The organism is Micromonospora sp. LHW51205, from assembly GCF_003315815.1.
GTDB classification, from domain to species: Bacteria; Actinomycetota; Actinomycetes; order Mycobacteriales; family Micromonosporaceae; genus Micromonospora; species Micromonospora chalcea.
The window spans coordinates 1-57,671 of the sequence record NZ_QMEZ01000013.1; the positions used below are offsets into that span (position 1 = coordinate 1).

General features: G+C 75.4%; 5 protein-coding genes (1 of these 5 running past the window's edge). All 5 read left to right on the forward strand.

Going from position 1 to position 57,671, the window contains the following annotated elements; all coding sequences use genetic code 11:
* Nucleotides 1-697 (forward strand): acyl carrier protein (locus tag DQE82_RS29560; protein ID WP_233514821.1); only part of this gene is annotated, 697 nt, incomplete at its 5' end.
* Nucleotides 698-942: 245 nt separating this feature from the next.
* On the forward strand, nt 943-1,791 hold the full coding sequence (locus DQE82_RS29565; RefSeq protein ID WP_043331321.1) for a metallophosphoesterase: 849 nt from the start codon (nt 943-945) through the stop codon (nt 1,789-1,791).
* A 325-nt stretch (nt 1,792-2,116) separates the two neighbouring features.
* On the forward strand, nt 2,117-24,685 hold the full coding sequence (locus DQE82_RS29570; protein ID WP_113974788.1) for a type I polyketide synthase: 22,569 nt from the start codon (nt 2,117-2,119) through the stop codon (nt 24,683-24,685).
* Between the two features lie 26 nt (nt 24,686-24,711).
* Nucleotides 24,712-54,531: a type I polyketide synthase gene (locus DQE82_RS29575; protein WP_113974792.1), complete on the forward strand. Its 29,820-nt coding sequence runs from the start codon at nt 24,712-24,714 to the stop codon at nt 54,529-54,531.
* Nucleotides 54,532-54,880: 349 nt separating this feature from the next.
* Nucleotides 54,881-57,671: the 5' end (the start) of a type I polyketide synthase gene (locus DQE82_RS29580; RefSeq protein ID WP_113974789.1), read on the forward strand. The gene runs 7,280 nt beyond the window's last position; 2,791 of the gene's 10,071 nt are visible here — the first part of the coding sequence; its start codon is at nt 54,881-54,883; the stop codon falls past the right edge of the window.

Here is a 57,671-nt window from a genome sequence, read left to right on the forward strand (position 1 = left end):
GGCGTTGCAGCGGGCGTTGGATGGTGGTGAGGGGCAGGTGGTGGTGGCGGATGTGCGGTGGGATCGGTTTGTGCCGTCGTTCACGGCGTTGCGTCCGTCCCGGTTGTTCACCGACATCCCCGAAGCAGCACAGCCCGCACCGGCCGAGGAGGCGCCGAAGGGCGAGGACCGCGGCGCGGCGTCGGCGCTGCGCGAGCGGCTCGCCGCCGCCTCCGGGCCGGAGCGCGACCGCATCCTGCTCGACCTGGTCCGCGGCACCGCCGCGGCGGTGCTGGGACACGCCACGCCGAGCGGGATCAGGCCCGCCCGCGGCTTCCTCGAACTGGGCTTCGACTCGCTCACCGCAGTCGAGCTGCGAAACCGGCTGACCGCCGCAACGGGCATCGGACTGCCCGCCACCCTCGTCTTCGACCATCCCACCCCGAACGCGCTCGCCGGTCACCTGCGGGCCGAGTTGGCGCCCGAGCAGCCGGCGTTGCCGATCGTGGCCGAGATCGAACGCCTCGACAAGCTCCTCGGCGGGCTGCCGGGCGACCAGGTCGACGACGCGGTCGTCGGTCGGCTGGAGGACCTGCTGACCCGGTGGCGGGGCCGACCCGCCGCCACCGCGTCGGCGCCGGCCGCCGCGGAGGAGTTGGAGTCGGCCAGCCGGGACGAGCTCTTCGACATCATCCAGCGGGAGTTCGGCAAGTCCTGAGCGGACACTGCCCGACCCGGGCGGGGGGACGGGCCGGGGAAAGGGGCACCCGACGGCGCCGGACGCCTGGCCGGCGCCGTCGCGCAGGCGCGCCCTTAGGGGTCCACGAAGCCTGTCTAGGGGTGTGCCGGTGTGGATCCGGCTCCGTAGGGTCGGAGCACGCCAGGCCGTCTCGCCCTGCCCACCGGCAGCCGAGCGGTACGGATGTGGGTGCGTGCGGTACCCCGGATGGACGGGAGGTCCGCATGGCCGGATCCGGCTTGCCTCAACTGCTCGCCATCAGCGACCTGCACGTGGTGCACGCGGAGAACAAGGCCATCGTCGAGCGGCTGCGGCCGGAGCGCGACGGCGACTGGCTCGTCGTCGCCGGCGACGTCGGGGAGTTCGTCGGCGACATCGAGTGGGCGCTGGGACTCCTCAGCCGCCGCTTCGCCAAGGTCATCTGGGCCCCCGGCAACCACGAGCTGTGGACTCCCCGCGAGGACCCGATCCAGCTGCGGGGGGACGCGCGCTACCAGCACCTGGTGGAGCTGTGCCGGGGGCTCGGGGTGGTGACTCCGGAGGACCCGTACCCCGTCTGGGACCCGCAGGGCGACGACCCGGTCCTGATCGCGCCGCTGTTCCTGCTCTACGACTACACCTTCCGGCCCCCGGGGACGTACACGAAGGAGCAGGCCCTGGCACGGGCCCACGAGGTCGGCGTGGTCTGCACCGACGAGATCCTGCTGCACCCGGACCCGTACCCGACGCGGGACGCCTGGTGCCGGGCGCGGCTGGCCCTGACGGAGCGCCGGCTCACCGCCGAGCGCGGCGGGCTGCCCACCGTCCTGGTCAACCACTTCCCGCTCGTACGCGAGCCCACCCGGATCCTGCGGTACCCGGAGTTCGCCCAGTGGTGCGGCACCGAGACCACTGCCGACTGGCACGTCCGCTTCGACGCCCGCGTCGCCGTCTACGGTCACCTGCACATCCCGCGCACCACCTGGTACGACGGGGTCCGGTTCGAAGAGGTCTCGGTCGGCTACCCGCGGGAGTGGCGCCGCCGGTCGACGCCCCCCGGCCGGCTGCGCCGCATCCTGCCGTCGGCCGCCTGAATGGCCCTCGTGGCGCTGGTCACCGCCGCTCCCGGAGCCTGCCGGGACGCCGCCCGCGGGCCGGTCGATCAGGGGTTCTCTAGGGGTTGGGCGGGTGTTGGGCGCTCAGTACCGTCCAGTCACGGTGGCGGGCGTGTGTCGGCGGGACTGTCCGGCGTGGCGGGCGCCTGAGCAGGCACGACGACCGGAATCAGGAACAGGTGTGGGTTTCGTGAGCCGAACGGCCGCGTCTGCACCCACCTGTGCACGAAGCCGGCCCGCCGGCGGTGGTGTGGTCAACGAATCGGCAGATTCCGATCGATAGCAAGCTCTGGGCGGGTGGGTCATGGCGGACGAAGACAAGCTCCTCGAACACCTGAAGTGGGTGACCTCCGAGCTCCGCCTGGCGCGTCGGCGCCTGACCGAGCTGGAGGACGAGGACGCCGAGCCGATCGCGATCGTCGGCATGGCCTGCCGTTTCCCCGGTGGCGTCGCCTCACCTGAGGACCTCTGGGACGTCGTCGCCGGCGGGGTGGACGCCACCGGCGCGTTCCCCGACGACCGGGGCTGGGACCTCGACCGGCTCTACGACCCCGACCCCGACCACCCCGGCACCACGTACAGCAACCGGGGTGGCTTCCTGCGCGACGCGGGTCTGTTCGACCCGACCCTGTTCGGGATCTCGCCGCGCGAGGCGCTGGCCATGGACCCGCAGCAGCGCCTCCTGCTCGAGGTGACCTGGGAGGTCTTCGAGCGGGCCGGCATCGACGCCGCGTCGGTGCGGGGCAGCCGTACCGGGGTGTTCGTCGGCACCGCGGGGCAGGACTACACGTCCGTGCTGCGGCAACTGCCCGAGGGCACGGAGGGCTACGTCCTCACCGGCACCGCCGCGAGCGTCATGTCCGGCCGGCTGGCGTACTCCTTCGGGCTGGAGGGGCCGGCCGTCACCATCGACACCGCCTGCTCCTCGTCGCTGGTCGCCCTGCACCTCGCCGGTCAGGCCCTGCGCGACGGTGAGTGCTCCCTCGCCGTGGCCGGCGGCGTCACCGTGCTGGCCACGCCGGGCGCCTTCGTCGAGTTCTCCCGCCAGCGGGGGCTCGCCTCCGACGGGCGGTGCAAGGCGTTCTCCGCCGACGCCGACGGGACCGGCTGGTCCGAGGGCGTCGCCATGTTGCTCGTCGAGAAGCTCTCCGACGCCCGGCGCAACGGGCACCCCGTCCTGGCGGTGATCCGGGGCAGCGCCGTCAACCAGGACGGCGCCAGCAGCGGGCTGACCGCCCCCAACGGCCCCGCGCAGCAGCGGGTGATCCGGCAGGCGCTGGAGAACGCCCGGCTCAGTCCGTCCGACGTGGACGCCGTCGAGGCGCACGGCACGGGCACCCGGCTGGGCGACCCGATCGAGGCGCAGGCGCTGCTGGCCACGTACGGGCAGGGCCGCCCCGCCGACCGCCCGCTGTGGCTGGGCTCGCTGAAGTCGAACATCGGCCACCCGCAGGCCGCGGCCGGCGCCGGCGGCGTCATCAAGATGGTGATGGCGATGCGGCACGGCGTGCTGCCGCCCACCCTGCACGTGGACCGGCCCTCACCGCACGTCGACTGGTCGACCGGCGCCGTGGCCCTGCTCGACGAGGCGCGCCCGTGGGCCGGCGGCGAGCACGTCCGCAGGGCTGGCGTGTCGTCCTTCGGCATGAGCGGCACGAACGCCCACCTGATCCTGGAGCAGGCGCCGGCCCCCGACCCGGCCGGCGACCACGCCACCCCGTCCCGCCGTCCCGCCGTCGTGCCCATGCTGCTCTCCGCCGCGCAGCCGGCCGCGCTCGCCGCGCAGGCGGACCGGCTGGCCCGTTGGCTCAGCGACGACGAGGAGCCGCGCCCGCTCGATGTGGCCTGGTCGTCGGTGGTGTCCCGCTCGACGCTCGACCGGCGTGCGGTGGTGCTCGCCGGGGACCGTGGGGGCCTGCTGACGGGCCTGGAGTCCCTGGCGGCGGGCGCGCCGTCGGGCACCGTGGTCACGGGCCAGGCCGGGGACCGCGGTCCGCTGGCGGTGCTCTTCTCCGGCCAGGGCGCGCAGCGCGCCGGCATGGGCCGCGAGCTGTACGCCGAGTTCCCCGTCTTCGCCGCCGCCCTCGACGAGGCGTGCGGGCATCTCGACCGGGTGCTGCCGCGCCCGCTCAAGGAGGTGCTGTTCGCGCCGGAGGGCTCCGCCGAGGCGGAGCTGCTGGACCAGACCGCGTTCACCCAGGCCGGGCTCTTCGCCGTCGAGGTGGCGCTGTTCCGCCTCGTGGAGTCGTTCGGCGTGGTGCCGGACTTCGTGGGCGGGCACTCGATCGGTGAGATCGCCGCCGCGCACGTGGCCGGGGTGCTGTCCCTCCAGGACGCCTGCCTGCTGGTGGCGGCGCGGGGCCGGCTCATGCAGTCGCTGCCCGACGGCGGCGGCATGCTCGCCGTGGCCGCCGACGAGGCGGCCGTGACGGAGTCGATCGCCGGGCTGACCGACCGGGTCGGCGTCGCGGCCGTCAACGGCCCGACCTCCGTCGTGGTCTCCGGCGCCGTCGACGCCCTCGACGAGGTGGAGCGCGTCTGGCGCGACCGGGGTGTGCGTACCCGCCGGCTGGCCGTCAGTCACGCGTTCCACAGCCCGCTGATGGAGCCGGTGCTGGAGCGCTTCCGCGGCATCGTCGAGCGGCTGGACCTCGCCGCCCCCACGCTGCCGATCGTGTCGAACCTGACCGGTGCGCTCGCCGACGCCGACGAGATCCGCACCGCCGACTACTGGGTACGGCACGTCCGCGAGGCGGTCCGCTACGCCGACGGGCTCGCCGCGCTGCGCGACGCCGGGGTCGACACCTTCCTGGAGGTCGGCCCGCAGAGCGTACTTGCCGCGATGACGACCGACGTGCTGCCCGACGACGACGTGCTCGCCGTCGCAGCCCAGCGCCGGGACCGGCCCGAGGCGCAGGCGCTGCTGCACGCCCTCGCCGAGCTGCACGTGCACGGGTTGCCGGTGTCCTGGCGGGAGTGGTTCGCCGACACCGGCGCCGCCCGGGTCGACCTGCCCACGTACGCCTTCCAGCGGGAGCGGTTCTGGCCCGAGATGCTGCCGTGGCGGGTCGGCGACGTGTCGGGCGCCGGCCTCGGCGTCGCGGGGCACCCGCTGCTCGGCGCGGCGGTGCGGCTCGCCGGCGACGACGAGGTGGTGCTGACCGGCCGGCTGTCGACGTCGACGCACCCGTGGCTGGCCGACCACGTGGTCGGCGGCAACGTGGTGGTGCCGGGCACCGCCCTGGTGGAGCTGGCGGTCCGCGCCGGCGACGAGGTGGGCGCGTCGCGGGTACGGGAGCTGACCGTGGCGGCGCCGCTGGTGCTGCCCGACTCCGGGGCGGTACGCGTGCAGGTGCGCGTCGGCGCTGCCGACGACGCCGCCGTCCGGACGGTGTCCGTGTACTCCCAGCCCGAGGAGGACGACGACACCGACTGGGTGCGGCACGCCGACGGCCTGCTCGAACCGGTGTCGGCCGACGAGCCGGGGCTCGGCGAGTGGCCGCCGGCGGGCGCGACCGAGGTGGACCTGACCGGCTGGTATCCGGCGCTGGCCGAGCACGGCCTGTCGTACGGGCCGGTGTTCCAGGGCGTACGGCGGGCCTGGACGGCCGACGGTGGGGCGTACGCCGAGGTGACGCTGCCGGACGGGGCGGCCGGCGAGGCGGGCGCGTTCGGGGTGCACCCGGCGCTGCTGGACGCCGCGCTGCACCCGGTGGCGCTGCTGCTCGAGGCCGAGGCCACGGGCGGGCCGCGCGTGCCGTTCGCGTTCGAGGGCGTGCAGGTGCACGCCTCGGGCGCCCGGACGCTGCGGGTGCGGCTGACCCGGGACGGCTCCGGGGTGCGGCTGGTCGCCTGCGACGGCTCGGGCGCGCCGGTGGTCTCGGTGGACTCGCTGGTGCTGCGGGAGATGACCGCGACGGCGACCCGGGGCGGTGCCGCCCGGTCGCTGTACGAGGTGACCTGGCAGGCCGAGCAGATCGAGAGCGTCGACGACCTTCCGGGGTGGGCGGTGCTGGGCCGGCCGGCACCGGACGCGCTGCCGGAGGTGCCGGTCTTCGCGGACGTGGCGACCCTGGCGGCGGACGGGGCCACGGCCCGGCAGGTGCTGCTGACGGTGCCCGCCGGCGATCCCGGCGTCCCCGTGCCGGAGGCCGTGCGGGCGGCCACCAGCGGTGTGCTGGACGTGCTGCGGTCCTGGCTCGCCGCCGAGCCGCTGGCCGACACGAAGCTCGTGGTGGTGACCCGGGGCGCGGTGGCCAGCGGGGACGACGACCAGGTCACCGACCTCGCCGCCGCCGCCGTCTGGGGCCTGCTGCGCTCGGCGCAGTCGGAGCACCCGGGGCGGATCGTCCTCGCCGACGTCGAGGGCGAACTGACCCCCGCGACCCTCGCCGTGCTGGCCGGGGCCGCCGTCGACCCGTCGGTCTCCGGCGGCCAGCTCGCGGTGCGCGGCGAGCGCACCCTCGTGCCGAGGCTGGCGCGGCCGGTGGGCGACGAACTGACCCCGCCGTCCGGCCCGTGGCACCTCGCCCCCGTCACCGGCGGCACCCTGGACGGGATCGCGCCGGTGCCGGCCACGCCCGCGGAGCTGGGCGAGGACCAGGTGCGCATCGCGGTGCGCGCGGCCGGCGTGAACTTCCGCGACGTGCTGATCGGCCTGGGCATGTACCCGGATCCGGCGGCCGTGATGGGCAGCGAGGGCGCGGGCGTCGTGGTCGAGGTCGGCCCCGGCGTGACCGACCTGGCGCCCGGCGACCGGGTGATGGGCATGTTCGAACTCGGGTTCAGCCCGCAGGCCGTCGCCCATCGCCGGCGCATCGCCAAGATGCCCGCCGGCTGGTCCTTCACCCAGGCGGCGTCCGTCCCCCTGGTCTTCCTGACGGCGTACTACGCGCTGCGGGACCTCGCCGGGCTGCGGTCCGGCGAGTCGGTGCTGATCCACAACGGCGCCGGTGGCGTCGGGATGGCCGCCATCCAGCTCGCCCACCACCTCGGCGCCACCGTCCACGCGACGGCGAGCCCCGGCAAGTGGGGCGTGCTGCGGGAACTCGGGGTGGCCGAGGAGCGGATCGCGTCGTCGCGGACCACCGAGTTCGAGCAGACCTTCGGCGCGGCCACCGGCGGTGCCGGCGTCGACGTGGTGCTCGACGCCCTCGCCGGTGAGTTCGTGGACGCGTCGCTGCGGCTGCTGCCGCGCGGTGGCCGGTTCGTGGAGATGGGCAAGGCCGACGTACGCGACCCGGAGACTGTCGCCGCCGACCACCCGGGCGTGGCGTACCGCGCGTTCGACCTGAACGAGGCGGGCAGCACCCGCATCGGCGAGATGCTCACCGAGATCCTCGACCTCTTCGCGCGGGGCGCGCTGCGTCCGCTGCCCGTACGGGCGTGGGACGTGCGTCAGGCCCGGCAGGCGCTGCGGCACGTCAGCCAGGCCCGCCACGTCGGCAAGGTGGTGCTGCGCATCCCCGCGCCCGCCGACCCCGACGGCACCGTGCTGCTCACCGGCGCGGCCGGAACCCTGGCCGGCGTGCTCGCGCGGCACCTCGTCGCCACCGGCCAGGCCCGCCGCCTGCTGCTGGCCTCCCGCCGCGCACCCGGCCGGGACGACGCGTACGCCACCCTGGTCCGGGAACTGACCGACGCGGGCGCCGACGTCACCGCCGCGGCCGTCGACGTCAGCGACCCCGCGCGGGTCACCGAGCTGGTCGCCGGGATCGACCCGGCGTACCCGCTGACCGCCGTGGTGCACACCGCCGGGGTGATCGCCGACGCGACCATCGGTTCGCTGGACGAGTCCGCCCTGCGTGCAGTGCTGGCGCCGAAGGTGGACGCCGGGTGGGCGTTGCACGAGGCCACGCGGCACCTGGACCTGTCGGCGTTCGTGCTGTTCTCGTCGGTGGCGGCCACCCTCGGCTCGCCGGGGCAGGGCAACTACGCGGCGGCGAACGCGTTCCTCGACGCCCTCGCGCAGCACCGCCGGCAGCAGGGGCTGCCCGCCACCAGCCTCGCCTGGGGCATGTGGGCCACCGACAGCACGATGACCGCCCACCTCGACGGCGACGACCAGCAGCGGCTGCGGCGCGTCGGGATGAGCCGGCTCTCCCCGGCCGAGGGCGTCGAACTCTTCGACGCCGCCCTGCCGGCGGCCCGGCCGGTGCTCGTCGCGGCCCGCCTCCACGTCACCGGCGAGGCGAGCGGCGTACCGCCGCTGATGCGGCACCTGCTGCGCGGCGGCGGCCGGCGCCGCACCGCCACCGATCGGCCGAGTGCCGGGGCGTCGTGGCGGGAGCGGCTCGACGGCCTGTCCGAGGCGGACGCCCGGCAGGCGCTCGTCGACCTGGTCTGCGGCCAGGCCGCCACGGTGCTGGGGCACGCCTCGGCACAGGCGGTCCCCGCCGCCCGCGCCTTCAAGGATCTGGGCTTCGACTCGCTGACCTCGGTGGAACTGCGCAACCGCCTCGGTGCGGCCACCGGGCTGCGGCTGACCGCCACGCTGGCCTTCGACCATCCCACCCCGGCCCGGCTGGCCGAGCACCTGTTCGCGCAGCTCGGCCCGGCCGCGGGAGCCGGCGCCACCGTCCGTACGGTCGTCACCGCCGACGCCGACGAGCCGATCGCCATCATCGGCATGGCCTGCCGCTACCCCGGCGGCGTCGCCACCCCCGAGCAGCTGTGGCAGCTCGTCACCTCCGGGGCCGACGCCATCGGCGAGTTCCCGGCGGACCGCGGCTGGGACCTCGACCGGCTGTACGGCACGGACGGCGACCAGGCCGGCGGCACCGTCACCCACCAGGGCGGCTTCCTCTACGACGCGGCCGACTTCGACGCCGGCTTCTTCAACATCAGCCCCCGTGAGGCCCTCGCCATGGACCCGCAGCAGCGGCTGCTGCTGGAGACCGCCTGGGAGAGCTTCGAGTACGCCCGCATCGACCCCGCCACCCTCAGCGGCACCGCCACCGGCGTCTTCGTCGGCGCCGCCTCATCCGGCTACGCCACCAGCGGACGCGACGACCTGGACGGCCTCGAGGGGCACCTGCTGACCGGCACGGCGGGCAGCGTCGCCTCCGGGCGGGTCGCCTACATGTTCGGCCTCGAAGGCCCGGCGGTCACCGTCGACACCGCCTGCTCCTCGTCGCTGGTGGCGCTGCACCTCGCCGCCCAGGCGCTGCGCGGCGGCGAGTGCGACATGGCCCTGGCCGGCGGGGTGGCGCTGATGGCGCAGCCCGGCATGTTCTCCGAGTTCTCCCGGCAGGGCGGCCTCGCCCCGGACGGGCGGTGCAAGGCGTTCGCCGCCGGCGCGGACGGCACCGGCTGGTCCGAGGGCGTCGGCATGCTGCTCGTGGAGCGCCTCTCCGACGCCCGGCGCAACGGGCACCGGGTGCTCGCCGTGCTGCGCGGCTCCGCCGTGAACCAGGACGGCGCGTCCAACGGGCTGACCGCGCCGAACGGCCCGTCGCAGCAGCGGGTCATCCGCCAGGCCCTGGAGAACGCGCGGCTCGCCCCGGCCGACGTGGACGCGGTCGAGGCGCACGGCACCGGCACCGTCCTCGGCGACCCGATCGAGGCGCAGGCGGTGCTGGCCACCTACGGCCAGGACCGTGCCGCCGGCGAGCCGCTCTGGCTCGGCTCGATCAAGTCGAACATCGGCCACTCCCAGGCGGCGGCCGGGGTGGCCGGCGTGATCAAGATGGTGCTGGCGATGCGGCACGGCGTGCTGCCGCCGACCCTGCACGTGGACGAGCCCTCGCCCCACGTCGACTGGAGTGCCGGAGCCGTCGCCCTGCTCACCGAGGCCCGGCCGTGGCCCGCCGTCGACCGGCCCCGCCGGGCCGCCGTGTCGTCGTTCGGCATCAGCGGCACCAACGCGCACACCGTCATCGAGCAGGCACCCGGCGAGCCGGCCCCGACGCCCGCGCCGACTGGGCACGTTCCCGGCCTGGTCGGGCCCGCCGCCGTACCCCTGCCGGTCTCCGGCAGAAGCCCCCGCGCGCTCCGGGCACAGGCTGCCCGCCTCGGCGAACGGCTCGCTGGCGACGCTGACCTCGACCCGCGGGACCTCGGCTTCTCCCTGGCCACCCAGCGGGCGCACCACCCGTACCGCGCGGTCGTCGTGGCCAACGGCCGGGACGACGCGCTCGCCCGGCTGGCCGCACTCGCCGACGGCGACACCTCCCCGGCGGGCGTGGACGCCGCGTCGAAGGTCGTCTTCGTCTTCCCCGGCCAGGGCTCCCAGTGGACTTCGATGGCGCTGGACCTGATGGAGACCTCGCCGGTCTTCCGGCAGCGGATGGACGAGTGCGCCGAGGAGTTGTCCCGGCTGGTCGACTGGAACCTGGGGGACGTGCTGCGGCAGGCGCCCGGCGCGCCGCCCCTGGACCGGGTGGACGTGGTCCAGCCCGCGCTCTTCTCCGTCATGGTGTCCCTCGCGCATCTCTGGCGCGCGTGCGGCGTCGAACCGGCCGCCGTCATCGGGCATTCGCAGGGGGAACTCGCCGCGGCCTGCGTCGCCGGCGCGTTGACCCTCGCCGAAGCCGCACGGCTCGTCGTGGCGCGCAGCCACGGCCTGCTGTCGATCGCTGGTCGCGGCGGCATGGTCTCCGTGCCGCTCCCGGCCGCCGACACCGAGCGGCTCATCGCGCCGTGGCGGGGCAGCCTCTCCGTCGCCGCCCTCAACGGCGCCGCCGTGACAGTGGTCGCCGGCGACTCGGCGTCGGTCGCCGAACTGCTCGCGCACTGTGCCGAGCGCGACGTCCGCGCCCGGCAGATCGCCGTCGACTTCGCGGCGCACAGCGGCCACGTCGACCCGATCCGCGACGAGGTGATCGCCCGGTTCGGCACCGTGGACCCCCGCTCCAGCACCGTGCCCTTCCACTCCACAGTCACCGGCGAGCCGATCGACACCGCCGGGCTCGACGCCGACTACTGGTACCGCAACCTGCGGGAGCCGGTCCGGCTCGCGCCGGTCGTGGACCAGCTGATCGAGCGGGGCTTCCGGACGTTCGTCGAGGTCAGCCCGCACCCCGTACTCAAGATCGCCGTGCAGGACGCGCTCGACCGGAAGGCCGACGGCGGCGTGGTGGTGGGCTCGCTGCGCCGCGACGGGCACGGGCCGCGTCAGCTACTGGCCAACCTCGGCGAGCTGCACGTCGCCGGCGTGCCCGTCGACTGGTCGCGCGTCTTCGCCGGCTCCGGCGCCACCCCTGTCGACCTGCCCACGTACGCCTTCCAGCGGGACCGGTTCTGGCCGGTGCTCGACCGCTCCGCCACCGGCGACGTGTCGGGCGCGGGGCTGGGCGCGGCCGGGCACGGGCTGCTCGGCGCGGCGGTGCGCCTCGCCGGCGACGACGAGGTCGTGCTGACCGGCCGGCTGTCGGCGTCCACGCACCCGTGGCTCGCCGACCACGTGGTCGGCGGCGCCGTGGTGCTGCCGGGCACGGCCCTCGTCGAGCTCGCGGTGCGCGCCGGCGACGAGGTCGGCGCCTCCCGGGTGCGGGAACTGACCGTCGCCGCGCCGCTGGTGCTGCCGAACCCGGGCGCGATCCGCGTGCAGGTGCGCGTCGGCGCCGCCGACGGCTCCGGAACCCGGAGCGTGGCGGTGCACTCGCAGCCCGACGGCGACCCCGAGGACCCCTGGACACGGCACGCCGACGGTCTGCTGGAGCAGGCCACCGACGAGCCGGCGCTGGGCTCCTGGCCGCCGGCCGGAGGCACCGAGGTGGACCTCGCCGGCTGGTACCCGGCGCTCGCGGAGCGCGGCCTGGCCTACGGACCGGCGTTCCGGGGCCTGCGGCGGCTGTGGACCGCCGGCGACGAGGCGTACGCCGAGGTGACCCTGCCGGACGAGGCGGCCGGCGACGCCGGCGCCTTCGCCGTGCACCCGGCGCTGCTGGACGCCGCCCTGCACCCCGTCGGGCTGCTGCTGGCCGAGCGCTCCGGCGGACCGCGTGTGCCGTTCGCGTTCGAGGGCGTGCAGGTGCACGCCTCCGGCGCCCGGACGCTGCGGGTGCGGCTGACCCGGGCGGGCTCGCGCGTGCGGCTGGTGGCCGGGGACGAGTCCGGCGTGCCCGTGGTGTCGGTCGAGTCGCTCGCCCTGCGGGAGATGACCGACGCCACCGGTGCGGAGGCCGCGGAGCGGTCGATGTTCGAGGTGACGTGGCAGGCCGAGACGGTCACCCCGGCGCGGGACGTCTCCGGCTGGGTGCTGCTCGGCGACGGACCCGCCCCGGCGGACCTCGTCACGCCGGTGTTCCCGACCGTCGGCGAGCTGACCGCGGCGGTCTCGGCCGGTACGGTCGAGGCGCCCCGCGCGCTCGTGGTCCCCGTGCCCGCCGGCACCCCGGACGGCGACCTGCCCGACGAAGTCCGTACGGCCACCGCCCGCGTCCTGGCCGTGCTGCACTCCTGGCTGGACAGTGAGGCGCTGGCCGACACCACGCTCGTGGTGCTGACCCGGGCGGCGGTGGCCGCCACCCCGGCGGACGCGGTGCGGGACCTGCCCGGCGCTGCGGTCTGGGGTCTGCTGCGCTCGGCGCAGTCCGAGCACCCGGGGCGGATCGTCCTCGCCGACGTCGACGGGGACCTCACCCCGGCCACCCTCGCCGTGCTCGCCGCCGTCGCCGAGAACCCCTCGCCGACCGGCGGCCAGGTGGCCGTACGCGGCAACGAGGTGCGCACGCCCCGCCTGGGCCGGCCCGCCGGCCAGGCCGCCGACGAACTCGTCCCGCCGGACGGACTGTGGCGGGTCGGGGCGGTCAGCCCCGGCACCCTCGACGGCGTCGGCATGGTGCCCGCCGCCACCGCCGCCCTGGACACGGGCCAGGTGCGCATCGCGGTGCGCGCGGCCGGCGTGAACTTCCGCGACGTGCTGATCGGCCTGGGCATGTACCCGGATCCGGCGGCCGTGATGGGCAGCGAGGGCGCGGGCGTCGTGGTCGAGGTCGGCCCCGGCGTGACCGACCTGGCCCCCGGCGACCGCGTGCTCGGCATGTTCGAGCCGGCCTTCGCCCCCGAGGTGATCGCCACCCGCGACCTCGTGGCGAAGATCCCCGCCGGCTGGTCGTTCGCGCAGGCCGCCTCCGTGCCGGTGGTGTTCCTGACGGCGTACTACGCGCTGCGGGACCTCGCCGGGCTGCGGTCCGGCGAGTCGGTGCTGATCCACAACGGCGCCGGTGGCGTCGGCATGGCCGCCATCCAGCTCGCCCGGCACTGGGGCGCGACGGTCCACGCCACCGCCAGCCCCGGCAAGTGGGGCGTGCTGCGGGAACTCGGGGTGGCCGAGGAGCGGATCGCGTCGTCGCGGACCACCGAGTTCGAGCAGACCTTCGGCGCGGCCACCGGCGGTGCCGGCGTCGACGTGGTGCTCGACGCCCTCGCCGGTGAGTTCGTGGACGCGTCGCTGCGGCTGCTGCCGCGCGGTGGCCGGTTCGTGGAGATGGGCAAGGCCGACGTACGCGACGCCGAAACCGTCGCCGCCGACCACCCGGGCGTCACCTACCGCGCGTTCGACCTCAACGAGGCCGGGCACCGGCGCATCGGGGAGATGCTCACCGAGCTGCTCGACCTGTTCGCACGCGGCGCGCTGCGCCCGCTGCCGCTACGGGCGTGGGACGTGCGCCAGGCCCGGCAGGCGCTGCGCCACATCAGCCAGGCCCGGCACATCGGCAAGGTCGTCCTGCGGGTGCCCGCCCCCGCCGACCCGGACGGCACCGTGCTCGTCACCGGCGCCGGCGGGGCCCTCGCCGGCGTGTTCGCCCGGCACCTCGTCGCCACCGGCCAGGCCCGGCACCTGCTGCTGGCCTCCCGCCGTGGCCCCGAGCACTACCGGGAGCTGGTCGACGAGCTGACCCGCGCGGGCGCCCGGGTCACCGCCGGCACCGCCGACGTGACCGACCCCGCGCAGGTGACCCGGCTGCTGGAACTGGTGGACCCGGCGCACCCGCTGACCGCCGTGGTGCACACCGCCGGGGTGATCGCCGACGCGACCATCGGTTCGCTGGACGAGTCCGCCCTGCGTACGGTGCTGGCGCCGAAGGTGGACGCCGGGTGGGCGTTGCACGAGGCCACGCGGCACCTGGACCTGTCGGCGTTCGTGCTGTTCTCGTCGGTGGCGGCCACCCTCGGCTCGCCGGGGCAGGGCAACTACGCGGCCGCGAACGCGTTCCTCGACGCCCTCGCCCGGCACCGGCGTGAGCAGGGGCTGCCCGCCACCAGCCTCGCCTGGGGGCTGTGGGCAACCAGCAGCGCCATGACCGCCCACCTGGGCGGCAACCAGCACCGCAAGGCGATCCGCGCCACCAGCGCCCCGTTGACCGACCAGCAGGGCGTGGCGCTGTACGAGCTGGCGCGACAACGCGGCGCGGCGCACCTCGTCCTCATGAACCTGCCGCCGGCGTCGCGGGCGACCGGCCAGAACGTGCCCAGCCTGCTGCGGGACGTGGTCCGTGCGGGAGGCCCGGCCCGGCGCGCGGTGGGTCGCGGCCTCGCGGACACCGCCTCCGTACGCGACCGGCTGGCGACGCTCGGCCCGGCGGAGCGGCGCTCCCACCTGCTCGACCTGGTGGCCGCCGGCGTGGCGGCAGTGCTCGGGCACCGCTCGGCGGAGACCGTCGACGCCCAGCGCGCCTTCAAGGAACTGGGCTTCGACTCGCTCACCTCGGTGGAACTGCGCAACCGGCTCTCCGCCGCCACCGGCCTGCGGCTGCCCGCCACCGTGGCGTTCGACTACCCGACCCCGGTGGTGCTCGCCGAGTTCCTGGACCGGGAGCTCGGCGGCGCCGCAGTCGTGGACCGGCCCGCCGCGGTCGGCACCGCCGCCGCCCTCGACGAACCGATCGCCATCATCGGCATGGCCTGCCGGTTCCCCGGCGACGTGCAGACCCCCGAGCAGCTGTGGGACGTGGTCACCGCCGGCGCCGACGTCATCTCGCCCTTCCCCACCGACCGGGGCTGGAACCTCGACGACCTGCGCGCCGACGGCCAGGACCCGGACGCCGTACCACGGCAGGGTGGCTTCCTCCACGACGCCGCCCAGTTCGACGCCGCCTTCTTCGGGATCTCGCCCCGCGAGGCCCTGGCGATGGACCCACAGCAGCGGCTGCTGCTGGAGACCTCCTGGGAGGCCTTCGAGCGGGCCGGGATCGACCCCCACTCGGCGCGGGGCAGCAGCACCGGCGTCTACGTCGGCCTGATCTACCACGACTACGCCTCCCAGGCCGCCGGCGGCACCGACGAACTGGACGGCCACGTCGGCAACGGCAGCGCCGGCAGCGTCGCCTCCGGCCGCATCTCGTACCTGTTCGGCCTGGAGGGCCCTGCCGTCACCGTCGACACCGCCTGCTCGTCGTCGCTGGTGGCGCTGCACCTGGCCACCCAGGCGCTGCGGCAGGACGAGTGCCGCCTCGCCCTCGCCGGCGGGGTGAGCGTCATGTCCACCCCCGGCATGCTCACCGAGTTCTCCCGGCAGCGCGGCCTGTCGCCCGACGGGCGGTGCAAGGCGTTCGGCGCCGGCGCCGACGGCACCGGTTTCGCCGAGGGCGTCGGCATGCTCCTGCTGGAGCGCCTCTCCGACGCGCAGCGCAACGGTCACCGCGTGCTCGCCGTCGTCCGGGGCAGCGCCGTCAACCAGGACGGCGCCAGCAGCGGTCTGACCGCGCCGAACGGCCCCGCACAGCAGCGGGTGATCCGGCAGGCGCTCGCCAACGCCCGGCTCGCCACCACCGATGTGGACGCCGTCGAGGCGCACGGCACCGGCACCGCCCTCGGTGACCCGATCGAGGCGCAGGCGCTGCTGGCCACGTACGGGCAGGGCCGACCGCAGGACCGTCCGCTGTGGCTGGGGTCGGTCAAGTCGAACATCGGCCACGCCCAGGCGGCGGCCGGCGTCGCCGGCGTGATCAAGATGGTGCTGGCGATGCGGCACGGCGTGCTGCCGCCGACCCTGCACGCCGAGAAGCCGTCCCCGCACATCGACTGGACGGCCGGGTCGGTCGCGCTGCTCACCGAGGCCCGGCCGTGGCCCGCCGTCGACCGGCCCCGCCGCGCGGCGGTGTCGTCGTTCGGCATCAGCGGCACCAACGCGCACACCATCGTCGAGCAGGCCCCCGAGCCCGCCCCGGCGCAGGCCGCCCCCGCCACGGGCGTCCCGGGCGACCTCGTCGCCTGCGTCCTGTCGGCCCGCGACGCCGCCGCCCTGCACGAGCAGGCGCGCCGGCTGCGGACCCTCGTCGACGGCGAGCCGGACCTGACCATCGCCGACGTGGGCCGGGCCCTCGCCACCGCCCGCAGCGCCTTCGAGCACCGCGCCGTGCTGCTGCCCGCCGACCGCGCCGGGCTGCTCGCCGCCCTCGGTGCGCTGGCCGACGACGAGCCCTCGGCCGCCGTCGTGCGGGGGATCGCCCGCAGCGGCCGCACCGCCGTCCTCTTCTCCGGCCAGGGCGCGCAGCGCGCCGGTATGGGTCGCGGGTTGTACGGGGCGTTCCCGGTGTTCGCTGCCGCGTTGGACGAGGTGTGTGGTCACCTGGATCCGTTGTTGCCGCGTCCGCTCAGGGAGGTGCTGTTCGCGTCGGAGGGTTCCGCCGGGGCGGAGTTGCTGGATCAGACGGTGTTCACCCAGGCGGGCCTGTTCGCGGTCGAGGTGGCGTTGTTCCGCCTGGTGGAGTCGTTCGGTGTGGTGCCGGACCTGGTGGCCGGGCACTCCATCGGCGAGATCGCGGCGGCGCATGTGGCGGGCGTGTTCTCCCTGGCTGACGCGTGCGCGATGGTCGCCGCGCGGGGCAGGCTCATGCAGGCCCTGCCGGCGGGCGGCGGCATGCTCGCCGTGGCCGCCGACGAGGCCGCGGTGGCCGAGTCGATCGTCCCGTTCGCCGACCGGGTCGGCGTCGCCGCCGTCAACGGCCCCACCGCCGTGGTGGTCTCCGGCGCCGCCGAGGCCCTCGACGAGGTGGAGCGGGCCTGGAAGGACCGGGGTGTGCGTACGCGCCGGCTCACCGTCAGCCACGCGTTCCACAGCCCGCTCATGGAGCCGATGCTGGCCGAGTTTCGGCAGACGCTCGACGGGCTGACGTTCCACTGGCCCGTCCTGCCGATCGTGTCGAACCTGACCGGGCAGGTCGCCGACCCCGACGAGATCGGCACCCCCGACTACTGGGTCCGCCACGTACGCGAGACCGTCCGCTTCGCCGACGGGATCGCGAGCCTGCGCGAGCGCAACGTCCGTACCTTCCTCGAACTGGGCCCCGACGCGGTGCTCGCCGGCATGGTGGGCGCCTGCCTGCCGGACGACGACGCGGCGGCGGTCGTGGCGACCCTGCGCCCCGGCCGACCCGAGCCGGCGTCGCTGGTCCACGCGCTTGCGGAGCTGTACGCGCACGGCACGCCGATCACCTGGACCGCCCTCCTGCCGGCCGGAACCCGCCCGGTCGACCTTCCGACGTACCCGTTCCAGCGGCAGCGCTTCTGGCCGGCCGTGGGCCGGCTGCGCGCCGGCGACGTCAGCGGCGCCGGCCTCGGCGTGGCCGAGCACGGTCTGCTCGGCGCGGCCGTGGACCTGGCCGGCGACGACGAGATCGTGCTGACCGGCCGGATCTCCCCGACCACCCACCCCTGGCTGGCCGACCACGTCGTCTCCGGCGTGCCGCTGGTCCCGGGCACGGCCCTCGTGGAGCTTGCCGTCCGCGCCGGCGACGAGGCGGACCTGCCGCGGCTGCGGGACCTGACGGTGCTCGTGCCGCTGGTGCTCCCCGAGTCCGGCGCCGTACGGATCCAGGTGCGGGTGTCCGCGTCGGATTCGCCGCAGCGCCCCGTCGCCGTCTACTCCCGCCCCGACGACGACCCCGAGGCGGGCTGGACCCGGCACGCGGAGGGCGTGCTGGAACCGGCCACGGCCGACGAACCGCAGCCGACCGCCTGGCCGCCCGCCGGCGCCACCGAGGTGGACCTGACCGGCTGGTACCCGGCGCTCCTCGAACACGGCCTGTCGTACGGGCCGGCGTTCCAGGGGCTGCGCCGGGTGTGGACCGGCGAGGACGACGTCTTCGCCGAGGTGGTCCTGCCGGACGACGCGGCGGCGGAGGCGGCTCGCTTCGGCGTGCACCCGGCGCTGCTGGACGCCGCCCTGCACCCGATCGGGCTGCTGCCCGGCGCCGAGGAGACGGGCGGGCCGCGCGTGCCCTTCGCCTTCGAGGGCGTACAGGTGCACGCCTCCGGCGCGAGGCTGCTGCGGGTGCGGTTGACCCGCAACGGCTCCGCGGTGCGGCTGACCGCCCGCGACGAGGCGGGCGCGCCGGTGGTGTCGGTGGACTCCCTCGTCCTGCGGGAGCTGACCGGGGTGGCCGCCCCGAACGCGGCGTCGCGCTCCCTGTTCGAGGTGGCCTGGCAGGCCGAGGAGGCCGACCCGGTCGACGACGCGTCGGGCTGGGCGGTGCTGGGCGGGCCGGCCCTGCCGGGCGTCCCCGGTGGCCCCTCCGCCGAGACGATCCGGCAGCTGCGCGCCGCCATCGACGCCGGCATCGCCCCGCCGCGCCTGCTGCTCTTCACGCCGGCCGCGTCGCCCGCCGACGACGGCGACCCGGCGGAGGCCGTACGCACTGTCACCGCCGACGTGCTGGGCCTGGTGCAGGAGTGGCTGGCCGTCGACGCGCTGGCCGACTCGAAGCTCGTGGTGGTGACCCGGGGCGCGCTGGCCGTCCGCGACGGGGACCGGGTGAGCGACCTGGCCGCGGCGGCCGTGTGGGGCCTGCTGCGCTCCGCGCAGTCCGAGCACCCCGGTCGCATCGTCCTGGCCGACGTCGACGACGCGATCAACCCCGGCACGCTCGGCGTCCTGGCCCGCTTCGCCGCGGACCCGGCCGGCGGTCAGGTCGCGGTGCGTGCGGGCGCGGTGTTCGTGCCGCGTCTGGTGCGTGCGGTCGCCCCGGTGTCGGTGGAGACGCCGGTTGTGGGTGACGGTGCGGTGCTGGTGACCGGTGGTACGGGTGCGCTCGGGGCGTTGGTGGCGGAGCATCTGGTGTCGGCGCATGGTGTGCGGTCGCTGGTGCTGGTGTCGCGGCGTGGTCCGGGGGCTGCGGGTGCGGGTGAGTTGTCGGAGCGGTTGTCGGCGTTGGGTGCGTCGGTGCGGGTGGTGGCCTGTGACGTGACGGACCGGGATCAGGTGTTCGGTCTGGTGGCGGAGGTCGTTGCCGGGGGTCGGCTGGCGGGTGTGGTGCACACCGCTGGTGTGTTGGATGACGGTGTCGTGGAGGGGCTGACGGCGGAGCGGCTGGCGGGGGTGTTGGCGCCGAAGGTGTCGGCGGGTTGGTTGTTGCATGAGGCGACGGCGGGTCTGGATCTCGACTTGTTCGTGGTGTTCTCGTCGGTGGCGGGTGTGTTGGGTTCGCCGGGTCAGTCGGCGTACGCGGCGGGCAACGCGTTCCTGGACGGGTTGGCGGTGTGGCGGCGGCAGCTCGGGTTGCCGGCGGTCAGCCTCGCCTGGGGCATGTGGGACACCCCCGGCATGGCCGCGTCGATCGGCGGCAACGACCGGGCCCGTACGGCACGCGCCGGACTCCGACCGATGAACGCCCGCACCGGCCTGGAACTCTTCGACGCCGCCGTGGGGGCACAGCGGGCGGCGCTGGTGCCGGCCGCGATCGACGTACCCGCGCTGCGGGCGGCAGCAGCCGGCGCGGTCGTACCGCCGATGCTGCGCAACCTGGTCGACGTGGCGACGACCCGCCGCCGCGCCGGCCAGGGCGCCCCCGGCGGCTGGGCCGACCGCCTCACCGGCCTCAGCGCAGAGGACGGCCTCGCGCAGGTCGACCAGCTGATCCGGGGCCTGGTCGCGCAGGTCCTCGGGCACGGCGGCGCCGAGGCGGTGCCGGCCGACCGGGCGTTCAAGGACCTGGGCTTCGACTCGCTGACCGCCGTCGAGCTGCGCAACCGGGTGAACGGCGCGACCGGCCTGCGCCTCACCTCGACCCTGGTGTTCGACCACCCGTCCCCGCAGGTCCTGGCGGCCCACGTGTACGCGGAACTCGCCGGCACCCGGCCCGGCGCCGTCACGACCGACGAGGCGGCGACCGGCGACGCCGACGAGGCGATCGCGATCGTCGGCATGGCCTGCCGCTACCCCGGCGGGGTGGAGTCTCCCGACGAGCTGTGGAAGCTGGTCAGCACCGGTGGGGAGGGCATCGGGGAGTTCCCGGCCGACCGGGGCTGGGACCTGGAGTCGCTGTACGACCCGGACCCCGACCACGCCGGCACCTCGTACACCCGCCACGGCGGCTTCCTGTACGGCGCGGCGGAGTTCGACCCCGGCTTCTTCGGTGTCTCGCCGCGTGAGGCCCTCGCCATGGACCCGCAGCACCGGCTGCTGCTGGAGGCGTCGTGGGAGACGTTCGAGTCGGCGGGCCTGGACCCGTCGGGCCTGCGGGGCAGCCGGACCGGTGTCTTCGCGGGCGTCATCTACCACGACTACTCGACGCGCCTGATGGAGACGCCCGAGGTCGAGGGCTACATCGGCACCGGCAACTCGGGCAGCGTGCTGTCCGGCCGGGTCGCCTACACGTTCGGCCTCGAAGGCCCGGCGGTCACCGTCGACACCGCGTGCTCGTCGTCGCTGGTGGCGTTGCACCTCGCGGTGCAGGCGTTGCGGTCGGGTGAGTGTGATCTGGCGTTGGCCGGTGGTGTGACGGTGATGGCCACGCCCGGCACGTTCGTGGAGTTCTCCCGGCAGCGTGGTCTGTCGGCCGACGGCCGGTGTAGGTCGTTCGCGGCGTCGGCGGACGGCACGGGCTGGTCCGAGGGCGTCGGTGTGCTGCTGGTGCAACGGCTCTCCGACGCGCAGCGGGAGGGCCGGCGGATCCTGGCGGTGGTACGGGGCAGCGCCGTGAACCAGGACGGCGCGTCGAACGGGCTGACGGCGCCCAACGGTCCGTCGCAGCAGCGGGTGATCCGGCAGGCCCTGGCGAACGCCCGGCTCACCACCGCCGATGTGGACGTGGTGGAGGCGCACGGTACGGGTACGACTCTGGGTGACCCGATCGAGGCGCAGGCGTTGTTGGCGACGTACGGGCAGGAGCGTCCGCAGGATCGGCCGCTGCTGCTCGGGTCGGTGAAGTCGAACATCGGGCATGCGCAGGCGGCTGCGGGTGTGGCTGGTGTGATCAAGATGGTGTTGGCGATGCGGCACGGCGTCGTCCCGGCGACGCTGCATGTGGACGAGGCGTCCCCGCACGTCGATTGGACGGCCGGGGCGGTCGCTCTGGCGACCGAGGCGGTGCCGTGGCCGCGGGTGGGTCGGCCGCGTCGGGCGGGGGTGTCGTCGTTCGGGATTTCCGGCACGAATGCGCACGTGATCATCGAGCAGCCGCCCGCCGAGGTGGTTGAGGGGGAGGTCGTCGTCCGCGAGGTGCCGGTGGTGCCGGTGCTGCTGTCGGCCCGCGACGCCGCCGCACTCGCCGGGCAGGCGGGCCGGTGGGCGCGGTGGCTCGCCGTCGACGAGGCCCCACGCGGCGTGGATGTGGCCTGGTCGTCGGTGGCGTCGCGGTCGGCGTTGGAGCACCGGGCGGTGGTGTCCGGGGCGAGCCGGGACGAACTGCTGGCGGGTCTCGCGGCAGTGGCGGCCGGCGAGCCGTCGGGGGCCGTCGTGACCGGTTCTGCCGCCGCGCGCGGCCAGTTGGCGCTGTTGTTCTCGGGTCAGGGTGCGCAGCGTGCGGGGATGGGCCGGGAGTTGTCCGCTCTGTTCCCGGTGTTCGCCGCCGCGCTGGTCGAGGTGTGCAGTCACCTGGATCCGTTGTTGCCGCGTCCGCTGCGGGAGGTGCTGTTCGCTGAGGCGGGTAGTGCTGAGGCGGAGTTGCTGGATCAGACGGTGTTCACGCAGGCGGGGTTGTTCGCGGTCGAGGTGGCGTTGTTCCGCCTGGTGGAGTCGTTCGGGGTCGTGCCGGACATGCTGGCTGGTCACTCGATCGGTGAGGTGACGGCGGCGCATGTCGCGGGCGTGTTGTCCCTGGCGGACGCGTGTCAGTTGGTGGCGGCGCGGGGTCGGTTGATGCAGGCGCTGCCGGCCGGTGGCGGGATGCTGGCGGTGGCCGCCGACGAGGCTGCGGTGGTGGAGTCTCTCGCGGGGCTGACCGGCAGGGTTGGTATCGCGGCGGTTAACGGGCCTGCCGCTGTGGTGGTGTCGGGTGCCGTCGAGGCCCTGGACGAGGTGGAGCGGGTTTGGCGGGAGCGGGGCGTGCGCACTCGCCGGCTGACGGTGAGCCATGCGTTCCACAGTCCGTTGATGGAGCCGATGCTGGCCGATTTCCGCGCGGTCCTGCACGGCCTCACCTTTGCCACGCCGCTGCTGCCGGTGGTGTCGAACGTGACCGGGGCCCTGGCCGGCGACGAGATCCGCACGGCCGACTACTGGGTGCGGCACGTCCGCGAGGCCGTCCGGTACGCCGACGGGATCGCCGCTCTGCGGGCCGCCGGTGTGGACACGTTCCTGGAGGTCGGGCCGCAGAGCGTCCTGACCGCGATGACCGCCGACGTGCTGCCCGACGACGACGGTGTGCTGGCGGTGGCTGTGCAGCGCCGTGACCGTTCGGAGGCGCACGCGCTGCTGCACGCCCTGGCCGAGCTGCACGTGCACGGGATGCCGGTGACCTGGGCACAGTGGTTCGCCGAGACCGGCGCGCGGCGGGTGGACCTGCCCACGTACGCCTTCCAGCGGGAGCGGTACTGGCCCGAGCCGGCGAACCGGCCGCGGCAGACGGCGACCGACGGCGGCGACGCCGACTTCTGGAAGGCCGTCGAACGCGGCGACCTGAGCGCCCTCGCCGCCCAGTTCGGCGACGACGGCGCCGCCCTGGACGCCCTCACCCCGGCGCTGCCGGTCCTGTCGACCTGGCACCGGGCGCGCACGCAGCGGGCCGTCCTGGACGCATGGTCGTACCGCGTCGGATGGAAGCGCGCCGACATCACCGCCGGCCCGGCCCGGCCCGGCGCTTGGCTGCTCGTGACGGCCCAGGACGACCTGGCGGACGGCACCCGGGCGGAGGCGGTCACCAAGGCCCTCGCCGAGGTCGGCGCCGCCGTGGTCCGGCTCACCGTCGACCCGGCCGGCACCGACCGGGCGGGCCTCGCCCGGCGGCTGGGCGACGCGCTGGCCGACGGTCCCGTCACCGGCGTGCTCTCCCTGCTCGGCCTCCGCGACCAGCCGCACCCCGCCCACCCGGCCGTGCCGGTCGGGACGGCCGCCACGCTGCTGCTGCTCCAGGCGCTGCACGACACCGGGGCGACGACCCGGCTGTGGTGCCTGACGCAGGGCGCGGTCAGCACGGGCGACGGGGACACCGTGCACGCTGCCGTCCAGAGCGGGCTCTGGGGCCTGGGGCTCGTGGCGGGCCTGGAACACCCCCACCTGTGGGGCGGGCTGGTGGATCTGCCCGAGCAGGCCGACGCGACGGCCTGGGACCGGCTGGCGCGGGTGGTGACCGGCGCCGGCGACGAGGACCAGCTTGCCGTACGCCCCTCCGGGGTGTTCGTCCGTCGCCTGGTCCGCTCGGCGCCCGCCGCCCCCGACACGGCGCAGCGGTGGCGGCCGTCCGGCACCGTGCTCGTCACCGGCGGCACGGGCGCGCTGGGCGCGCACGTAGCCCGCTGGGCGGCGGCCAACGGGGCGGAGCACGTCGTGCTGACCAGCCGCCGCGGCGGGGACGCCCCGGGGGCCGTGGAGCTGCGCGAGGAGCTGACCGCCCAGGGCGTACGGGCGTCGGTCGTCGCCTGCGACGTCGCCGAGCGCGACCAGGTGGCGGCGCTGCTGGCCCGCCTCGACGAGGATCCGGCGCCGCTGACGGCCGTGGTGCACGCGGCGGGCGCCGGCGAGTCCGGGCTGATCGCCGACACCGACCTGGCCGCGTTCGCGGGCGTGCTCGACGGCAAGGTGGCCGGCGCGCTGCACCTGGACGCCCTGCTCGGCGACCGGCCGCTGGACGCGTTCGTGCTCTTCTCCTCCATCGCCGGGGTGTGGGGCAGCGGCGGGCAGTCCGCGTACGCCGCCGGCAACGCCTTCCTCGACGCGCTCGCCGAGCAGCGGCGCGGCCGGGGCCTGGCGGCGACGTCCGTGGCCTGGGGACCGTGGGCCGACGGCGGCATGGCCACCGGCGAAGCCCAGCAGATGCTGGCCCGGCGCGGCCTGACCGCCATGGCGCCGGCCGACGCCGTGCACGCCATGCGGTACGCCGCCGGCCTGCCCAGGGCGGCGCTGACCGTGGTGGACGTCGACTGGGCGGTCTTCGCCCCGGCGTACGCCTCGGCCCGCCCCCGGCCGCTGCTCGACGACATCGCCGAGGCCCGGGAGGCGCTGCACGCCCACGCCGTGGAGCAGCAGCCCGGCGGTGCCGCCGACGCCCTGCGGGAGCACCTGCTCACCCTGCCCCACCCCGAGCGGGTCCGGCACATGGTCGACCTGGTCCGCACCCACGCCTCGGCCGTGCTCGGCCACGCGGGAACGGACCGGGTCAAGCCGCAGCGGGCGTTCAAGGAGCTCGGATTCGACTCGCTGACGGCGGTCGAGCTGCGCAACCGACTCACCGGCGTCACCGGCCTGTCGCTGCCCGCGACCCTCGTCTTCGACTACCCGAACCCGGCCGTGCTCGCCGAGAACCTGCTCGACGGCCTGCTGCCCGAGGCGGCGCAGGCGGACGACGGCGACCCGACGGAGGCGGCCGTCCGGCAGACGCTCGCGGCGATCCCGCTGGCCCGCCTCCGTGAGGCCGGGCTGCTGGACCTGCTGCTCAACCTCGCCGACACCGACGGCGACGACGGTGACGAGTCCACCGACGAGGACCTGGACCTCGACGACCTCGACACCGACGCCCTCGTCAGGCTGGCGCTTGACGGAACCGATTCCTGACCGTTGTCCCCAGTACGGAGCTCATGATGTCTACGTCCGCAGACAAGGTCGTCGAGGCGCTTCGCGCGTCGCTCAAGGAGACGGGCCGCCTCCGTCAGCTCAACCAGCAGCTGACCGCCGCCGCCAGGGAGCCGATCGCCATCGTCGCGATGTCCTGCCGCTATCCGGGTGGCGTCGCCAGCCCCGAGCAGCTCTGGGACCTGGTGGCCTCCGGCGGCGACGCGATCGGCGGCTTCCCGACGGACCGGGGCTGGGACCTGGACAACCTGTACGACCCGGACGCCGACCGGGCCGGCCGCTCCACCACCCGCGAGGGCGGCTTCCTCTACGACGCGGCCGACTTCGACGCGGAGTTCTTCGGCATCTCGCCGCGCGAGGCCGTGGCGATGGACCCCCAGCAGCGGCTGCTGCTGGAGACGTCGTGGGAGGCGTTCGAACACGCCGGCGTCGCGCCCGCCTCGATGCGGGGGCAGAAGGTCGGCGTCTTCGTCGGCACCGCCGCCAACGGCTACGGCATGGGCCCGCAGAGCGAGGCCGAGGGCGCCGACGAGGGCTACCTGCTGACCGGTACGGCCACCAGCGTCGTCTCCGGGCGGATCGCGTACGCCCTCGGCCTGGAGGGCCCCGCGGTCACCGTGGACACCGCCTGCTCGTCGTCGCTGGTCGCCCTGCACCTGGCGTGCCAGGCGCTGCGGCAGGGCGACTTCGACCTGGCCCTGGCCGGCGGCGTGTGCGTCATGGCCACCCCTGGGCCGTTCGTGGGCTTCTCCCGGCAGCGGGGGCTCGCCCCGGACGGCCGGTGCAAGTCGTTCGCCGCCGCCGCCGACGGCACCGGCTGGTCGGAGGGCGTCGGCATCCTGCTGGTGGAGCGGCTGTCGGACGCGCAGCGCAAGGGGCACCCGATCCTCGCCGTGATCCGCGGCAGTGCCGTCAACCAGGACGGCGCGTCCAACGGTCTCACCGCCCCCAACGGGCCGGCCCAGCAGCGGGTGATCCGGCAGGCCCTGGCGAACGCGCGGCTGACCACGGCCGACGTGGACGCCGTCGAGGCGCACGGCACCGGCACCGTCCTCGGTGACCCGATCGAGGCGCAGGCCCTGCTGGCCACGTACGGCCAGGGCCGCCCCGCCGACCGGCCGCTGCTGCTCGGCTCGATCAAGTCGAACATCGGCCACAGCCAGTCGGCCGCCGGCGTGGCCGGTGTGATCAAGATGGTGATGGCGATGCGGCACGGGCTCGTGCCGTCCACCCTGCACGTCGACGAGCCGACGCCGAAGGTGGACTGGTCGGCCGGCGAGGTGTCGCTGGTGACCGAGGCGACGCCGTGGCCCGCGACCGACCGTCCCCGCCGGGCGGCCGTGTCGTCGTTCGGGATCTCCGGCACGAACGCGCACACCATCATCGAGGAACCGCCCGCCCCGGACGCCGCCGACCCCGCCGACACCGGGCCGGCCCCCACCGTCGCCCTGCCGGCGGTGCCCGTGCTGCTCTCCGCCCGCTCCGAGGCAGCGCTCAGCGCGCAGGCGGGTCGCTGGGCCCGGTGGCTGGAGGACGACGAGGCCCTCCGCACCGTGGACGTCGGCTGGTCGTCGGTCGTGTCGCGCTCCGCGCTGGAGCACCGGGCCGTGGTCTCCGCGACCGGCCGTGAGGAGCTGCTGGCCGGGCTGCGTGCCCTGGCCGCCGGGCAGCCGTCCGGCGCGCTGGTCGCCGGGCAGGCCGCCGACCGGGGTCCGCTCGCGGTGCTCTTCTCCGGTCAGGGCGCGCAGCGTGCCGGCATGGGCCGGGAGTTGTACGCGGAGTTCCCGGTCTTCGCCGCCGCGCTGGACGAGGTGTGCGCACAGCTCGACGCGCTGTTGCCGCGCCCGCTCAAGGAGGTGCTGTTCGCACCCGAGGGTTCCGCCGAGGCGGAGCTGCTGGACCGGACGGTGTTCACGCAGGCGGGTCTGTTCGCGGTCGAGGTGGCGTTGTTCCGCCTGGTGGAGTCGTTCGGCGTCGCCCCCGACCTGGTCGGCGGTCACTCGATCGGCGAGGTCACGGCCGCGCATGTGGCGGGGGTGTTGTCGCTGGCGGATGCGTGTGTGTTGGTGGCGGCGCGGGGCCGGTTGATGCAGGCGTTGCCGGCCGGTGGTGGGATGTTGGCCGTCGCGGCGGCCGAGGCCGATGTGCTGGCGACGCTGGACGGCTTGACCGGTGTGGGGGTCGCGGCTGTCAACGGGCCGACGTCGGTGGTGGTCTCCGGTGCGGTGGAGGCGCTCGACGAGGTGGAGCGGGTCTGGCGTGGGCGGGGTGTGCGTACGCGCCGGTTGTCGGTGAGTCATGCGTTCCACAGCCCGTTGATGGAGCCGATGCTGGACGAGTTCCGGGTGGTCCTGGAGGGGTTGACGTTCGAGGCGCCGGCGTTGCCGGTCGTGTCGAACGTGACCGGTGCGCCGGCTGACGTCGACGAGATCCGTAGTCCCGACTACTGGGTGCGGCACGTGCGGGAGGCTGTGCGTTTCGCCGACGGGGTCGCCGCGCTGCGCGCCGCCGGGGTGGACACGTTCCTGGAGATCGGCCCGCGCAGCGTCCTGACCGCGATGGTCGGCGACATCCTGCCCGCCGACGACGGGGTGCTGGCCGTCGCCGCGCAGCGCGCCGACCGCGCCGAGGCGCGGGCCCTGCTCGCCGGCCTCTCCGAGCTGCACGTCAACGGGGTACCCGTCGACTGGGCGGCCCTCTACGCCGGCGCCGGAGCGACCCCGGTCGCCCTGCCCACGTACGCGTTCCAGCGGCAGCGCTACTGGCCCGAGCAGATGCCGGCCTCGGCCACCGGCCCGGTCAGCCCGGACGTGGTGGACGTCGAGTTCTGGTCGGCCGTCGAGCGCTCCGACGTGGCGGCCCTCGCCGCGCAGTTCGGCACCGACGGGGCGGGCGTCCTGGCCCCGGCCCTGCCGGTCCTGTCGTCCTGGCGCAAGGCGCGGCTGCGGGACGCCGTCGTCGACAGCTGGTCGTACCGGGTGGTGTGGAAGCGGACCACCGTCCCCGCACCGCTCACCCCGCCGGGACGCTGGCTGCTCGTGGAGCCCGCCGACGACGCCGCCACGACCGAGTGGGCCGGGGCGCTCGCGGGGGCGCTGAGCGCCGCCGGCGGTGAGGTGTCCCGGCTGGCGGTGGACCCGCTCGCCGAGCGCGACCAGGTGACGTCGCGGCTGGCCGGCGCCGTCAGGGACACCCCGTTCACCGGGATCGTCTCCCTGCTGGGCCTGCTGGAGCGACCCCACCCCGGCCAGCCGGCGGTGCCGCTCGGCACGGCCGCCACGCTGACGCTGGTGCAGGCCCTGCACGCCGCCGACGTCGCGGCACCACTGTGGATGCTCACGCGGGGCGCTGTCGGCACCGGCGACACCGACCCGGTGCGCAGCGTCGCCCAGGGCGGGCTGTGGGGCCTGGCCCGGGTCGCCGGGCTGGAACACCCGCAGCTCTGGGGCGGCCTGGTCGACCTGCCGGACGCGCCCGGGCGCGGCGACTGGGACCACGCGGTGGGCGTCCTGACCGGGGGCGGCCACGAGGACCAGGTTGCCGTGCGGCCCTCCGGCGTCTTCGTGCGGCGCCTGGTGCGCGCCACGCCGGCGGCCGTCGGCACCGTCGACCGCTGGCAGCCGTCCGGCACCGTCCTCGTCACCGGCGGCACCGGGGCGCTCGGCGCGCACGTGGCCCGCTGGGCGGCGGCCAACGGCGCCGAGCACCTCGTGCTGACCAGCCGCCGCGGCGAGCACGCCCCCGGGGCGGCCGAGCTGCGCGACGAACTGACCGCGCTCGGCGCCCGGGTGAGCCTGGTCGCCGCCGACATGGCCGACCGCGCCCGCGTCGAGGCGCTGCTGCGCGACGTCGACGCCGACCCGGCGCCCCTGACCGCGGTGGTGCACGCCGCCGGGGTGGGCCAGCTGAACATGCTCGTCGACACCGACCTCGCCGGCCTGGCCGGGGTGCTCGACGGCAAGATCGCCGGCGCCGTGCACCTGGACGAGCTGCTGGGCGACCGACCGCTCGACGCGTTCGTGCTGTTCTCCTCGATCGCCGGCATCTGGGGCAGCGGCGGCCAGGCCGCGTACGCCGCCGGCAACGCCTTCCTCGACGCCCTCGCCGAGCGGCGCCGCGCCCGCGGCCTGACCGCCACCGCCGTGGCGTGGGGCCCCTGGGCCGACGGCGGCATGGCCAGTGGCGAGGGGCAGGAACTGCTGGCCCGCCGTGGCCTCAGCCCCATGTCGCCGGCCCAGGCCGTGTACGCGCTGCGCAGCGCCGTCGGCCGGGCCGGGCCGGCGGTGACCGTGGCGGACGTCGACTGGTCCCTGTTCACCCCGGCGTTCGCCGCCGCCCGCGCCCGCCCCCTGCTCGACGACATCGCCGAGGCGCGCGACTCCCTGCGCGTGGTCGACGCGGAACCGGAGGGCACCGTCGGCGGCGGGCTGCGGCAGCACCTGCTGACGCTGCCCCGCGCCGAGCAGGACCGCCACCTGACCGAGCTCGTACGCACGCACACCGCCGCCGTGCTCGGCCACTCCGGCACCGAACTGGTCAAGGCCAACCGGGCGTTCAAGGAACTCGGCTTCGACTCGCTGACCGCCGTCGAGCTGCGCAACCGGCTCGGCGCCGCCACCGGCCTCACCCTGCCCACCACCCTGGTCTTCGACTACCCGAACCCGGCCGCCCTCGCCGACCACCTGTCGGCGACGCTGCGCCTGCACGAGGTCGAGACCGTCACCGCCTGGGGCCCCGCCGGGCCGGTCGACGACGACCCGATCGTCATCGTCGGCATGAGCTGCCGCTACCCGGGCGGCGTGGCCAACCCGGACGACCTGTGGGAGCTGGTCGCCACCGGGCGTGACGGCATCAGCGGCTTCCCCGACGACCGCCACTGGGACATGGGCCGGCTGCTGGCCGTCGACGCCGACGGGCAACCCGTCTCACACACCCGCGAGGGCGGCTTCGTCGACGGCGCCACCACATTCGACCCGGGCTTCTTCGGCATCTCGCCGCGCGAGGCCGTCGCCATGGACCCGCAGCAGCGGCTGCTGCTGGAGGCGTCCTGGGAGGCCATGGAGCAGGCCGGCATCGACCCGGAGGAGCTGCGCGGCAGCCGTACCGGCGTCTTCGTGGGCGCCTCCCCGTCGGGCTACGGCACCACCGACACCCCGGCCGAGCTGGCCGGCTACCAGCTCACCGGCGGCGCGCACAGCGTCATCTCGGGCCGGGTGTCGTACACCTTCGGGCTGGAGGGCCCGGCGGTGACGGTCGACACCGCCTGCTCGTCCTCGCTGGTGGCTGTGCACCTGGCCGCCCAGGCGCTGCGCGGCGGCGAATGCGACATGGCGCTGGCAGGCGGCGTCACCGTCATGGTGACGCCCGGCGCCTTCGTCGAGTTCTCCCGCCAGGGCGGCCTCGCCCCGGACGGGCGTTGCAAGTCCTTCGCCGCCGACGCCGACGGCACCGGCTGGTCGGAGGGCGTCGGCGTGCTGCTCGTCCAGCGCCTCTCCGACGCCCGGCGGCAGGGCCGCCAGGTGCTCGCCGTGCTCGCCGGCAGCGCCGTCAACCAGGACGGCGCGTCCAACGGTCTCACCGCACCCAACGGGCCGGCCCAGCAGCGGGTGATCCGGCAGGCCCTCGCGAACGCGCGGCTGACCACGGCCGACGTGGACGCCGTCGAGGCGCACGGCACCGGCACCGTCCTCGGTGACCCGATCGAGGCGCAGGCCCTGCTGGCCACGTACGGCCAGGGCCGCCCCGCCGACCGGCCGCTGCTGCTCGGCTCGATCAAGTCGAACATCGGCCACAGCCAGGCCGCCGCCGGCGTCGCCGGCATGATCAAAATGGTGCAGGCGATGCGGTACGGCCTGCTCCCACGGACCCTGCACCTCGACGAGCCGACCCCTCACGTGGACTGGTCCGCCGGCGCGGTCTCCCTGCTCACCGAGGCGCGCCCCTGGCCGGCGGTGGACCGGCCTCGCCGGGCCGCCGTGTCGTCGTTCGGCATCAGCGGTACGAACGTGCACCTGATCCTGGAGCAGCCGCCCACGCCGACCGACGCGGACGAGCCGGCCGACGGCGACGAGCCGGTCACCGGTGACGAGCCGTCCCGGGTGCCGGCGGTGCTGCCGCTGCTGCTGTCGGCCCGCGACGCGGCCGGGCTGTCGGCGCAGGCCGGCCGCTGGGCGCAGTGGCTCGGCGGCACCGGGGCCCCGCGCCCGCTCGACGTGGCGTGGTCGTCGGTGGCGTCGCGTTCCGTACTGGAGCACCGGGCCGTCGTGTGCGGGGCGAGCCGGGACGAACTGCTGGCGGGCCTCGAAGCCGTGTCGGCGGGCGAGGTCTCGGCCGGCGTGCTCACCGGCCCGGGCGGCCAGCGCGGCCAGTTGGCGCTGCTGTTCTCGGGTCAGGGTGCGCAGCGCGCCGGGATGGGTCGGGAGTTGTCCGCCCTGTTCCCGGTGTTCGCCGCCGCGTTGGACGAGGTGTGCAGTCACCTGGATCCGTTGTTGCCGCGTCCGCTCAAGGAGGTGCTGTTCGCTGAGGCGGGTAGTGCTGAGGCGGAGTTGCTGGATCAGACGGTGTTCACGCAGGCGGGGTTGTTCGCGGTCGAGGTGGCGTTGTTCCGCCTGGTGGAGTCGTTCGGGATTGTTCCCGACATGCTGGCTGGTCACTCGATCGGCGAGGTGACGGCGGCGCATGTCGCGGGCGTGTTGTCCCTGGCGGACGCGTGTCAGTTGGTGGCGGCGCGGGGTCGGTTGATGCAGGCGCTGCCGGCCGGTGGCGGGATGCTGGCGGTGGCCGCCGACGAGGCTGCGGTGGTGGAGTCTCTCGCGGGGCTGACCGGCAGGGTTGGTATCGCGGCGGTTAACGGGCCTGCCGCTGTGGTGGTATCGGGTGCCGTCGAGGCCCTGGACGAGGTGGAGCGGGTCTGGCGGGAGCGGGGCGTGCGCACTCGCCGGCTGACGGTGAGCCATGCGTTCCACAGTCCGTTGATGGAGCCGATGCTGGCCGATTTCCGCGCGGTCCTGCACGGCCTCACCTTTGCCACGCCGCTGCTGCCGGTGGTGTCGAACGTGACCGGGGCCCTGGCCGGCGACGAGATCCGCACGGCCGACTATTGGGTGCGGCATGTGCGCGAGGCGGTGCGCTACGCCGACGGGATCACCGCTCTGCGGGCTGCCGGGGTGGACACGTTCCTGGAGATCGGTCCGCAGAGCGTCCTGACCGCCATGAACGCCGACGTGCTGCCCGACGACGACGCCGTGCTGGCGGTGGCTGTGCAGCGCCGGGACCGTCCGGAGGCGCAGGCGTTGCTGCACGCCCTGGCCGAGTTGCACGTGCACGGGATGCCGGTGACCTGGGCACAGTGGTTCGCCGAGACCGGCGCGCGGCGGGTCGACCTGCCCACGTACGCCTTCCAGCGGGAGCGGTACTGGCTGCCGCCCACCGGCCAGTCCGCCGACGTCTCCGGGGCCGGCCTCGGCGTGGCGCGGCACCCGCTGCTCGGCGCGGCGGTGTCGGTCGCCGGCGAGGACATGGTGGTGCTGACCGGCCGGCTGTCGGTGTCGACGCACCCGTGGCTCGCCGACCACATCGTCTCCGGCGCCGTGGTGGTGCCGGGCACCGCGCTGGTGGACCTCGTCGTCCGCGCGGGCGACGAGGTCGGCGCGTCCCGCGTCCGCGAGCTGACCGTCCTCGCCCCGCTCGTGCTGCCCGCCACCGGCGGCGGGGTACGGGTCCAGGTCCGGGTCGGTCCCGTCGATGGGACCGGCAGCCGCTCGGTGACCGTGCACTCCCAGCCCGAGGACGACTCCGAGTCGGGCTGGACCCGGCACGCCGACGGCCTCGTCGGCGTCCCCACTGCCGACGAGCCCACCCCGGGCGCCTGGCCGCCACCCGGCGCGTCCGAGGTGGACGTCACCGGCTGGTACGCGACGGTCGCCGAGCACGGGCTCGCGTACGGGCCGGTCTTCCGGGGCCTGCGCCGGGCGTGGACCGCCGACGGCGAGGTGTTCGCCGAGGTCGCCCTCCCCGACGAGGTCACCGGTGACCCGGCGGGCTTCGGGGTGCACCCGGCGTTGCTGGACGCCGCCCTGCACCCCGTCGGGCTGCTGCCCGCCGACCAGTCGGGCGGCGGTCCCCGGGTGCCGTTCGCGTTCGAGGGTGTGCAGGTCCACGCCGTCGGCGCCCGGACGCTCCGGGTCCGCCTCACCGCCTCCGGCAACTCGGTGCGGCTGGTCGCCGCCGACGAGACGGGCGTGCCCGTGGTGTCGGTGGACTCGCTGGCACTGCGCGAGATGACCGGCCTGGCGGCCGCGCCGGACGAGGCGTACCGATCCCTGTTCGAGGTCTCCTGGCAGCCCGAGCAGATCGCCGCGCCCGACGGCGCGTACGGCTGGGCCGTGCTCGGTGACCGCCCGCTCGACGGCGCGCCGCAGCTCCCGGCGTACGCCGACGTCGCCGCTCTGACCACGGCGGCGACGGACGGCACCGCCCCGGCGGCGCTGCTGCTACCCGTCACCCCGGCGACCTCCGGGACGGACGTGCCCGACGCGGTGCGCTCCGCCACGACGGACGTCCTCGGCGTGGTGCAGGCGTGGCTGGCGGCCGAGCCGCTGGCGGACTCGCGGCTGGTCGTCGTGACCCGCGGCGCCGTGACCACCGGCGCCGACGACCGCGTCAGCGACCTGGCGGGGGCGGCGGTCTGGGGCCTGCTGCGCTCGGCCCAGTCGGAGCACCCCGGCCGGCTCGTGCTGGCCGACCTGGAACCCGGCGCCGACCTGGACGCCGACCTGCTGGCCCTGCTCGCCGCCGCCGACGACCCCGACCTCGGCGGGCAGGTCGCGGTGCGTTCGGGTACGGCGTACCTGCCGCGGCTGGTCCGCGCCACGGGCGCCGCGCGGACCCCGGCGACCCTCGGCGGGGGAACCGTTCTCGTCACCGGCGGCACCGGATCGCTGGGCGCCCTGGTGTCCGAACACCTCGTCACCGCCTACGGCGTGCGTTCGCTGGTGCTGGCGTCCCGGCAGGGCCCGGCGGCTCCCGGAGCCGACGAGCTGGTGCGGCGGCTGACCGCGCTGGGCGCGACCGCCCGCGTGGTCGCCACGGACGTGACCGACCGTGAGCGCGTCGGCGAGCTGGTCCGGTCCATCACCGCCGACGACCGCCTGGCCGGGGTGGTCCACACCGCCGGCGTCCTCGACGACGGCATCGTCAGCGGGATCACCGCCGACCGGCTGGCGGACGTGCTGGCCCCGAAGGTCACGGCGGGCTGGTGGCTGCACGAGGCGACTGCCGAGCTGGACCTCGACCTGTTCGTGCTCTTCTCCTCCGTCGCCGGGGTGCTCGGCTCTCCCGGCCAGGCCGCGTACGCGGCCGGCAACGCCTTCCTGGACGCCCTCGCCGTGCTGCGGGCGCAGCGCGGGCTGCCCGCCGTCAGCCTCGCGTGGGGCATGTGGGACACCGACGGCATGGCCGCGTCGATCAACGACACCGACCGGGCGCGGGTGACCCGGGCCGGTCTGGTCCCGATGACCGCCCCGGTCGGGCTCGGGATGTGGGACGCCGCCCTGACCCACGGCGGCGCGGCGCTGGTGCCGGCCGTTGTCGACCTGCCCGCCATGCGGGCACGGACCGCCGCCGGCCGGGTGCCGGTGATGCTGCGGGGCCTGGTGGGACCGGCCGCGAAGCGTCGCCGCTCCGGCACCGGCGCGTGGGCCGACCGGCTGGCCGGCCTCGACCCGCAGGAGGCGCGTACGCAGGTGGCCCTGCTGGTGCGCGGGATGATCGCGCAGGTGCTCGGCCACGGCGGCGCCGAGGCGGTGCCGGCGGACCGGGCGTTCCGGGAACTGGGCTTCGACTCGCTGACCGCCGTCGAGCTGCGCAACCGGATCAACAGCGCGAGCGGACTGCGGCTCACGTCGACGCTCGTCTTCGACTACCCGACCCCCGCTGCCCTGTCGGAGCACCTGTACGAGCAGCTGTCCGGCCAGGTCGCCGAGCAGCAGCGGGCCGTGCGGGCGACAAACGTCGACGAGCCGATCGCCATCGTGGGCATGGCCTGCCGCTACCCGGGCGGCGTGACGAACCCGCAGCAGCTGTGGGACCTGGTCGCCGCCGGCGCCGACGGTATCGGCGAGTTCCCCACCGACCGGGGCTGGGACCTCGACCGGCTCTTCCACCCCGACCCGGACAACCCCGGGACGTCGTACACCCGCCACGGTGGCTTCCTGTACGGGGCCGCCGAGTTCGACCCGGACTTCTTCGGCATCTCGCCGCGCGAGGCGATCGCCATGGACCCGCAGCAGCGACTGCTGCTGGAGGCGTCCTGGGAGACGTTCGAGTCGGCCGGCCTCGACCCGTCGCGGCTACGTGGCAGCCGGACCGGCGTCTTCGCCGGGCTCATGTACCACGACTACGCCTCCGGCGTGCAGGACCTGCCCGAGGGCGTGGGCGGCTACCTCGGCACCGGCACCTCCGGCAGCGTGCTGTCCGGCCGGGTCGCGTACACGTTCGGCCTGGAAGGCCCGGCGGTCACTGTCGACACGGCGTGCTCGTCGTCGCTGGTGGCGTTGCACCTCGCGGTGCAGGCACTGCGCGGCGGCGAGTGCGATCTCGCGCTGGCCGGTGGCGTGACGGTGATGGCGACGCCCGGCACGTTCATCGAGTTCTCCCGCCAGCGGGGCCTGTCGCAGGACGGTCGCTGCAAGTCGTTCGCGGCGTCGGCGGACGGCACGGGCTGGTCAGAGGGCGTCGGCGTGCTGCTGGTGCAACGACTCTCCGACGCGCAGCGGGAGGGCCGGCGGATCCTGGCGGTGGTACGGGGCAGCGCCGTGAACCAGGACGGCGCGTCGAACGGGCTGACTGCCCCCAACGGCCCGTCGCAGCAGCGGGTCATCCGGCAGGCCCTGGCGAACGCCCGGCTCACCACCGCCGACGTGGACGCCGTCGAGGCGCACGGCACCGGCACGACCCTGGGTGACCCGATCGAGGCGCAGGCCCTGCTGGCGACGTACGGGCAGGACCGGCCCGCCGACCGGCCGCTGTGGCTGGGCTCGATCAAGTCGAACATCGGCCACACCCAGGCCGCCGCCGGGGCGGCCGGCATCATCAAGATGATCATGGCGATGCGGCACGGGGTGCTGCCGTCGACGCTGCACGTCGACGAGCCGTCCCCGCACATCGAGTGGAGCGCCGGGGCGGTCTCCCTGCTCACCGAGGCCCGCGACTGGCCCGCGGCGGGCCGGCCCCGTCGCGCCGCGATCTCGTCGTTCGGCGTCAGCGGCACCAACGCGCACGTGATCATCGAGCAGCCCCCCGCCGAAGCGGAGCCCACCCGGGGCGAGCACGCGCCGACGCCCGCCGCCGGGTCGCTGCCGACGCCCGTGCTGCTCTCGGCCCGCTCCGAGGCCGCCGTCGCGGCGCAGGCCGACCGCTGGGCCCGCTGGATCGCCGACGACGAGAAACTGCGCCCCGCCGACGTCGGCTGGTCGTCGACAGTCAGCCGGGCCGTGCTGGAGCACCGTGCGGTGGTCACCGCGACGGGCCGGGACGAACTGCTGGCCGGGCTGCGGGCGCTCGCTGCCGGTGAGCCGGCCGCCGCCGTGGCAACGGGGACCGGCACGACGCGTACGCAGCTGGCCGTGCTCTTCTCCGGCCAGGGTGCGCAGCGTGCGGGGATGGGCCGGGAGTTGTCCGCCCTGTTCCCCGTGTTCGCGACCGCGTTGGACGAGGTGTGTGGACACCTCGATCCGTTGTTGCCGCGTCCGTTGCGGGAGGTGCTGTTCGCCGAGGCGGGCACCGCCGAGGCGGGGTTGCTGGATCAGACGGTGTTCACGCAGGCCGGGTTGTTCGCGGTCGAGGTGGCGTTGTTCCGCCTGGTGGAGTCGTTCGGGGTCGTGCCCGACGTGGTGGCTGGTCACTCGATCGGTGAGGTGACCGCGGCGTATGTGGCCGGGGTGTTGTCCCTGGCCGACGCGTGCGTCCTCGTGGCCGCGCGGGGTCGGTTGATGCAGGCGTTGCCCACGGGCGGCGGCATGCTGGCCGTGGCCGCCGACGAGGCTGCGGTGGCGGAGTCTCTCGCCGGGATGACCGGCCGCCTCGGTATCGCGGCCGTCAACGGGCCTGCCGCCGTCGTCGTCTCCGGTGCCGTCGAGGCCCTGGACGAGGTGGAGCGGGTCTGGCGCGACCGGGGCGTGCGGACCCGCCGGCTCACCGTCAGCCACGCGTTCCACAGCCCGCTGATGGAGCCGATGCTCGACGAGTTCCGCGCCGTCCTGGCGGGGCTGGCGTTCCGGGCGCCGCTGCTGCCGGTGGTGTCGAACCTGACCGGCGCGCTCGCCGACCCGCAGGAGATCACCCGCGCCGAGTACTGGGTGCGGCACGTGCGGGAGGCCGTCCGCTACGCCGACGGCATCGCCGCCCTGCGGGCCACCGGGGTCGACACCTTCCTGGAGATCGGCCCGCAGAGCGTCCTGACCGCTATGAACGCCGACCTGCTCGCCGATGACGCGCTGGCGGTGGCCGTCCAGCGTCGGGACCGGCCCGCCCCGCAGGCACTGCTGTACGCCCTCGCCGACCTGCACGTCCACGGTGTCCCGGTGACCTGGACGCAGTGGTTCACCGACGCCGGCGCCGCCCGGGTCGACCTGCCCACGTACGCCTTCCAGCACCAGCGGTACTGGCTCGGCGCGGGCCAGACGCGTACCGCCGACGTGTCCGGGGCGGGCCTCGGCGTCGCCGGGCACCCGCTGCTCGGCGCGGCGGTCTCTGTGGCCGGCGAGGACATGGTGGTGCTGACCGGCCGGCTCTCGACGTCGACGCACGCGTGGCTCGCGGACCACATCGTCTCCGGCGCCGTGGTGGTGCCGGGCACCGCGCTGGTGGAACTGGCGGTGCGGGCGGGTGACGAGGTGGGCGCGTCGCGGGTGCGGGAGCTGACCGTGGCCGCGCCGCTGGTGCTGCCGGAGTCCGGCGCGGTGCGGGTGCAGGTGCGCGTCGGCGCGGCCGACGAGACCGGCACCCGGGTCGTGGCGGTGCACTCGCAGTCCGAGGGTGATCCGGAGGCTGACTGGGTGCGGCATGCGGAGGGCGTGCTGGAGCCGGCGTCGGCCGACGAGCCGGGCGTGGGGGAGTGGCCGCCGGTCGGTGCGTCCGAGGTGGACGTGGCGGGCTGGTATCCGGTGCTTGCGGAGCGTGGCCTGTCGTACGGGCCGGTGTTCCGGGGGCTGCGCCGGGTGTGGACGGGCGGCGACGAGGTGTTCGCCGAGGTGGCGTTGCCGGATGAGGTGGCGACGGAGGCGGCGCGCTTCGGTGTGCACCCGGCGCTGCTGGATGCGGCGCTGCATCCGATCGGGCTGCTGGTGGGTGCGGAGGGTCCGGGTGGGCCGCGGGTGCCGTTCGCGTTCGAGGGTGTGCAGGTGTATGCCTCGGGCGCGCGGGTGCTGCGGGTCCGGCTGTCGCGTAAGGGCTCGGCGGTGCGTCTGGTCGCGTGCGACGAGTCGGGCGCGGCCGTGGTCTCGGTCGACTCCCTCGCCCTGCGCGAGCTGACCGGCGTGACCACGGCGGGCGCGGCAGCCCGCGCGATGTTCGAACTCACCTGGCAGGCCGAGGAGATCGCCGCCACCGGGGACCTCTCCGGGTGGGCGCTGGTCGGCTCGCCGGCAACCGCCGACCTGCCGGCGTACGGCGACGTCGAGGCGCTCGTCGCGGCGGTCGACGCCGGCCGGACGGTCGCACCGAGGGCGCTGCTGCTGCCGCTCGACGCGCCGGAGAGCGCCGTCCCCGACGCGGTACGCGCGGCGACCACGGCCGTGCTGGCGACCGTGCGGTCCTGGCTGGCGGCGGACGCGCTGGCGGAGTCGCGGCTGGTGGTGGTGACCCGGGGCGCGGTGTCGGTGGCGGCGGACGATCGGGTGTCCGACCTGGCAGGTGCGGCGGTGTGGGGTCTGCTGCGTTCGGCGCAGTCGGAGCACCCGGGCCGCATCGTGCTGGCGGACGTGGACGGCGACGTGGACGCCGGGCTGCTGGGTGTGCTGACCACGGTGGCCGACGAGCCGGTGGCGTTCGGTGGTCAGGTCGCGGTGCGTGCGGGTGAGGTGTTCGTGCCGCGTCTGGTGCGTGCGGTCGCCCCGGCGTCGGTGGAGACGCCGGTCGTGGGTGACGGTGCGGTGCTGGTGACCGGTGGTACGGGTGCGCTCGGGGCGTTGGTGGCGGAGCATCTGGTGTCGGCGCATGGTGTGCGGTCGCTGGTGCTGGTGTCGCGGCGTGGTCCGGAAGCCGCCGGTGCGGGCGAGCTGTCGGAGCGGCTGTCGGCGCTGGGTGCGTCGGTGCGGGTCGTTGCCTGTGACGTGACGGACCGGGACCAGGTGTTCGGTCTGGTGGCGGAGGTCGTTGCCGGGGGTCGGCTGGCGGGTGTGGTGCACACCGCTGGTGTGTTGGATGACGGGGTGATCGAGCGGGTCACCGAGGAGCGTCTGGCAAGGGTGTTGGCGCCGAAGGTGTCGGCGGGTTGGTTCCTGCATGAGGCGACGGCGGGTCTGGATCTGGATCTGTTCGTGGTGTTCTCGTCGGTTGCTGGTGTGTTGGGTTCGCCGGGTCAGTCGGCGTACGCGGCGGGTAACGCGTTCCTGGACGGGTTGGCGGTCCACCGGCGGCAGCTCGGGTTGCCTGCGGTGAGTCTGGCGTGGGGGATGTGGGACACGGCCGGCATGGCCGCCTCGATCGACGAGGCGGACCGGGCGCGGTCCGCGCGGGCGGGTCTGACACCGATGAGCGCCGAGATCGGGCTGGAACTCTTCGACGCCGCCCTGGTGGCGGAGCGGCCGGCGTTGGTGCCGGCTGTGATCGACGTACCGGCGATGCGCGCAGCGCTCGGCGCCGGCCCGGCGCCGGCCGTGCTGCGTACCCTGATCGGGTCGACGGCGGCCCGGCGACGGGCCGCGCGGAGCGGCGACTGGGCCAACCAGCTCGCGGGCCTGGCGCCCGACGAGGCACGCGCCCAGATCGACGTGCTGGTGCGCGGCCTGGTCGCGCAGGTGCTGGGGCACGGTGGTGCGGAGTCGGTGCCGGCGGACCGGGCGTTCCGGGAGCTGGGCTTCGACTCACTGACGGCGGTGGACCTGCGTAACCGGTTGAACGCGGCCACCGGGCTGCGGCTGGCCTCGACGCTGGTCTTCGACTACCCGACCCCGGCCGTGCTCGCCGACCACCTGCACGAGCAGGTCTCCGGGCAGATCACCGCCCGCCAGACGGCGGTGCTCACCGCCGGCACCGACGAGCCGATCGCGATCGTGGGCATGGCCTGCCGCTACCCCGGTGGCGTCGACAGTCCGGACCAGCTGTGGGCGTTGCTGGCCGGCGGCGGCGACGGGATCTCGGAGTTCCCCACCGATCGCGGCTGGGACCTGGAGAGCCTGTTCGACCCGGACCCGGAGCACAGCGGCACGTCGTACACGCGCCATGGTGGTTTCCTGTACGGGGCGGCGGAGTTCGACCCGGGCTTCTTCGGTATCTCGCCGCGCGAGGCCCTGGCGATGGATCCGCAGCAGCGGTTGCTGCTGGAGGCGTCGTGGGAGTCGTTCGAGTCGGCGGGGCTTGATCCGCAGCGGTTGCGGGGCAGCCGGACGGGTGTGTTCGCCGGTGTCATGTACCACGACTACGCCTCCCGCCTGATGGACCTGCCGCCGGACGCCGAGGGCTTCGTCGGCACGGGCACGTCGGGCAGCGTGCTGTCCGGTCGGGTCGCCTACACCTTCGGGCTGGAGGGGCCGGCGGTCACCGTCGACACGGCGTGCTCGTCGTCGCTGGTGGCGCTGCACCTCGCCGCGCAGGCGCTGCGTTCCGGCGAGTGCGATCTGGCGTTGGCCGGTGGTGTGACGGTGATGGCGACGCCGGGCACGTTCATCGAGTTCTCCCGGCAGCGCGGCCTGTCGGCCGACGGCCGCTGCAAGTCGTTCGCGGCGTCCGCCGACGGCACCGGCTGGTCCGAGGGCGTCGGCGTGCTGCTGGTGCAGCGGCTCTCCGACGCCCAGCGCGAGGGCCGGAAGATCTACGCCGTGGTGCGGGGCACGGCCGTGAACCAGGACGGTGCGTCGAACGGGCTGACGGCGCCGAACGGTCCGTCGCAGCAGCGGGTGATCCGGCAGGCGTTGGCGAACGCGCGGCTCACTGCGGCCGACGTGGACGCCGTGGAGGCGCACGGTACGGGTACGACGCTGGGTGACCCGATCGAGGCGCAGGCCGTCCTGGCCACGTACGGGCAGGACCGGCAGGGGCGGGAGCCGTTGTGGCTCGGCTCGGTCAAGTCGAACATCGGGCACACGCAGGCCGCCGCCGGTGTGGCTGGTGTGATCAAGATGGTCATGGCGATGCGCCACGGCGTCGTCCCGCCGACCCTGCACGTGGATGAGCCGTCCCCACACATCGACTGGACGGCCGGGGCGGTGGCCCTCGCGACCGAGCCCACCCCGTGGCCGGCCGTGGACCGGCCGCGTCGGGCGGCGGTGTCGTCGTTCGGGATCTCCGGCACGAACGCGCATGTGATCATCGAGCAGCCGCCTGCCGAGGTGGTTGAGGGGGAGGTCGTCGCCCGCGACGTGCCGCCGGTCGTGCCGGTGCTGCTGTCGGCCCGCGACGCCGCCGCGCTGTCGGCGCAGGCAGGCCGGTGGGCGCGCTGGCTGACCGTCGACGAGGCCCCGCGTCCGCTGGACGTGGCCTGGTCCTCCGTCACCACCCGGCCCGCGCTGGAACACCGGGCGGTCGTCACCGCCGCCGACCGGGACGACCTGGTCGCGGCGTTGACCGCCCTCGCCGACGGCGACCCCACCGGTACGGTCGTCTCCGGCGCCACCGGCCAGCGTGGCCAGCTCGCGCTGCTCTTCTCCGGCCAGGGCGCGCAGCGCGCCGGGATGGGCCGGGAGCTGTCGGCCGGGTTCCCGGTGTTCGCCGCCGCGCTGGACGAGGTGTGTGCGCACCTCGATCCGCTGCTGCCGCGTCCGCTCAAGGACGTGCTGTTCGCGTCGGAGGGTTCCGCTGAGGCGGGGTTGCTGGATCAGACGGTGTTCACGCAGGCCGGGTTGTTCGCGGTCGAGGTGGCGCTGTTCCGTCTGGTGGAGTCGTTCGGGATCGTGCCGGACATGCTGGCTGGTCACTCGATCGGTGAGGTGACGGCGGCGCATGTCGCGGGCGTGTTGTCCCTGGCCGACGCGTGTCAGCTCGTCGCCGCGCGGGGTCGGTTGATGCAGGCGCTGCCCACGGGCGGCGGCATGCTGGCCGTGGCCGCCGATGAGGCTGCGGTGGTCGAGTCGATCGTCGGGATGACCGGCCGCCTCGGTATCGCGGCCGTCAACGGGCCTGCCGCCGTCGTCGTCTCGGGTGCCGTCGAGGCCCTGGACGAGGTGGAGCGGGTCTGGCGGGAGCGGGGCGTGCGCACTCGCCGGCTGACGGTGAGCCACGCGTTCCACAGCCCGCTGATGGAGCCGATGCTGGCCGATTTCCACGCGGTCCTGCACGGCCTCACCTTTGCCACGCCGCTGCTGCCGGTCGTGTCGAACGTGACCGGGGCCCTGGCCGACGCAGGCGAGATCTGCACGCCGGAGTATTGGGTGCGGCATGTGCGCGAGGCGGTGCGCTTCGCCGATGGGATCGCCGCTGTGCGGGCTGCCGGTGTGGACACGTTCCTGGAGGTCGGCCCGCAGAGCGTCCTGACCGCGATGACCGCCGACCTGCTGCCCGACGACGACGGTGTGCTGGCCGTCGCGGTGCAGCGCCGGGACCGTCCGGAGGCGCACGCGCTGCTGCACGCCCTGGCCGAGCTGCACGTACACGGGATGCCGGTGACCTGGACGCAGTGGTTCGCCGACACCGGCGCGCGCCGCGTCGACCTGCCCACGTACGCCTTCCAGCACCAGCGCTACTGGCCCACCGCCGGCCGGGCGCGTACGGGCGACGTGTCCGGGGCCGGACTCGGCCGCACCGGGCACCCGCTGCTCGGCGCGACAGTGGACCTGGCCGGCGACGACGAGATGGTGCTGACCGGCCGGCTCTCCCTGACCACGCACCCGTGGCTGGCCGACCACACGGTCTCCGGGCTGACGCTCGTACCCGGCACGGCCCTGGTCGAGCTGGCCGTACGGGCCGGCGACGAGGTGGGCCTCTCCCGGCTGCGGGAGCTGACCATGGCCGCCCCGCTGATGCTCCCCGAATCCGGCGGCGTACGCATTCAGGTGCGGGTGTCCACGTCGGAGTCGCCGCAACGTCCCGTCGCCGTCTACTCCCGCCCCGACGACGATCCCGAGGCGGGCTGGACCCGGCACGCGGAGGGTGTGCTGGAGGCGTCCACCGCCGACGAGCCCGACACGATCACCTGGCCCCCCGCCCCGACGTCGGAGGTGGACCTCGCGGGGTGGTACGCGACGCTGGCGGAGCACGGCCTGGCGTACGGGCCGGTCTTCCAGGGACTCCAGCGCGCCTGGGTCGGCCGCGACGAACTGTTCGCCGAGGTGGCCCTGCCGGAGGCCGCCGCCACGGAGAGCGCCGGATTCGGCGTGCACCCGGCGCTGCTGGACGCCGCCCTGCACCCGATCGGGCTGCTGCTCGGTGGCGAGGAATCGAGCGGACCACGGGTGCCGTTCGCCTTCGAGGGCGTGCAGGTCCACGCCGCAGGCGCGGGGACGCTGCGGGTGCGGCTGACCCGCGACGGCTCCGGGCTGCGGCTGGCCGCGTACGACGAGGTGGGCGCGCCGGTCGTGTCGATGGACTCCCTCGTCCTGCGAGAGCTGACCGGCGCGGCCGCGCCGGGCGTGGCCTCGCGGTCGCTGTTCGAGCTGCGGTGGCCGGCCGTGCAGACCGCACCCGCCGGGGAGCTTTCCGGATGGGCGCTGGTGACCGGCGGCCTGGAGCTGCCGGCACCGGTAGGAATGCCCACGTACGCCGACGTGGCGACGGTCACGGGGAAGGAGTCCGTCCCCCGGACGCTGCTGCTGCCGGTGTTCCCCGCGCCCGGCGCGGCGACGCCGGAGTCGGTCCGGGCAGTGACCTCGGACGTGCTGGCGACGGTGCAGTCCTGGCTCGCGGCGGACGCCCTGGCGGACTCGCGGCTCGTGGTCGTGACCCGGGGTGCGGTGTCGATCGGCGACGGCGACCGGGTGACCGACCTGGCGAGCGCGGCGGTGTGGGGTCTGCTGCGTTCGGCGCAGTCGGAGCACCCGGGCCGCATGGTCCTCGCGGACGTCGACGGCGACCTGGACGCCGCGCTGGTTGCCCTGCTGGACGGCGTCCTGCGGGAACCGGCCATGACCGGCGGCCAGCTCGCCGTCCGCGAGGGCGCGGTGTACTCGCCGCGCCTGGTCCGGGCCGGCATCACGGCCGCGCAGACGCCCAGCCTGGGTGACGGCGCGGTGCTGGTGACCGGCGGTACGGGTGCGCTCGGGGCGCTGGTCGCGGAGCACCTGGTGTCGGTGCACGGCGTGCGGTCGCTGGTGCTCGTGTCGCGGCGCGGTCCGGAAGCCGCCGGTGCGGGCGAGATGTCGGAGCGGCTGTCCGCGCTGGGCGCGTCCGTGCGGATCGCCGCCTGTGACGTGACCGACCGGGACCAGGTCGGCGCTTTGGTTGCCGAGGTCACCGCCGAGGGTCGGCTGGCGGGTGTCGTGCACACCGCCGGCGTCCTGGACGACGGTGTCGTGGAGGGGCTGACGGCGGCGCGGCTGGCCGGGGTGTTGGCGCCGAAGGTGTCGGCGGGTTGGTTCCTGCACGAGGCGACGGCGGGTCTGGATCTGGATCTGTTCGTGGTGTTCTCGTCGGTGGCGGGTGTGCTCGGCTCGCCCGGTCAGTCGGCGTACGCGGCGGGCAACGCCTTCCTCGACGGGCTTGCGGTCCACCGGCGGCAGCTCGGGTTGCCGGCCGTCAGTCTCGCGTGGGGAATGTGGGACACCGCCGGCATGGCCGCCTCGATCGACGAGGCGGACCGGGCGCGGTCCGCGCGGGCGGGTCTGACGCCGATGAGCGCCGAGGTCGGGCTGGAACTCTTCGACGCCGCCCTGCGTGCCGACCGTCCGGCCCTCGTACCGGCCGTGATCGACGTGCCCGCGCTGCGGGCGGCGACCTCCGGCGGCCCCGTGCCGGCCGTGCTGCGCACCCTGATCGGCGTGACCGGCACCCGCCGCCAGGCGGGGCAGGGCGGTGGCGGCTGGGCCGACCGGCTCGCCGGGCTCACCGAGGACGAGGGCCGCGCCCAGGTCGACGTGCTGGTACGGGGTCTGGTCGCGCAGGTGTTGGGGCACGGTGGTGCGGAGTCGGTGCCGGCGGACCGGGCGTTCCGGGAGCTGGGCTTCGACTCGCTGACGGCGGTGGACCTGCGTAACCGGTTGAACGCGGCCACCGGGCTGCGGCTGGCCTCGACGCTGGTGTTCGACTATCCGACCCCGGCCGTGCTCGCCGACCACCTGTGGTCGGAGCTGGCCGGCGTCAGCGCGTCGGCCAGCGCACAGGTCGCCGGCACGGTCGTCGGCGCCGACGAGCCGATCGCGATCGTGGGCATGGCCTGCCGTTACCCGGGCGGGGTGGAATCCCCCGACGAACTGTGGGAGTTGCTGGCCGGCGGCGGTGAGGGGATCGGGGAGTTCCCGGCGGATCGCGGTTGGGATCTGGAGTCGTTGTTCGATCCGGATCCGGGGCGTAGCGGTACGTCGTATACGCGGCGTGGTGGTTTCCTGTACGGCGCGGCAGAGTTCGACCCCGGTTTCTTCGGTATCTCGCCGCGTGAGGCGCTCGCGATGGATCCGCAGCAGCGGTTGCTGCTGGAGGCGTCGTGGGAGTCGTTCGAGTCGGCGGGGCTTGATCCGCAGCGGTTGCGGGGCAGCCGGACGGGTGTGTTCGCCGGTGTCATGTACCACGACTACGCCTCCCGGCTCATGGACCTGCCGACCGAGGTGGAGGGCTACGTCGGGACCGGCACCTCCGGCAGCGTGCTGTCCGGTCGGGTCGCCTACACCTTCGGGCTCGAGGGCCCGGCCGTCACCGTCGACACCGCTTGTTCTTCCAGCCTCGTCGCGCTGCACCTCGCCGCGCAGGCGCTGCGTTCCGGCGAGTGTGACCTGGCGTTGGCCGGTGGTGTGACGGTGATGGCGACGCCGGGGACGTTCATCGAGTTCTCCCGGCAGCGCGGCCTGTCGGCCGACGGCCGCTGCAAGTCGTTCGCGGCGTCCGCCGACGGCACCGGCTGGTCCGAGGGCGTCGGCGTGCTGCTCGTGGAGCGGCTGTCGGACGCGCGGCGCAACGGGCACCGCGTGCTGGCGGTGGTGCGGGGCACGGCCGTGAACCAGGACGGTGCGTCGAACGGGCTGACCGCGCCGAACGGTCCGTCGCAGCAGCGGGTGATCCGGCAGGCCCTCGCGAACGCGCGGCTCACCACCGCCGAGGTGGATGTGGTGGAGGCGCACGGTACGGGTACGACGCTGGGTGACCCGATCGAGGCGCAGGCTCTGCTGGCGACGTACGGGCAGGAGCGTCCGCAGGATCGGCCGCTGCTGCTCGGGTCGGTGAAGTCGAACATCGGGCACACGCAGGCCGCCGCCGGTGTGGCTGGTGTGATCAAGATGGTCATGGCGATGCGGCACGGTCTGGTGCCGGCGACGTTGCATGTGGACGAGGCATCGCCGCATGTCGACTGGTCGGCGGGGGCGGTGGCCCTGGCCACCGAGCCCACCCCGTGGCCGGCGGTGGACCGGCCGCGTCGGGCGGCGGTGTCGTCGTTCGGGATCTCCGGCACGAACGCGCACGTGATCATCGAGCAGCCGCCCGCCGAGACGATCGAGGGTGAGGTCGTCGCCCGCGACGTGCCGCCGGTCGTGCCGGTGCTGCTCTCCGCGCGCTCCGACGCGGCCCTGGCCGGCCAAGCGGGCCGGTGGGCGCGCTGGCTCGCCGCCGACGAGGCCCCGCGTCCGCTGGACGTGGCCTGGTCCTCCGTCACCACCCGGCCCGCGCTGGAACAGCGCGCCGTCGCCGTGGTTTCCGACGGCAACGACCTGCTCACCGCGCTTCGAGCCCTCGACGCGGGCGCGCCGTCGGGGGCTGTCGTGACCGGTTCTGCCGCCGGGCGCGGCCAGCTGGCGCTGCTGTTCTCGGGTCAGGGTGCGCAGCGTGCGGGGATGGGGCGGGAGTTGTACGCCGGGTTCCCGGTGTTCGCCGCCGCGCTGGACGAGGTGTGTGCGCACCTCGATCCGTTGTTGCCGCGTCCGTTGCGGGAGGTGCTGTTCGCGTCGGAGGGTTCCGCTGAGGCGGGGTTGCTGGATCAGACGGTGTTCACGCAGGCCGGGTTGTTCGCGGTCGAGGTGGCGCTGTTCCGTCTGGTGGAGTCGTTCGGGATTGTGCCGGACATGCTGGCTGGTCACTCGATCGGTGAGGTGACGGCGGCGCATGTCGCGGGCGTGTTGTCCCTGGCCGACGCGTGTCAGCTCGTCGCCGCGCGGGGTCGATTGATGCAGGCGCTGCCCACGGGCGGCGGCATGCTGGCCGTGGCCGCCGACGAGGCCGCAGTGGTCGAGTCGATCGCCGGGCTCGCCGACCGGGTGGGCGTCGCTGCGGTCAACGGACCCACCGCAGTGGTGGTGTCCGGTGCCGTCGAGGCCCTCGACGAGGTGGAGCGGCACTGGCGCGACCGGGGCGTGCGCACTCGCCGGCTGACGGTGAGCCACGCGTTCCACAGTCCGTTGATGGAGCCGATGCTTGACGATTTCCGCGCGGTCCTGCACGGCCTCACGTTTGCTGCGCCGTTGTTGCCGGTGGTGTCGAACGTGACGGGTGCCCTGGCCGACGCAGGCGAGATCCGCACGGCCGACTACTGGGTGCGGCACGTGCGCGAGGCGGTGCGCTACGCCGACGGGATCGCCGCTCTGCGGGCTGCCGGGGTGGACACCTTCCTGGAAATCGGGCCGCAGAGCGTCCTGACCGCCATGAACGCCGACGTGCTGCCCGACGACGACGGTGTGCTGGCGGTGGCTGTGCAGCGCCGGGACCGCCCGGAGGCGCACGCGCTGCTGCACGCCCTGGCGGAGCTGCACGTACACGGGATGCCGGTGACCTGGACGCAGTGGTTCGCCGACACCGGCGCACGGCGGGTCGACCTGCCCACGTACGCCTTCCAGCACCAGCGCTACTGGCCCGAGGGCACGGCCGAGAAGCGGGCCGCCCCGGACGGCGGCGACGTCGAGTTCTGGACCGCCGTCGAGCGTGGCGACCTGGCCGCCCTCGCCGCCGAACTCGGCGACGACCCCGACGCCCTGGACACGCTCGGCCCGGCCCTGCCGGTCCTCTCGCGCTGGCGTCGTCACCGGTCCCGGGACACCGCGCTGGACGGGTGGTCGTACCGGATCGGGTGGGAGCCGGTCCGGCCGAACCCGAAGACCAGGCTGTCCGGGCGGTGGCTGATCGTCACCGTCGACAGCGGCGCCGACGCGGGCGTGGCGAAGACCCTCACCCAGGCCGGCGCCCGGGTGGACACGCTCACCGTGTCGTCCACCCTCGACCGCGCCGACCTGGGCGAGCGGCTGCGCCGGATCAGCGGGGACGGCTGGGCCGGGGTGCTCTGCGTCCTGCCCCGCCAGGACCGGCCCCCGGCGCACACGCCGGCGTTGCCCGCTGGCACGGCCGCCCTGCTCACCCTCGTCCGGGCGCTCACCGACACCGGCCTGGCCGGACGGGTGTGGGCGCTCAGTCGGACCGCGATGCCCGTCACGGCCGGCGAACGGGTCGACGACGTCTGGGCGGCCCTGGCCTGGGGCCTGGGCCGGGTCGTCGCCCTCGAACAGCCGGACCGCTGGGGCGGCCTGGTCGACCTGCCCGCCCGCGCCGACCGCGGCGCCCGCGCCGGGCTCGTCGCGGTCCTCGCCGACGGCACCCTGGACCAGGTGGCCGTCCGGCGCAGCGGCATCTTCGGCCGGCGGCTGGTGCCGGCCGTGCCGCCGGTGGGTGTGGGTTGGCGGCCTGCCGGGACGGTGCTGGTGACCGGTGGTACAGGAGCGTTGGGTCGGCACGTGGCCCGCTGGTTGCTGGCGAACGGGGCCGGTGAGGTGGTCCTCGCCTCGCGGCGGGGTCCGGGGGCGCCGGGTGCGGCGGAGCTGGTGGCCGAGTTGGGTGCGGTGCGGGTCGTGGCGTGCGACGTCACCGACCGGGCCGCCGTCGACGCCCTCGTGGCGGACCTGCCGGAGCTGACCGCCGTCGTGCACACCGCCGGGACGTCCGGCGGCACCACCCCGGCGTACGAGGTGACCGACGGCGAGCTGTCGGACACCCTGGCCGGCAAGGTACTCGGCGCCCTGCACCTCGACGCCGCCTGCCGGGGTCGCGACCTCGACGCGTTCGTGGTCTTCTCCTCGGTCGCCGGTGTCTGGGGCGGCGGCGGGCAGGCCGGCTACGCGGCCGGCAACGCCCTGCTCGACACCCTCGTCGCAGCCCGCCGGGCGAAGGGCCTGCCCGCCACCGCGCTGGCGTACGGCCCGTGGGCGGAGGACGGCATGGCCGCCGGGGAGACCGCCGACGGCCTGCGCCGCCGCGGGTTCAGCCCGCTCGCGCCCGACGCCGCCGTCGCGGCGCTCGGCCGCTGGGTGAACGCCCCCGAGGCGGCCCCGGTGATCGTGGACGTCGACTGGTCCCGGTTCGTCACGGCGTTCACCGCCGCACGGCCGAGCCACCTCTTCGACCGGGTCGCCCCCGCCGTCGCCGAAGAGCCGCAGCGGCCGGAGAGCGCCGCCGCCACCGACGGGCTGCGCAACCGGCTCGCCACGCTGCCGGCGACCGGCCAGGAGGCGCTGCTGGTCGACCTCGTCCGCGCGGAGGCGGCGGCCGTGCTCGGCCACCCCACCACCGACCAGGTGCCCGCCGGCCGGGCGTTCCGGGAACTGGGCTTCGACTCCCTCGCCGCCGTGCAACTGCGGGACCGGCTGGGCCGGGTCACCGGCCTGACCCTGCCGTCGACAGTCGTCTTCGACCACCCGTCCGCGGCGGAACTGGCCCGCTTCCTGCGTACCGAAATCGTCGTCGGCGCGGACGGCGGCCCGGTCACCGGCGGCGTGGCCTCTACCCGGCCGGCGGCCGACGAGCCGATCGCGATCGTCTCCATGGCCTGCCGCTTCCCGGGCGGCGTGTCGTCGCCGCAGGAGCTGTGGCGCCTGCTGGCCGAGGGGGTGGACGCGGTCACGCCGATGCCGGCCGACCGGGGCTGGGACCTCGACGGCCTGTTCGACAGCGACCCGGAGCGGGTCGGCACCAGCTACACCCGCAGCGGCGGCTTCCTGCACGACGTCGTCGGCTTCGACGCCGCGTTCTTCGGGATCAACCCGCGCGAGGCCCTCGCCATGGACCCGCAGCAGCGGCTGCTGCTGCACACCACCTGGGAGGTCTTCGAACGCGCCGGCATCGACCCGCACCGGGTACGCGGCTCCGCCACCGGCGTCTTCATGGGCACCAACGGGCAGGACTACGCCACGCTGCTGCTGGGCGCCCGCTCGCAGGTGGAGGGCTACCAGGCGACCGGCAACGGCGCGTCGGTGGTCTCGGGTCGCCTGGCGTACTCGTTCGGGCTGCACGGCCCGGCGGTCACCGTCGACACGGCCTGCTCGTCGTCGCTGGTGGCGCTGCACCTGGCCGCGCAGGCGCTGCGCAGCGGCGAGTGCGACCTCGCCCTCGCCGGCGGCGTGACGGTGATGTCGACCCCGGGCGCGTTCCTGGAGTTCTCCCGGCAGCGCGGCCTCGCGGCCGACGGGCGGGTCAAGGCGTTCGCCGAGGCCGCCGACGGCACGGGCTGGGGCGAGGGCGTCGGCGTCCTGCTGCTCCAGCGGCTCTCCGACGCCCAGCGCGACGGCAACCGGATCCTCGCCGTCGTACGGGGCAGCGCCGTCAACTCCGACGGCGCGAGCAACGGCCTCACCGCCCCGAACGGGCCCGCCCAGCAGCGGGTCATCCGGCACGCGCTGGACAACGCCGGCCTCACCCCCGCAGACGTGGACGTCGTCGAGGCACACGGCACCGGCACCACCCTCGGCGACCCGATCGAGGCGCAGGCGCTGCTGGCCACGTACGGCAGGGACCGAACCGCCGAGCGGCCGCTGTGGCTCGGGTCGGTGAAGTCGAACATCGGCCACACCCAGGCCGCGGCGGGCGCGGCGAGCCTGATGAAGATCGTGCTGGCCCTGCAACACGAGGTGCTGCCGAAGACCCTGCACGTCGACGCGCCGACCCCGCACGTCGACTGGTCCTCCGGCACGCTGGCGCTGCTCACCGAAGCACGACCGTGGGCCGCCACGGACGGACCCCGCCGGGCCGGCGTCTCCTCGTTCGGCATCAGCGGCACCAACGCCCACGTGATCATCGAGGAGGCCCCGGCGCCGGTCGCCGCCGCCGACACCGCAGCGTTCGACGTGACCGCGGGGCACGGCGAAGCGCGACGCGACCACCGCGCCGTGGCCCTGCCGTGGCCGGTCTCCGCCGCCGATCTGCCCGCCCTGCGCGAGCAGGCCGGGAGGCTGGCTGACCACGTCGCGACCGGCGACGACCCGGCCGGCTCGGTCGCCTGGGCGCTCGCCGACGGCCGCGCCCACCTCGGCCGGCGGGCCACCGTGATCGCCGCCGACCGGGAGACCCGGCTGGCCGCGCTGCGCGCCCTGGCCGCCGGGGAGGAGCACCCAGCGGTGGTCACCGCCCGGCGACGCGCCGGCGGCCTCGCCGTCCAGTTCTCCGGCCAGGGCGCCCAGCGCCCCGGCGCCGGCCGCCAGCTGTACGACACGTTCCCCGTCTTCGCGGCGGCCCTCGACGAGGTCTGCGCGGCCCTGGACCACCAGGTGCCGCAGCCGCTGAAGCCGGTGCTGTTCGCGGCCGAAGGCAGCGCCGAGGCGGCGCTGCTCGACGAGACGGTCTTCACCCAGGCGGGGCTGTTCGCGCTGGAGGTGGCCCTGTTCCGGCTGGTCGAGTCGTTCGGGGTGGTGCCCGGGCACGTCGCCGGGCACTCCATCGGCGAGATCACCGCCGCGCACGTCGCCGGCGTGCTGTCCCTCGCCGACGCCGCCACGCTGGTGGCCGCCCGGGGAAGGCTCATGCAGGCCCTGCCCGCCGGGGGCGGGATGCTCGCCGTCGCCGCCGACGAGGCGGCCGTCGTCGAGTCCCTGGCCGGGCTGGGTGACCGGGTCGGCGTCGCCGCCGTCAACGGCCCCACCGCCGTGGTGCTCGCCGGGGCCGTCGACTCCCTCGACGGGCTGGAGCGGCTCTGGCGGGAACGCGGGGTGCGCACCCGCCGGCTGCGGGTCAGCCACGCCTTCCACAGCCCGCTGATGGAGCCGATGCTGGCCGAGTTCCGGGCCGTCCTCGACGGGCTGGCGTTCGCCGCGCCGCTGCTGCCGATCGTGTCGAACCTGACCGGGCGGCTCGCCGAGCCCGACGAGATCCGTACGCCCGACTACTGGGTGCGCCACGTCCGCGAGGCCGTCCGGTACGCCGACGGGATCGCCGCGCTGCGCGACGCCGGCGTGGACACCTTCCTGGAGCTCGGACCGCAGGCGGTGCTGACGGCGATGGCCGCCGGCCTGCTGCCCGGCGACGAGGACGGCACTGCCGTGGCGGCGCTGCGCGCCGGCGCCGACGAGCCGGCCGCCCTGCTCGCCGCGCTGGCCGTCGTGGACGGCACCGGGCGGGACGTCGACTGGGCGGCGGTGCTCGCCGCGCTGGCCGGCCCCCGCCCGGATCCCCGCCTGCTGCCCGAGCTGCCGACGTACGCGTTCCGGCCGCAGCGCTACTGGCCGACCCTCGACACGTCGCCGGCACCGGTCGCCGACCCGGTCGACGACGCGTTCTGGCGGGCCGTCACCGACGGCGACCTGGGCCGCCTCGGCCTCGACCCGGACCAGCCGATGCGCGAGCTGCTGCCGGAACTGGAGTCGTGGCGGCGTCGCCAGCAGCTCGACGGCACCCTGGCCGGCTGGCGGTACCGGGTCACCTGGGAACGCCGGGCGCTGACCGGCGCCGACCCGGGCACGTGGCTGGTCGTGGCCCCGCCGCACCAGGTCACCGACCGGGTGCTCGCCGCCCTCACGGCCGGCGCCGCGGCGGTGCACCTGCTGACCGTCGACCCGGCCACCGCCACCCGCGACGGTCTGGCCGCCGACCTCGACCGGCTCGCCGCCGCGCACCAGCCGACGGCGCTGCTGTCCCTGCTGGCGTTGGACGAGGCGCCGCACCCGGAGCAGACCGCACTGCCGACCGGCCTGGCGGCGAACCTGCTGCTGGTGCAGGCGCACACCGGCCGCTCCGGCCCGGCCGTACCGCTGTGGCTGGCCACCACCGGCGCCGTCGCCGTCGACGGGGAAGCGGTCGCGCACCCGGCGCAGGCCACCACGTGGGGCCTCGGCCTCGTCGCCGCGCTGGAACACCCCCGGCACGTCGGCGGAGTCGTCGACCTGCCGGCGGGCCCGGCCGAGGCGGCGTACGCGGCCCTGGTCGGGGCGCTGGTCAACGTCGACGGTGAGGACCAGCTCGCCGTCCGGGAGGCCGGCGCGCACACCCGGCGGCTGGTCCGCGACACCGGGCTGCCGGCGGCGGGCGACGGCTACCGGCCGAACGGAACCGTCCTGCTCACCGGCGGGACCGGCGCCCTCGCCCGGCACACCACCGACTGGCTGGGACGCCACGGCGCCGAGGTGCTCCCGCTGGCCGAGCCGGCCACGGGCAAGCTCGGCGACCTGATGGAGCAGCTCGCCGCCGAGGAACGGTCGGTGACCGCGCTCGTGCACGTCCCGGCCGAGACCGGCTCGGTGCCGCTCGCCGAGCTGACCCTCGCCGGCCTGGCCGCCGACCTGGCCGCCACCGTCGGCGACGTCCCCAGGTACGCCGACGAGCTGGCGCACCGCCCACTCGACGCGTTCGTGCTGTGCACCTCGACCACGGGGGTGTGGGGCGCGGGCGGCCGGGCCGGCCAGTCCGCCGGCGATGCGCTGCTGCACGCGCTCGCGGCGAACCGGCGGCACGGGGGACTGGCGGCCACCGCCGTGGCGTGGGGTCCGTGGAGCGACGACCCCGAGTCGCCCGAGCAGGCGCAGCTGCGTCGGCGGGGCCTGCCGGGGCTGCCCCCGGAGCTGGCCCTCGAGGCGTTCGGTCAGGCGCTGCGGGCGGAGGCGGGGCTGATCGTCGCCGACGTGCGCTGGGACCGGTTCGTGCCGACGTTCGCGTCGATGCGGCCGTGCCCGCTGCTGACGGGGGTCCCGGAGGCGGGCGCGGCGATGCCCGCCGACGACGAGCGCCAGCCGGCGGACGACGAGGCGGCGACCGCGCTGCGGGAGCGGCTGCGGCCGCTGAGCCCCGCCGAACGCGAAGGCGTCCTCGTCGACCTCGTGGGCGGCCTGGCGGCGACCGTGCTCGGCCACGGCGGGGACGCGGGGCTGGAGCCCGACCGGGCGTTCCGCGAGGTCGGGTTCGACTCGATGACGGCCGTGGAGCTGCGCAACCGGCTCCGCGCCGCCACCGGCGTCCAACTGCCCGCCGCCGTGGTGTTCGACTACCCCACGCCGGCGGCCCTCGCCCGGCACCTGCGCGACCGGCTCGCGGAGGACGGCGCCGCCGCGGCGGCCCCGCTGCTCGCCGAGCTGGAACGGCTCGACGGTGTCTTCGCGGCCGACGCGCCGGACCGGCTGACCCGGCAGAAGCTGCTGGTGCAGCTGCAGGCGTTCGTCGCCCGGTGGGGCGACGACCGTGGTCCCGTCGAGGAGAAATCGGCCACGCACACCCTCGACGACGCCACCGATGCCGAGATCTTCGATTTCATCCACCGCGAGCTGGGTGGCCCCGGCGGCAATTTGCCGGGGATCTAGGAATGGTGTCGTACGACCGTTGTCGACGGTCGTGACACGCTGGGCCGGGCGGGTCCGCGCACCCGCCCGGCCGCACCCCGCGAGGGCGGTGCGCCACACCGGTCGCGGGGCGGGTCGGCCCAGCCTGCGCCCCCGCCACCTAGGGGCACCCGTAGGGGCACGCTAGGGGTTGTGACCGCCGTCCGGCGACAATTACCTTTCGTCCGGCGCGTAAGACCTGGTGGGGGGCTGAAACGCCATTTTGTCTGGCAATTCGTGGTCGGCTGAATGGGTTTGGATCTTCGCGGCTTGTGGCGTCCGTGGACGGTATTGGGTCGCTGTTTCTCTCCGACCCGAAGAGGTGGCGTCAATGGCGACTGAAGATACGCTCCGGGAGTACCTGAAATGGGTGACGGCGGACCTTCACCAGACCCGGAGGAAGCTCGGCGAGCTTGAGGCGGCCAACCGCGAGCCGATCGCCATCGTCGGCATGGCCTGCCGCTTCCCGGGCGGGGTGGCCTCGCCCGAGGAACTGTGGGAGCTCGTCGACTCCCGCCGCGACGCCTACTCCGCGTTCCCCGCCGACCGCGGCTGGGACCTGGCCCGGCTGTTCCACCCGGACCCCGACCACCCCGGCACGTCGTACGTGGCCGAGGGCGGCTTCGTCGACTCCGCCACCGAGTTCGACGCCGCGTTCTTCGGCATCTCGCCGCGCGAGGCGCTGGCCATGGACCCCCAGCAGCGGCTGCTGCTGGAGACGTCGTGGGAGGCGTTCGAGCACGCCGGCATCGACCCCTCGACGCTGCGCGGCCACCAGGTCGGGGTGTTCGCCAGCACCACCGGCCAGGACTATGTGGGGCTGCTCCAGCAGCCGCCGCCCGGCACCGAGGGCTACATCCTCACCGGCACCGCGGCCAGCGTCGTGTCCGGCCGGATCTCGTACGCGCTCGGCATCGAGGGCCCCGCCGTCACCGTCGACACCGCCTGCTCGTCGTCGCTGGTCGCGCTGCACCTGGCCTGCCAGGCGCTGCGGCAGGGCGAGTGCACCCTGGCACTGGCCGGTGGGGCCACCGTCATGTCCACCCCGTCCGCCTTCATCGGCTTCAGCCGCCAGCGTGGCCTGGCCATGGACGGCCGGGTGAAGTCGTTCGCGGCCGCCGCCGACGGCACCGCCTGGGGCGAGGGGGCCGGCCTTCTGCTCGTCGAGCGGCTCTCCGACGCCCGCCGCAACGGCCACCCCGTCCTCGCGGTCGTACGCGGCAGTGCGGTCAATCAGGACGGCGCGAGCAACGGTCTGACCGCCCCCAACGGCCCGTCCCAGCAGCGGGTCGTGCTCCAGGCGCTGGCCAGCGCCCGGCTCGCGCCCGAGCAGGTCGACGTGGTGGAGGCGCACGGCACCGGCACCACCCTCGGCGACCCGATCGAGGCGCAGGCGCTGCTGTCGACGTACGGGCAGGGCCGGCCGGCCGACCGGCCGCTCTGGCTCGGCTCGGTGAAGTCGAACATCGGCCACACCCAGGCCGCCGCCGGCGTGGCCGGCGTGATCAAGATGGTGATGGCGTTGCGGCACGACACCGTGCCCGCCACCCTGCACGTCGACGAGCCGACGCCCAACGTGGACTGGACGGCCGGCGCGGTGTCGCTGGCGACCGAGCCGCAGCCGTGGCCCGCCGGGGAACAGCCCCGCCGCGCGGGCATCTCCTCCTTCGGCATGAGCGGCACCAACGCCCACGTGATCATCGAGGAGGCGCCCGCCGCCGACCCGGCGGACGCCCCGGACGGCCCCGCCGCCGCGACCGACCCGGTCACCGTGCCCGTCACCGCCCCGGTCGACGGTGCCGGCCTGGTGCCGGTGCTGGTCTCCGCCCGCGACGCCGCGTCTCTGACCGCGCAGGCCACGCGCTGGGCCGACTGGCTCGACGAGCGCCCCGAGCCGCGGCTGACCGATGTCGGCTGGTCGTCGGCGAGCACCCGGGCCAGCCTCGAGCACCGCGCCGTGCTGCTCGCCGGCGACCGCGCCGACCTGACCGCCGCCCTGCGCGCGCTGGCCGCGGGCGGCGACGCCCCGGGCCTGGTCACCGGTGCGGGCCCGCGCGGCGGCAAGCTCGCGTTCCTCTTCTCCGGCCAGGGCGCGCAGCGCAGCGGCATGGGCCGCGAGCTGGCCGCCGCGTTCCCCGTCTTCGACCGGGCGCTGGCCGAGGTCTGCGCCGAGCTGGACCGGCACCTGCCCCGCCCGCTCGCCCCGGTGCTCTTCGCGCCCGAAGGCGACGAGGCCGGCGGGCTGCTCAACCAGACCCTCTACACCCAGGCCGGCCTGTTCGCCGTCGAGGTCGCGCTGTTCCGGCTCCTGGAGAGCTGGGGGGTCGTCCCGGACGTGCTGCTCGGCCACTCGATCGGCGAGCTCTCCGCCGCGCACGCGGCCGGTGTGCTGTCGCTGCCCGACGCCGCCACGCTGGTGGCCGCCCGGGGCCGGCTGATGCAGGCCCTGCCGGCCGGCGGCGCGATGCTGGCCGTCCAGCTCCCCGCCGACGCCGTCCGAGCCGCCCTGGCCGGCGTCGAGGACGCCGTCGCCGTGGCCGCCGTCAACGGGCCCACCGCCGTCGTCGTCTCCGGCACCGCAGCCGTCGTCGAGGAACTCGAACGCCGCTGGGCCGACCAGGGCGTACGTACCAGGCCGCTGCGGGTCAGCCACGCCTTCCACAGCCCGCTGATGGAACCGATGCTCGCCGAGTTCGCCGCCGTGGTGCGCCGGCTGGAGCTGCAACCGCCGGCGCTGCCGATCGTGTCGAACCTGACCGGCGCCGTCGCCGACGCCGACGAGATCCGCACCGCCGAGTACTGGGTGCGGCACGTGCGGGAGGCGGTCCGCTTCGCCGACGGCGTCGAGCAGCTGCGGGCCCTGGGCGTGCGTACGTTCCTGGAGGTCGGCCCCAGCGGGGTGCTCACCGCGCTGGCCCGCGACGTCCTGGCCGACGACGAGACCGCCGCCGTGGCGCTGCTGCGCCGCGACCGCCCCGAGCCCACGTCGGCGCTCACCGCCCTCGCCGAGCTGCACGTCGGCGGGGTGGAGGTCGCCTGGACGCGGCTGTACGCGGGCGCCGAGACCGCGCGGGTGCCGCTGCCCGGGTACGCCTTCCGCCGCCAGCGCTTCTGGCCCGAGC

What these genes read in the sequence shown, in the direction of transcription:
- DQE82_RS29565 (WP_043331321.1), top strand. Translation starts at nt 943, where the DNA reads ATGGCCGGATCCGGCTTGCCTCAACTGCTCGCCATCAGCGACCTGCAC.
- DQE82_RS29570 (WP_113974788.1), top strand. Translation starts at nt 2,117, where the DNA reads ATGGCGGACGAAGACAAGCTCCTCGAACACCTGAAGTGGGTGACCTCC.
- DQE82_RS29575 (WP_113974792.1), top strand. Translation starts at nt 24,712, where the DNA reads ATGTCTACGTCCGCAGACAAGGTCGTCGAGGCGCTTCGCGCGTCGCTC.